The sequence below is a fragment of the Aeromonas sp. s10 genome (assembly GCF_040907975.1).
In the GTDB taxonomy this organism is placed as follows: Bacteria; Pseudomonadota; Gammaproteobacteria; order Enterobacterales; family Aeromonadaceae; genus Aeromonas; species Aeromonas caviae.
On record NZ_JBFOCV010000004.1, the window covers coordinates 1 to 45,044 of the forward strand.

General features: G+C 63.1%; 37 protein-coding genes and 1 tRNA gene. 26 read left to right on the top strand and 12 right to left on the bottom strand.

The genetic code is table 11. The features are described 5' to 3' along the window. The first annotated feature begins 6 nt into the window (after window positions 1-6). Window positions 7-91, top strand: a tRNA-Tyr gene (locus tag AB5Y59_RS00315). Window positions 92-294: 203 nt separating this feature from the next. Here AB5Y59_RS00315 and AB5Y59_RS00320 read toward each other — a convergent pair. After that, window positions 295-4,068 (bottom strand): translocation/assembly module TamB domain-containing protein, encoded by a 3,774-nt coding sequence (locus AB5Y59_RS00320; protein ID WP_368211238.1) that lies wholly within the window; start codon window positions 4,066-4,068, stop codon window positions 295-297. A gap of 76 nt (window positions 4,069-4,144) precedes the next feature. Next, window positions 4,145-5,920 (bottom strand): autotransporter assembly complex family protein, encoded by a 1,776-nt coding sequence (locus tag AB5Y59_RS00325; RefSeq protein ID WP_042017328.1) that lies wholly within the window; start codon window positions 5,918-5,920, stop codon window positions 4,145-4,147. 536 nt (window positions 5,921-6,456) lie between these two features. On the opposite strand from AB5Y59_RS00325, the gene AB5Y59_RS00330 reads away from it, so the two are divergent. From AB5Y59_RS00330 to mltB, 10 genes are all read left to right on the top strand, one after another. Next, window positions 6,457-6,852, top strand: a complete 396-nt coding sequence (locus tag AB5Y59_RS00330; RefSeq protein WP_042878109.1) for a hypothetical protein — start codon at window positions 6,457-6,459, stop codon at window positions 6,850-6,852. Window positions 6,853-6,911: 59 nt separating this feature from the next. Beyond that, the gene (locus AB5Y59_RS00335) at window positions 6,912-7,190 is read left to right on the top strand and encodes a peptidylprolyl isomerase (protein ID WP_010674120.1); all 279 of its coding nucleotides are present in this window, start codon (window positions 6,912-6,914) and stop codon (window positions 7,188-7,190) included. A 127-nt stretch (window positions 7,191-7,317) separates the two neighbouring features. Further along, window positions 7,318-8,028: a DUF1499 domain-containing protein gene (locus tag AB5Y59_RS00340; RefSeq protein ID WP_043154191.1), complete on the top strand. Its 711-nt coding sequence runs from the start codon at window positions 7,318-7,320 to the stop codon at window positions 8,026-8,028. Further along, entirely contained in the window at window positions 8,018-8,593 is a 576-nt protein-coding gene (locus AB5Y59_RS00345; RefSeq protein ID WP_043154188.1) for a carboxymuconolactone decarboxylase family protein, read from the top strand. The genes AB5Y59_RS00340 and AB5Y59_RS00345 overlap by 11 nt, the downstream gene beginning before the upstream one ends. Beyond that, a complete protein-coding gene (locus AB5Y59_RS00350; protein ID WP_368211240.1) occupies window positions 8,590-10,746 on the top strand; it encodes an FAD-dependent oxidoreductase in 2,157 nt (718 codons plus the stop codon). Before AB5Y59_RS00345 ends, AB5Y59_RS00350 begins: the two co-directional genes overlap by 4 nt. Window positions 10,747-10,804: 58 nt before the next feature. After that, entirely contained in the window at window positions 10,805-11,935 is a 1,131-nt protein-coding gene (locus AB5Y59_RS00355) for an ABC transporter substrate-binding protein (RefSeq protein WP_368211251.1), read from the top strand. Window positions 11,936-11,983: 48 nt separating this feature from the next. Further along, window positions 11,984-13,594, top strand: coding sequence for an ABC transporter permease (locus AB5Y59_RS00360; RefSeq protein ID WP_368211241.1), 1,611 nt, complete (start codon window positions 11,984-11,986; stop codon window positions 13,592-13,594). 4 nt (window positions 13,595-13,598) lie between these two features. Further along, the gene (locus AB5Y59_RS00365) at window positions 13,599-14,261 is read left to right on the top strand and encodes an ATP-binding cassette domain-containing protein (RefSeq protein WP_368211242.1); all 663 of its coding nucleotides are present in this window, start codon (window positions 13,599-13,601) and stop codon (window positions 14,259-14,261) included. Beyond that, a complete protein-coding gene (locus AB5Y59_RS00370) occupies window positions 14,254-14,856 on the top strand; it encodes a CDP-alcohol phosphatidyltransferase family protein (RefSeq protein ID WP_368211243.1) in 603 nt (200 codons plus the stop codon). The genes AB5Y59_RS00365 and AB5Y59_RS00370 overlap by 8 nt, the downstream gene beginning before the upstream one ends. Window positions 14,857-14,949: 93 nt before the next feature. Further along, the gene (mltB, locus tag AB5Y59_RS00375; protein WP_368211245.1) at window positions 14,950-16,047 is read left to right on the top strand and encodes a lytic murein transglycosylase B; all 1,098 of its coding nucleotides are present in this window, start codon (window positions 14,950-14,952) and stop codon (window positions 16,045-16,047) included. 45 nt (window positions 16,048-16,092) lie between these two features. Here mltB and AB5Y59_RS00380 read toward each other — a convergent pair whose 3' ends face one another. Further along, window positions 16,093-16,575 (bottom strand): MarR family winged helix-turn-helix transcriptional regulator, encoded by a 483-nt coding sequence (locus AB5Y59_RS00380; RefSeq protein ID WP_368211247.1) that lies wholly within the window; start codon window positions 16,573-16,575, stop codon window positions 16,093-16,095. Window positions 16,576-16,669: 94 nt separating this feature from the next. Between AB5Y59_RS00380 and AB5Y59_RS00385 the strand changes: the two genes are divergently transcribed. After that, complete coding sequence (locus AB5Y59_RS00385) at window positions 16,670-17,551, top strand: DMT family transporter (protein WP_103243436.1); 882 nt, start codon at window positions 16,670-16,672, stop codon at window positions 17,549-17,551. A 73-nt stretch (window positions 17,552-17,624) separates the two neighbouring features. Here the strand turns inward: AB5Y59_RS00385 and pgm are convergent, their stop codons facing one another. Both pgm and seqA read right to left on the bottom strand, forming a co-directional pair. After that, complete coding sequence (gene pgm / locus AB5Y59_RS00390) at window positions 17,625-19,274, bottom strand: phosphoglucomutase (alpha-D-glucose-1,6-bisphosphate-dependent) (protein ID WP_103261100.1); 1,650 nt, start codon at window positions 19,272-19,274, stop codon at window positions 17,625-17,627. Window positions 19,275-19,327: 53 nt separating this feature from the next. Next, entirely contained in the window at window positions 19,328-19,837 is a 510-nt protein-coding gene (gene seqA / locus AB5Y59_RS00395; protein ID WP_010674108.1) for a replication initiation negative regulator SeqA, read from the bottom strand. A 290-nt stretch (window positions 19,838-20,127) separates the two neighbouring features. Between seqA and AB5Y59_RS00400 the strand changes: the two genes are divergently transcribed. Genes AB5Y59_RS00400 through fldA form a run of 4 tightly spaced genes read left to right on the top strand, consistent with a single transcriptional unit; the run spans window position 20,128 to window position 22,051 of the window. Next, the gene (locus tag AB5Y59_RS00400) at window positions 20,128-20,892 is read left to right on the top strand and encodes an alpha/beta fold hydrolase (protein WP_139737014.1); all 765 of its coding nucleotides are present in this window, start codon (window positions 20,128-20,130) and stop codon (window positions 20,890-20,892) included. A gap of 55 nt (window positions 20,893-20,947) precedes the next feature. After that, window positions 20,948-21,169, top strand: coding sequence for a DUF2788 domain-containing protein (locus AB5Y59_RS00405; protein WP_010674106.1), 222 nt, complete (start codon window positions 20,948-20,950; stop codon window positions 21,167-21,169). Between the two features lie 20 nt (window positions 21,170-21,189). After that, window positions 21,190-21,486 carry a LexA regulated protein gene (gene ybfE, locus AB5Y59_RS00410; protein WP_005325670.1) on the top strand — a complete coding sequence of 99 codons (297 nt, stop codon included), beginning with the start codon at window positions 21,190-21,192 and terminating at the stop codon, window positions 21,484-21,486. A gap of 40 nt (window positions 21,487-21,526) precedes the next feature. Continuing rightward, window positions 21,527-22,051, top strand: coding sequence for a flavodoxin FldA (gene fldA / locus AB5Y59_RS00415; RefSeq protein WP_010674104.1), 525 nt, complete (start codon window positions 21,527-21,529; stop codon window positions 22,049-22,051). Window positions 22,052-22,119: 68 nt separating this feature from the next. Here the strand turns inward: fldA and AB5Y59_RS00420 are convergent, their stop codons facing one another. Next, window positions 22,120-22,593, bottom strand: a complete 474-nt coding sequence (locus tag AB5Y59_RS00420; protein ID WP_010674103.1) for a DUF4442 domain-containing protein — start codon at window positions 22,591-22,593, stop codon at window positions 22,120-22,122. A gap of 231 nt (window positions 22,594-22,824) precedes the next feature. Between AB5Y59_RS00420 and fur the strand changes: the two genes are divergently transcribed. Next, window positions 22,825-23,253, top strand: a complete 429-nt coding sequence (fur, locus tag AB5Y59_RS00425) for a ferric iron uptake transcriptional regulator (protein WP_010674102.1) — start codon at window positions 22,825-22,827, stop codon at window positions 23,251-23,253. Between the two features lie 99 nt (window positions 23,254-23,352). Here the strand turns inward: fur and glnS are convergent, their stop codons facing one another. The 3 genes from glnS to nagE all read right to left on the bottom strand — a co-directional run bounded on the left by glnS (window position 23,353) and on the right by nagE (window position 29,593). Then, complete coding sequence (gene glnS, locus AB5Y59_RS00430) at window positions 23,353-25,014, bottom strand: glutamine--tRNA ligase (RefSeq protein ID WP_010674101.1); 1,662 nt, start codon at window positions 25,012-25,014, stop codon at window positions 23,353-23,355. 338 nt (window positions 25,015-25,352) lie between these two features. Continuing rightward, window positions 25,353-28,016, bottom strand: a complete 2,664-nt coding sequence (locus AB5Y59_RS00435) for a beta-N-acetylhexosaminidase (RefSeq protein ID WP_368211248.1) — start codon at window positions 28,014-28,016, stop codon at window positions 25,353-25,355. A 122-nt stretch (window positions 28,017-28,138) separates the two neighbouring features. Beyond that, window positions 28,139-29,593 (bottom strand): N-acetylglucosamine-specific PTS transporter subunit IIBC, encoded by a 1,455-nt coding sequence (gene nagE, locus AB5Y59_RS00440; RefSeq protein WP_039039841.1) that lies wholly within the window; start codon window positions 29,591-29,593, stop codon window positions 28,139-28,141. A 272-nt stretch (window positions 29,594-29,865) separates the two neighbouring features. Here nagE and nagB point away from each other — a divergent pair, with 272 nt between their 5' ends. From nagB to AB5Y59_RS00455, 3 genes are read left to right on the top strand one after another with little or no spacing between them, the layout of a single operon-like run. Continuing rightward, complete coding sequence (gene nagB / locus AB5Y59_RS00445) at window positions 29,866-30,666, top strand: glucosamine-6-phosphate deaminase (protein WP_010674098.1); 801 nt, start codon at window positions 29,866-29,868, stop codon at window positions 30,664-30,666. A 9-nt stretch (window positions 30,667-30,675) separates the two neighbouring features. Continuing rightward, window positions 30,676-31,821, top strand: coding sequence for an N-acetylglucosamine-6-phosphate deacetylase (gene nagA, locus AB5Y59_RS00450; protein WP_039039842.1), 1,146 nt, complete (start codon window positions 30,676-30,678; stop codon window positions 31,819-31,821). A 4-nt stretch (window positions 31,822-31,825) separates the two neighbouring features. Beyond that, window positions 31,826-33,040 carry an ROK family protein gene (locus AB5Y59_RS00455; RefSeq protein ID WP_010674096.1) on the top strand — a complete coding sequence of 405 codons (1,215 nt, stop codon included), beginning with the start codon at window positions 31,826-31,828 and terminating at the stop codon, window positions 33,038-33,040. A gap of 317 nt (window positions 33,041-33,357) precedes the next feature. Here the strand turns inward: AB5Y59_RS00455 and AB5Y59_RS00460 are convergent, their stop codons facing one another. The 3 genes from AB5Y59_RS00460 to aspS form a co-directional block, all read right to left on the bottom strand. Continuing rightward, window positions 33,358-34,983 carry a phosphoethanolamine transferase gene (locus AB5Y59_RS00460; RefSeq protein ID WP_201887767.1) on the bottom strand — a complete coding sequence of 542 codons (1,626 nt, stop codon included), beginning with the start codon at window positions 34,981-34,983 and terminating at the stop codon, window positions 33,358-33,360. Window positions 34,984-35,587: 604 nt separating this feature from the next. After that, window positions 35,588-36,328, bottom strand: a complete 741-nt coding sequence (locus tag AB5Y59_RS00465; protein ID WP_010674094.1) for a YebC/PmpR family DNA-binding transcriptional regulator — start codon at window positions 36,326-36,328, stop codon at window positions 35,588-35,590. 100 nt (window positions 36,329-36,428) lie between these two features. Further along, window positions 36,429-38,195 (bottom strand): aspartate--tRNA ligase, encoded by a 1,767-nt coding sequence (gene aspS / locus AB5Y59_RS00470; protein ID WP_010674093.1) that lies wholly within the window; start codon window positions 38,193-38,195, stop codon window positions 36,429-36,431. 427 nt (window positions 38,196-38,622) lie between these two features. On the opposite strand from aspS, the gene AB5Y59_RS00475 reads away from it, so the two are divergent. From AB5Y59_RS00475 to AB5Y59_RS00500, 6 genes are all read left to right on the top strand, one after another. After that, window positions 38,623-39,471 carry a DUF72 domain-containing protein gene (locus AB5Y59_RS00475; protein ID WP_323908911.1) on the top strand — a complete coding sequence of 283 codons (849 nt, stop codon included), beginning with the start codon at window positions 38,623-38,625 and terminating at the stop codon, window positions 39,469-39,471. A 333-nt stretch (window positions 39,472-39,804) separates the two neighbouring features. Continuing rightward, window positions 39,805-40,542 (top strand): carboxy-S-adenosyl-L-methionine synthase CmoA, encoded by a 738-nt coding sequence (gene cmoA / locus AB5Y59_RS00480; RefSeq protein ID WP_010674091.1) that lies wholly within the window; start codon window positions 39,805-39,807, stop codon window positions 40,540-40,542. A 3-nt stretch (window positions 40,543-40,545) separates the two neighbouring features. Then, window positions 40,546-41,523 (top strand): tRNA 5-methoxyuridine(34)/uridine 5-oxyacetic acid(34) synthase CmoB, encoded by a 978-nt coding sequence (cmoB, locus tag AB5Y59_RS00485; RefSeq protein WP_201924997.1) that lies wholly within the window; start codon window positions 40,546-40,548, stop codon window positions 41,521-41,523. Window positions 41,524-41,605: 82 nt separating this feature from the next. Next, the gene (locus AB5Y59_RS00490) at window positions 41,606-42,364 is read left to right on the top strand and encodes an ATP-dependent zinc protease (protein WP_010674089.1); all 759 of its coding nucleotides are present in this window, start codon (window positions 41,606-41,608) and stop codon (window positions 42,362-42,364) included. Between the two features lie 3 nt (window positions 42,365-42,367). After that, complete coding sequence (locus tag AB5Y59_RS00495) at window positions 42,368-43,906, top strand: inactive transglutaminase family protein (protein WP_041215543.1); 1,539 nt, start codon at window positions 42,368-42,370, stop codon at window positions 43,904-43,906. 3 nt (window positions 43,907-43,909) lie between these two features. After that, the gene (locus tag AB5Y59_RS00500) at window positions 43,910-44,875 is read left to right on the top strand and encodes an alpha-L-glutamate ligase-like protein (protein ID WP_039039849.1); all 966 of its coding nucleotides are present in this window, start codon (window positions 43,910-43,912) and stop codon (window positions 44,873-44,875) included. Window positions 44,876-45,044: the final 169 nt, after the last annotated feature.

Sequence of the window (45,044 nt, forward strand, 5' to 3'; positions counted from 1 at the left end):
CCCCGTGGAGGGGTTCCCGAGCGGCCAAAGGGATCAGACTGTAAATCTGACGGCTCTGCCTTCGAAGGTTCGAATCCTTCTCCCTCCACCATCTTTCAGAGAACCCGGCCTTGTGCCGGGTTTTCGCTTTTCTGCCTTCCACAAATCCCCTTCTTCTACAAAAAAACGGGAGGCCAGGCCTCCCGTCAATATTGCACGCTCTCACCCCGAACCTGCTGGCGACAGCTGTCATCAGCAGGTCGGGCAGAGGGGGATAAACGTCTCCCCAGGCATCTGTCTTGTCATCCGCGCCCCTTACAGGGTGAAGCGATAAAAGATATCCACCGCCTGGGCCACCCCGCTCATGGCCTGCAGATAGAGCCTTGGCATCAGCTCGTAGCGCAGCTTGAATTCGGCGATGGGGCTGAACACCCCGACCCCGTACTGGAACTGCAAGCCGGGCAGCAGGTAGGCCGACAGGGTCACCTGGGTGTCATCGCCACTGCCTGCAGTATCGAGGGCCACGTCGCTCATGCCGAGGGACTCCCCGATGCTGGAGACCACGCCGCTCGCCTGGCTCACGGCCCCCGCCACCAGCAGGCCGTTGAAGCCGCCATCCTCGCCGCTGGTCTGCAATCCCTTGCCCCGCAACAGATAGGAGAGCTGTTCGGACTGCGCCATCTGCGGCTCGGAATAGACGGTGATCTTCGGCTTGGTGGCCGGCCCCGTCACCCGCACCCCGACGGTCACGTTGTCCTCGATGGTGTCCGGATCCCGATAGGTCTCGATGTTGAGATAGGGCTGATCAATGGGGCCGGAGAAGAGGATCCGCCCCTCCTTGATGATGAGGTTCTGGCCATAGGCCTTGAAGCGCCCGTCCCTGAGCTCCAGTTGCCCGTTGCCCGAGAGCGGCTTGGAGGGATCCTGGCGAATGTTGAGGGCCCCTCCCACCTTGGTCTTGAGTCCCATGGCTTCAAGGCGGACGTCGTCCCCGAGCCGGATGGCGAGCCTGATCTCCATGGGCAGCGGTGCCGCCTTGGGGACCGGCGGCAGATCGTCGTAGATGACGGTGACATCATCGGAGACCGCTACCGCGCTGTCTGGCAGGCTCTTGACCAGGATGCGCGACCAGGGGATGTCCACCTGCCCGGTCACCCTGGTCTCCTCCCCGAGAGAGATGGCGATGTCAGGTGTCACCCTGACCCGACCCATGCCCGGGTACTGGGCTTCCAGCTCCTTGCCCTGAATGGTGAGGCTGCCGGTCACCGGCTGCTGGGCCCAGCTCAGCCAGCCCCCCAGCACCAGGGGGCCCTTGCCCACCATCATGGAGCCGTCGAGTTCGGCCCGGTTGCCTTCTATCTTGAGGCGGGTCACCAGCTTGGAGAGGGTCACCATGTCGGAGTGGGTCTGAACCTCCCCCTCCTTCAGGTTCAGCTCGCCATACAGCAGGGGGGCAGCCAGGGTACCGTCGAAGCGGGCATCCGCCGAGATGACCCCTTGCAGGGAGCGCACTTCGGGAATGAGGGGCGCAAAGGTCGCCAGCTTCAGATCGTCAAACCTGAGTTGACCGCCGAGGTTGCCGCGGCCGGCGGGATCCCGGATCAGCAGATCGGTGTCGATGTTGCCGATCTGCTCGGAAGCGAAATCGACCCGGATGGCGGCCTGCTGGCGCTCGAAATCGATCCCGAGCTCGAGGCGCTGGTAGTCGGTCTTGAGTTCGTCGGCGACGAAGGTCCCAGGCGTGGTACGCACGGTGGCGTGCAGGGTCGGCTGGTTGCCGCGCCAGCTGGCGCGCCCGTCGGCCGACAGCACCGCCTGCCAGCGGAAATTGTCCGGCAACCAGGGGCGCAGCCGCTTGAGATCAAATTCGTTCAGGGCAAATTCCAGATTGCCCTGGGACTGGGCTATCCGGCTCCCCTTGACGCAGAGACTGGCCTTCTGGGACGCGAGGCAGAGATCCCCCATGGTCAGCTGCTGTTTCGGCAGATCCAGGTCCAGAGACCAGGGGGCGGTCAGCGCCCAGCGCTTGAGGGGGGTCTTGAGCTTCAGCTCGGCAAGGGCGCCACGCCAGTGGTCACCGCGCAAGCTGCCATTCAGGCTGAGGTCTGCCGCCAGGGGATCCCCCTTCATGGTCAAGGTGAGCCCGTGACGCTCGAGATCGCCGCTCAGGTTCAGGGCGATTTGCGAGAGCTTGGTCTCCCCCTGCGCCAGGCTCGCCACCGTCACCGCCACCTCACCGGCGGGCTTCTCCCCGACCAGGGCGTTGGCCTTGATGACGGTCTCCTTGAGGACGGTGCCCGCGTAGGCGAGTCGGCCCGACACCAGATCGGCATTCACGCGCGGCGCCTGCTGGTTGCCGGTGACACGCACCTGGCCCTTGATGTCCCCTCCCAGACCCGGGTAGATACCCCCAAGCTTGGGCGCATCCAGATCCGCATCCAGCTTCCAGGCCTGGGTCGTGAGCGAGCCTTTGGCCTGCAGCCGGTTGGGGCCGCTTTGCAGCGCCAGGGCCGGGATGGTCCACTCCATCTTGTCGTTGCCGCTGAGCCTGCCCTGCAAGGCCAGGGGATACTGGTTGAGCTTGCCATCCACCTTGAGCTCGGGCAGGGCCAGCTGCCAGTGGCCCGCCTCATCCAGATCGAAGCGGCTGGTGATCTTGCCCGCCAATGCCCCCTTGATCTCGGGCACCAGCTCCGCCGGGTTGATCCCCTTGAATTCGGTCGTCCCCTGCCACTGGACCCCCTTGCTCCAGGCCAGCTTGCCGTCGAGCTTGAGCTCCCCCTTGAGGGCCCCCAGCAGCAGCTCGATACGGCTCAGCTGGTTGAGATCCCCCTTGCCCGAGAGCGCCACCTTGAAGGGGGGCACATCGGTCCCCTTGCCGGCGGTGTTGAGCGCAAACTGGTAACCGGAGAGCTTGCCCTTGGCGCTCAGGGTGCCCTTGTCCAGCCGATAGCTGGGCTCATCCTTGGCGGGCTTGTGCAGGGGCCAGGAGAGGCTCTTCCAGTCCAGCGCCAGATCGAAGGGCAGATCCGGGTCGAGGGCCGCAAGGGATCCTTTGAGATTGGCGCCCACCGGCCCCTTGGCCTTGAGTGCCAGCCCAAGCTTGCCCACAGAACCGTCCAGGACGAGATTGACCTGCTCCCCCTTGAGCTCCCCGTCCAGCAGCCCTTGACGCGCCTTGGCATCCAGAGTCAGGGCGAGGGGGTAATCCTCGTGCAGGCGCACCTGACCACTCAAGGCCAGATCCGCCATGGCATGGCGCAAGGAGAGCTCCCGGATGTCGATGCGCTCCTCCTCGGCGGTGGCCGACAGCAACAGGTTGTCTAGCCCCTCCACCAGCTCACCTTGCTGATAACGGAACGCCGTGGCTTTCAGCCCCTCCAGCTGGATGGGGAAAGGCAGTCGCACCTCCGGCAGCACCATGGGCTCGGGCTTGTTTGCGGCCTGCGTCTTGTCACCGGGGGCAGCCTTGCGCTCGCCGGCCGCCAGGGTGGCGCTTTTCTCATCCGCCGGTTTGGCGCCCTTGTCACTGGCCGCCTCCACCGGGGACGGTGCCAGCACCACGTTCAGGCCATCGAGCACAGGGCCGCGCACGATGAGCCCGGCGCGATCCAGGGCGGCGCCAATGTCCAGATCCTTGAGGGTGATCGTCACGCCGGGCACCGCCACATCGAGATCGGCAACCTTGAGGCTGTCGACCTGGATTTTGAGCGGCAACGGATGCCAGACGAAGGGCTCCGACGGCTCTTCCGGCACCGGCTCGGACTCCGCCACCCGGACCACGGGGCGAGTCACCGCCAGAGTCTTGATCCAGAGCTTGCCCTGCAGGAGCTTGCCCAGATCCCAGTCCAGCACGGCCCGCTCCACGGTGACATCCACCAGCTCGTCCTGCCAGCCAACCCCTTCGAAGGTCCAGCCATAACCGAGTTGCCCCGCCACCAGCTCCCCCTTGAGGGAGGGCAGCGCGGCTCTGGCCTGTTGCCACAACCACTTGTTGCCCTGATGGGTGAAGCCCAGCAGGCTGACGCCGATGAGCAGCAGGAAGAAAAGGCCCATGAGCCACAAGAAAATGCGTTTTACCCAGATCACGATGCAGACCCCTGCAAGGAAAGCAGCCGCAGCGGCCAGAAAAGAGAAAGAAGAGGATATGCGCCTGGTTGCCGGGTCATAGTTCCGGCCCCAGTGCGAAGTGCAGCCGCAGCGGCTTGTCCTCCTCGGAGATGCCCACCGCCAGATCGAGCCTGACCTGACCGATGGGGGTGACCCAGCGCACCCCGACCCCGGTGCCTATCTTCCAGGCCTCGCTGTAGTCGACGGTGGCGGTCCCGGCGTCCACGAACAGGGCACCGAGCCACTTCTCGCTGAAACGGTAGTTGTACTCCAGGCTGCCGACGCTGGCGTAGCGTCCGCCGGTCAGCTTGCCATCGTCCCCCCGTGGCGAAATGGTCTCGTAACCGTAGCCCCGGACCGTCTGATCGCCGCCGGTGAAGAAGCGCAGGGAGGGGGGGACCAGGGAGAAATCATCCCCGACGATGGCCCCCTGTTCGGCCCGCATCAGGAAACGGTGATCTTCGCCCAGGGTGCGCAGCCACTTGCTGCGCCCCCACACCCGCATGAAGCTGATGTCGGACCCCCAGTAGGGGCTCGAGAACTCCATCGTCAGTTGCTGGCGATCCCCCCAATCCGGCACCAGACCGCCGCGCACCCGCAGCCGTGACCAGGAGACGCCGGGGATCAGCAGCAGGCTGTTCCCCTCGTCCTGACCCTGGACGTAGCGCTCGTTCTCCAGGCGCACAAAGACGTCTCTGTCCCAGCTCTCCGGTCGGCGTGTCCAGCGGTGCACCCCGAAGGTGGCCAGATCGGAGCGGGTGTCGTTGTTGTCGGTGTATTGATAGCCCGCCTGCAGGGAGTAGTAATCCCGCAGCGGGTTGCCCACCGGGATCTGGTAGTCGAAGCTGAGCTCCGCTTCCGGCGCCGAGATCTTGGCGGTGCTGGAGAGGCGGTGACCATAGCGGTTCACCCAGGGTTTCTCCCAGGTGGCACTCAGGCGCGGCCCCACGTCCGTGGCATAACCGATACCGGTCTCAATTTCGTGATCGACCCGGTTGGAGAGGGTCACCTGCACCGGCACCCGGTTGCCCTCGGCCTGGCTGATCAGGGGTTTGATGTCCACCTGCTTGAACAGCTTGGTGGAGGAGACATCCTGGGACATCTCCGCCAGACGGATCGCCAGATAGGGGTCGCCGCTCTTGATGTTGATGAGCGGGCGGATCAGGTGCAGTGCCTCCGGCGTCGCGTCATAGCGGATCTCGCCGAAATGGTAACGCGGGCCAGAGCGAAACAGGATGTAGATCTCCGCCTTGCCCTGTTCCGGGAAAACCTTGACCTGGCTCTTGCTGATCTTGGCGTCAAAATAGCCGCGGGCCAGCCCCAGACTGCCGAGATCCGCCTTGATGGATTCATATTTGCCGTGGTTGAGGGGATCTCCCTCCTTCAGGGGCAGCTTGTCCAGCAGCTCGCTGTACACCTCGTCGCTCCCCGCATCCCCTTCCAGCAGGATGTCGAGGCGCGAGATGATCACGGGTTCCCCCCGCTCAATCTCGATCACCACCTTGGCGGGCGTCTTCTTGTCGCGGTTCAGGGTGATCTTGGGCTGGTAGTAGCCATAGACCTGCAGCGCCTTCTGTACGCTCTCGGTGATCTTGGCGCGGGCGGGGCGGTACTGGCGTTCCTGATAGACGGGCAGGGCGTTGAGGTAGGCCTCGACGTTGTCTTTCTGCTCTCCCCTGACCCCCTTGATCTGGTAGGTCAACTTGGCCGCCATGGCGGGCATCGCCATCAGCCAGAGAGCGAGGGCGAGCAGCAAGAGACCGGGCCCGGGGCGACGGGATCGCCCGGATGAAGTGCTCCCGGTGAGAAAAGTAGGATAGCATCCTGTCAAACGTCATTTTCCCCGAATAACATGATTTAAAGATTGTGTTATTTAGTACGATACCGAGACTCATCCCGGGCGAGTGCCGCTCATCCTAGCATAATCGCGACGGCGAAATCCCACGCTCGGGGCCCCTTTGCGTGCCGCTCTGCCGCCCCCGGTGCGGGGATCGCTTCGGCCCAGCAAGGAGCCAGCCGGGTGTGAGGAGCCAAACTGCGCACAATCCGGGCAAGGGGCGAACAAAACGCCACCACCGACCCCGCCACGCCGGATCTCCCCTGGCGGCCTTGGGCTGGCAGCAGGGTCCGGCTCGTCGCGACAACCCTTGTCGGACACCCCGCATCCGGCGGGTTTCGTCAACCCGTCCCCCTCGACTTGCTCCGTGCCCTCTTCCCCACCCTGCCTGCTATTGAACAGGAAAATAAGTTTAAATCAATCACTTGAATAGATGGCACTAAAGCTTCGTTCAATTCAATCGATTTATCCCGCTGCCCCTGCGCTCCTGCCTGTCCCACACTGATCCCAATCATCGCAGGAGAGACCCCATGCACCTACGTAGCGAACAACTGGCTGACTACATCGCCGACCGACTCGAGTTCATCACCTTCCTGGCCTGCTGCAGCGCCCTGCTGGCCCTGCTGACTGGCATGAACGGCCAGCAGGCCCTCGCCTTCACCGCGCTCAATCTGCCCTTTGGCCTGGCCCTGCTGTTGGGCATGGCCCTGCTCGCCCCCCTGTCTGCCCACTGGCGCCTGCCCGGCATAGTTCTGCTGCTGGTGAGCGCAGCCCTGGCCACCCTGCAGATGGGGGGCAACTGGCTCAACCCCCTGGCCATCTGGAGCCTCTATGCCCTGCTGGGGCTGGAGATCCTCTGGCAATCCCGGGCCAGGGTCCCCCTGGCCACCGGCCCCCGAAGCCGGGTCTCGCGCCCGAGGGGCTGACGTGGAGGCGCAATTGCAGTAATCTTGCGCCCCCTTTCCCCTCGCCGAGGAGCATTCCGATGAAAAAAGCCTGTGCCCAGCACATCCTGGTCAAGACCGAGAAACAGTGTCTGGAGATCAAGGAGAAGCTCGCCAAGGGCGCCGATTTCAGCCAGATGGCCAAGCGTTTCTCCACCTGCCCTTCCGGCAAGCGTGGCGGCGATCTGGGAGAGTTCTCCAAGGGGGACATGGTCAAGTCCTTCGACGATGCCGTGTTCAAGGGGGAGTTGCTGACCGTGCTGGGGCCGGTGCGCACCAAGTTCGGCTTCCACCTCATCAAGGTGCTCTATCGCAGCTGATCCAGGGCGACGAGGCCATCGGTTCTCTGAGCCGCACGCCTGGGATTGATGATCATTTACTAACGTTATCAGGCAATTAAGTTTATCCTTCTGGGCATAGTTCCATCCTGACCCGTGGATCCCTCTTATGCACAGCTCTTTGTGGTGGCCGCTGCTGACCTGGCTATTGCCCCTTTGCGGGGCCCTTGGCAGCCGCGCCCATCTCTGGCCCTGGTGGCTCGGCTTCATCCTCTGTCTCGCCAGCGCCCTCCTCAGCCTCGTGCTGCTGCTGCGCCTGCCCTGGCGCTATCGCCGCACCACCAACCTCTGGCCGGATATCTGGGGCATAACTCCCCTGCTGCTGCCCCTGCTGTTTCTCGTCCAGGCGCTGCGCTCCCCCCTCACCAACGACGTCAGCACGGATCCCTACCATCCGCCACGGCTCCAGTGGGCCGAGCAGCTCAGAAGCCCGGAGGATCTCCCGGTCTCCCCCCCGCCCCTGCAACTATTTCCAGGCAACCCCGGTCCTCTCTATACCCGGGCATCCCCGGTCGAAGTGCTCGCGGAAGCCGAGGAACTGATGACGGAGCTGGGCTGGCAGGTTCGCCCGGGCAGCGAGGGTATCGATGCCGTCGTCACCACCGGCTGGTTCGGGTTTCAGGATGACGTGGCCCTGCGGGTCTTTGCCGGGCCCAAAGAGACCCGTATCGACATGCGCTCCGCCTCGCGCCAGGGGCGCAGCGATCTGGGGGTCAACCGGGCACGGATCATCGATTTCCTGAATCGGTTGAACGAGCGTCTGGGCGGGGCCTACAAGCCCAAGATGGAGAAGCTCAAAGAGGAACAAGATGCGCATTGAGGTCAAACCGGACCGGGCCTACGCCTGGTTCATCCGCCCCTTCTTCTGGCTGCAGAAACGCAACTACGGTCAGGTGCTGATCCCGGGCAAGTGCTGGGGGCGCTCCCCCAGGCTGTTCGCCGCGGTCGCCACCCTCTACGGCGTCATCAACCGCAAGCGCTCCCCCATCGACCCCGTGCTGCGCTCCCTGGTGACGGTGCGGGTCTCCCAGCTCAACTGGTGTCGTTTCTGTGTCGACATCAACGCCATGACCCTCGTCAAGCGGGCAGGCTCCAGCGACAAGGTGGAGGCGCTAGCCCGGTGGCGCGACAGCCCCTTGTTCGACGAGCGGGAGCGGGCCGTGCTGGACTATGCCGAGGCCATGACCGGGCTGGATGGCGTGAGCGACGAGCAGGCCGCCCGCCTCAAGCCCTGGTTCGATGACGACGCCCTGGTGGAGCTCACCGGCCTCATCGCCTTCCAGAACATGTCCGCCAAGTTCAATGCCGCTCTCGACATCGCTCCCCAGGGGTTCTGCCAGTTGCCGGTGCAACCCGAGCACCCCCTCGACAAGGGGCAGGGATGAACCAGGCACGCCTGCTGCTGTTGCTGGCGATGGGGGCCCTGGTCGGCACCTTCTTTGCCCTCGACCTTGGCCACTATCTGAGCCTCACCCAGTTGCAGGCCCACCAGGCGCGCTTGGCCCTTTGGGTCGACAGCCATGTTGTCGCGGCCAGCCTGCTGTTTCTGGTGCTCTATGTGCTCACCACCGCCCTCTCCCTGCCGGGGGCTGCCCTGCTCACCCTGGCGGGCAGCGCCGTCTTCGGCATCCTGTGGGGGCTCTTGCTGGTCTCCTTTGCCAGCTCCCTCGGCGCCACCCTGGCCTTTCTCAGCGCCCGCTTCCTGCTGCGGGACTGGGTCGAGACGCGCTTTGGCGACAAGCTGACGAGCGTTCAGGCCGGCATGCAAAAGGAGGGGGCCTTCTATCTGCTGAGCCTGCGCCTCATCCCCCTCTTCCCCTTCTTTCTGGTCAACCTGGTGATGGGGCTCACCCCCATCAGAGTCAGCACCTACTACTGGGTCAGCCAGCTCGGCATGCTGCCGGGCACCCTCGTCTACGTGCTGGCGGGGAGCGAGCTGGCTACCCTCACCAGCACAGGCAACCTCTTCTCCCCCGGCCTGCTGGCCGCCCTGACCCTGCTCGGCCTGATGCCCTGGCTGATGCGTGCCTTGCAGCGCCGTCTCGCCCTCTACCGATTGCACGCCCCCTACCGCAAGCCGGCGCGCTTTGACTACAACCTGCTGGTGATAGGTGCCGGCGCCGGAGGTCTGGTCACCAGCTACATCGCCGCCGCGGTGAAAGCCAGAGTGGCCCTCATCGAGCAGCACAGGATGGGGGGGGATTGCCTCCATACCGGCTGCGTCCCCTCCAAGGCGCTGATCCGAAGCGCCCGCTTCGCCATTGAACAGCGCAAGGCCGGGGAGCTTGGTTTTACCCCGAGCCAGAGCCGCGCCGACTTCGCCGCCGTGATGGCGCGGGTCGCCCGGGTCATCGAGGAGGTCGAACCCCACGACTCGGTGGCGCGCTATGAAGGACTCGGGGTGGAGTGCATCCAGGGGCGGGCGCGGGTCACCTCCCCCTGGGAGGTGGAGGTCAACGGCAGGCGCCTGACCAGCCGCCATATCGTGATCGCCACCGGCGCCCGCCCCCGGGTGCCCGCACTGCCGGGACTGGACGGGGTTCCCTACCTCACCTCCGACACCCTCTGGCAGCGACTGCGTGAGCCCCCCCGCCATCTGCTGGTGCTGGGAGGGGGCCCCATCGGCTGCGAGCTGGCCCAGAGCCTGGCCCTGCTCGGTATCCCCGTCACCCTGGTGGAGCAAGGCCCTCAGCTGCTGCCCCGGGAAGATAGGGACGTCGCCGGGGCCCTGGCCGCGCAGCTGGAGCACGACGGCGTCACCCTGCACCTCGGCTGGCAGGCTACCTCGGCCGAGTATATGGACGGTAAAGGCACCAACCTGCCCATCCGGCTGCACCTGCGCCGGGGGGACGAGACGCTGGTGGTTGAGGGGGACCAGCTGCTGCTGGCCCTTGGCCGGGAGGCCAACGTGAGCGGTTTCGGGCTGGAGGCGCTGGGGGTTGAACTGGCCCCCGGCGGCACCCTGGCCATCGACGGCTTCCTCACCACCAACTACCCCAGCATCCTGGCGGTGGGGGACGTTGCCGGCCCCTACCAGTTCACCCATTTTGCCGCTCATCAGGCCTGGTATGCCGCCATCAACGCCCTCTTTGGCCAGTTCAGGCGCTTTCGGGCAGACTACAGGGTCATGCCGGCGGCCACCTATACCAGTCCGGAGATAGCCCGGGTCGGCCTCAACCAGAAAGAGGCTCGGGCCCGAGGCATCCCCTTCGAGTCGACCCGCTTCGAGATGGCCGAGCTGGACAGAGCCATCGCCGACGGCGAGTCAGGGGGCTTTGTCGAGGTGCTGACGGTGCCGGGCCGTGACAGGATACTCGGGGCCACCATAGTGGGTGCTCACGCCGGCGAGCGGATCGCCGAGTTTGCCCTCGCCATGCGCCACCGCCTGGGACTTGGCAAGATCCTCGCCACCGTTCACCCCTACCCCACCCTGATGGAGGGGAACAAGTACGTGGCTGGCGCCTGGCGCCGTGCCCGCCAGCCCGGGCGCCTGCTGGCGCTGCTGGCCCGTTATCACCGCTGGCGCCGCGGCGCCTGACTCTGACGAGGCAACCATCATGTTCACGACCCGACTTCGCGCCCTGCTCCGTCCCCTGATGGCCGCCGTCCCCCTTCTGCTTGCCTCCCCGCTCCACGCCAATGACGCGTCGTGGCAGCAGACCCTGCTGGCCGCCAGGGGGCAGACCGTCTACTTCAACGCCTGGGGGGGCAGCCCCGAGATCAACGCCTACCTGGTGTGGGCCAGGCAGGAGATCGCTCGCCAGTACCAGGTCGAGCTGGTGCAGGTGAAGGTGGATGACATCGCCCAGAGCGTGAGCCAGTTGCTGGCCGGCAAGCAGGCTGGCAAGACGTCGAACGGCCCCATCGACCTGCTCTGGGTCAACGGCGAGAACTTCAAGGCGCTCAAGGAGCAGGGGCTGCTGGGGGCCCCCTTTACCGACGAGCTGCCCAACATGGCCCTGGTGGACACCGCCCTGCCGGTGAGTGAAGACTTCACCGTGCCGGTCGAGGGGCTCGAGGCCCCCTGGGGCATAGGCCAGCTCAATCTGATGGTGGATGGCGACCAGGTAGACGCACCTCCCACCTCGGCGGCCGCCCTGCTGGCCTGGGTAAAGGCTCACCCCGGCCGCTTCACCTACCCCAAGCCTCCCCAGTTTCACGGCTCTAGCTTTCTCAAGCAGATCCTGCTGGAGCTGACACCGGATCCGGCGCCCCTCTATCGGGAGGCGACCGATGCCGACTTCCTTCGCATCACCGCCCCTCTCTGGGCCTGGCTCGACCAGCTTCACCCCGCGCTCTGGCGAAAGGGCAGGCTCTTCCCCACCGGCGCCGCCGAAACCAGGCAGTTGCTCGATGACGGCGAGCTGGCCATGACCATCAGCTTCAACCCGGGGGAAGCCCAGAGTTCGGTGCAAAACGGCACCCTGCCCCCCACCGTCCAGGCCATCGCCATGGAGAAAGGGGCGCTCACCAACAGCCATTTCCTCGCCATTCCCTTCAATGCCTCCGCCCGGGCCGGGGCCAAGGTGGTGGTCAACTTCCTGCTGAGCCCCGCCGCCCAGGCGCGCAAGAGCGACCCCGCCTTCTGGGGGGATCCCAGCGTGCTGCGCCAGGAGGCGCTGCCAGGCCAGACCCGTCCGGCATTGCGCTTCAAGGGGGTGGCAGAGCCCCACCCCAGCTGGCAGACCCGGCTGGAAGCAGCCTGGGCCGAGCGCTACGGCCACTGATCCATCATGCAGGCGCGCGCCCCTCTTCTCCTCCTGCTGCCCTTTTTGATGCTGGGAGCCTTGCTGCTGGGGATCCCGCTCGCCGGGGGGCTGCTGTGGCTGGTCATCGAGGGGCTCGCCCCCGCCAATCTATCCCTCTTGCTCCCCCAGCCCGGACTCTGGCACTCCGCAGGGTTGAGTCTCTGGGTGGCGGGGGCCTCCACCCTGGGGACCCTCGGCGCCACCGCCCTGCTGCTCGCCCAGGGGGACGGGCGTCCCTGGATGCGCTGGCTGCGCCGCCTGCTCTCCCCCCTGCTGGCGCTTCCCCACGTCGCCTTTGCCATCGGCATCGCCTTTCTGATCGCTCCCTCCGGCTGGCTGCTGCGCCTCGTCGCCCCCCTGCTTGACCTCACCCATCAGCCCCCGGACTGGCAAACCATCAAGGATCCCTGGGGGCTTGGCCTCATCGTGGTGCTCATCCTCAAGGAGACTCCCTTCCTGCTGCTGATGGCGCTGGCGGCACTGGATCCCGCCAAGGTGGCGCGCCAGCAGTGGCTGGGGGCCAGCCTCGGCTTCAGTGCCCCCCGGATCTGGTGGCGCCTGCTGCTGCCCGCCCTCTGGCCCGCCCTGCGACTGCCCCTCTACGCGGTGGCCGCCTATGGTCTGGCGGTGGTGGATCTCGCCCTGCTGCTGGGGCCGGATGCCCCGCCGCCCCTGGCGGTGCGACTCTGGCTCTGGTATCAGGATGCCGACCCCGCCTGGCGCGGCGCCAGTGCCAGCGGCGCCCTCTTGCTGCTCGCCCTCAACCTGCTGCTGCTTGGCGCCCTCAGGCTGCTGGAGCGGACCCACCTCACCCTCGGCAAGGCACGCTGGCTGGATGGGCGACGTGCCCCCGCCTCGCCCTGGCCCGCACTCATTGCCCGCATAGGCGTGTGGGGGCTGCTCCTGACCAATCTGCTGGTGCTCGCCGCCCTGCTGCTCTGGTCCCTGACCCGGCGCTGGTCCTTTCCCGCCCTCTGGCCGAGCGAATGGAGCAGCCACCACTGGCTGGCTCTGCTGCCGAGCCTGGGCCCGCTGCTGTGGCAGAGTCTGTGGCTGGCCCTGCTCTGCGCCGCGCTCTCCCTGCTGCTGGCGGTGCTCTGCCTCGAGGCGTTGCCTGCGCGCCGCGCCACACGCACCCTCTGGCTTGTCTGCCTCCCTCTGCTGCTGCCCCAGGCCAGCCTGCTGTTTGGATTGCGCCTTCAGACCGACGGGCTGGGATTCACTGGCATAGGCCCTGGCTGGGTACTCTGGAGCCAGTTGATCTTCGTCTTTCCATACGTCTATCTCTGCCTGCACGGCCCCTATCGCCAGTTCGACGAGCGCCTCACCCGGGTGGCCCTCACGCTCGGGGCCAGCCCCTGGGGGGCCTGGTGGCGAGTCAAGGGTCCCCTGCTCGCCCGTCCCCTGTTGTTCGCCTTCGGTGTCGGAGCGGCGGTGAGCCTGACCCAATACCTGCCGACCCTGCTGTTCGGGGGCGGGCGGGTCGTCACCATCACCACGGAGGCGGTGGCCATCGGCAGCGGCCTCAACCGGCGGCTGGCGGGGCTCTACGGCCTGCTGCAACTGCTGCTGCCCCTTTTCATCTATGCCCTGGCGCTCTGGCTGCCGCGGCGCATCAACCCCGCCCTGAGGCCCTGACCCGATGCTGCATACCTCCGCACTCACCCTCTTCCTCGACGGCGCCCCCCTGCTGACGCTCCCCCCCCTCAGGGTGGCCCCGGGCGAGGTGCTCACCCTGATGGGACCGAGCGGCTGTGGCAAGAGCTCCCTGCTGGCGGCGCTGGCAGGAGTGCTGCCACCCGGGGGGCCCATCCGGCTGACCGGGGACATCCTGCTCGGCGCACATCGCCTCACCCTGCTCCCCCCCCAGGAGAGGGGCGTCGGCATCCTGTTTCAGGATGACCTGCTGTTTGCCCACCTGACGGTGGCCGAAAATCTGATGTTCGGCATGCCGGCGCATCTCAAGGGGATGGCGGCAAGGCAGACCCGGGCCCGCGAGGCGCTGACCGAGGTCGGGCTGGAGGCTCAGGCGGACAAGCTGCCCGGGGCGCTCTCCGGCGGCCAGAAAGCCCGCGTCAGCCTGCTGCGTGCCCTGCTGGCCGAGCCCAGGGCATTGCTGCTGGACGAGCCCTTCTCCCGCCTCGACAAGCCGCTGCGGGCGGCATTCAGAACCCTGGTGTTCGAGCGCCTGCGCACGCAGGCCATCCCCGCCCTGCTGGTGACCCACGACGAAGAGGATGCGCCGGGCACCATCTTGCAGCTGATCCCCCCAGCCATCCCCGAAGAGGAGCACCACCTTGTTTGATCGCCACCTGATCCCGGTTATCCGCCGCCCCCTCGCCGCGCTCGCCCGCCCCCTGTGCCGGGCCGGGGTGAGCGCCAACCAGGTGAGTCTCGCCGGCTTTCTCATCGGCATGCTGGCGCTGCCGCTGCTGGCCTTTGGCTACTATCAATGGGCGTTGGCGGCGATTCTGCTCAACCGGCTGCTGGACGGGCTGGATGGCGCCGTGGCGCGGGATACGGGCATCACCGACTGCGGCGGGTTTCTCGACATCACGCTGGATTTCATCTTCTACGCCGCCGTGGTGCTGGGCTTTGCCCTCGCCGACCCAGCCAACGCCCTGGCCGCCGCCACCCTGCTGTTCGCCTTCATGGGCACGGGATCGAGCTTTCTGGCCTTTGCCATCATGGCGGGCAAGCGGGGCATCGAGAGCCCCGTCTACCACCACAAATCCCTCTACTATCTGGGCGGGCTCACCGAGGGGAGCGAAACCATCGCCCTCTTCGTGCTCATGGGCCTCTGGCCCGCCGCCTTCGTGCCACTGGCCTACGGTTTCGCCCTGCTCTGTGCCATCACGACACTGACCCGGATCTGGAGCGGCTACCACACCCTGCGCTGACGGGATCCCGGGGGCGCGCCGGCACGGAGCACTTGCGCCTGCACGCCAATGTTTTACCATGACGGCACTCTTTTTCAGGCTCACGAGAACCCTATGCGTCGCCTTGTCTGTGTCCTCTCCCTGTTTCCCCTGATCTACGGCTGCAGCAGCACGCCGGCGCCCAAGCCCGTGGTCAAACCCCAACCCAACAGCGCCTTCATCAACCAGACGCCGCCGAGCAAACCCTTCTACGGACAGGTGAGCCAGCCCGGGGTCAGCAAGGGGGACTTCGCCAATCGTTCCAACGTGGACAACTTCGTGCAGCGGATGGTGCAAAAGCACGGTTTCGACGGCGCCGAGCTGCACCGGGTACTGGCCCAGGCCGAGCGTTATGACTGGATCATCAAGCTGATGGACGCCCAGGCCCCCACCACCAGACCGCCCACCGGCCCGACCGGCGCCTGGAACCGCTACCGCGCCAAGTTCATCACCCCGGACAACGTACAGAACGGCGTCAACTTCTGGCGTGAATACGAGAGTGAACTCAACCGGGCGCAGCAGATCTACGGGGTGCCACCCGAGATCATCGTCGGCATCATCGGGGTGGAGACCCGCTGGGGTCGGGTGATGGGCAAGACCCGCATTCTCGACGCCCTGGCGACCCTGGCATTTGACTACCCGCGCCGCGCCGACTTCTTCACCGGCGAGCTGGAAGCCTTCCTGGTGATGACCCGGGATGAAGGGATGGATCCCACCGAACCCAAGGGCTCCTATGCCGGGGCCATGGGCTACGGCCAGTTCATGCCGTCGAGTTTTCGCAACTACGCGGTGGACTTCAACGGCAACGGCCACACCAACCTGTGGGATCCGGTGGATGCCATCGGCAGCGTGGCCAACTACTTCAAGGCCCACGGCTGGGAGAAAGGGCAGCCGGTGGCAGTACGCGGCCAGGGACAGCTGCCGGGCTATGAGCACGGCTTCCAGACCCGCTACCCGGTCGCCTCCCTGCGCCGCGCCGGGTTGACCCCCACCAGCACCCTCGGCAACCACAGCGAGACGAGCCTGCTGCGTCTGGATGTCGGCACCGGTTACCAGTACTGGTACGGCTTGCCGAACTTCTACGCCATCACCCGCTACAACCACAGCACCCACTACGCCATGGCGGTATGGCAGCTTGGCCTTGCCGTCAGGGATGCCAGAGGCGGCTACTGAGTCAGCCCCAATACCAACGAAAACGGGCCCGCAGGCCCGTTTTTTTTATTCGTTTTCCAGCAGCCAGCGCCTGAGCAGGGCGGCCAGCTGCTCCTGTTCGACCAGGCTCAATGGGGCCAGCAGGCGGCGCTCGTTCGCCACGTGCTGTTCCACCGCATGGTCAACCAGCTCCCGCCCCGGCTCCGTCAGGCAGACCAGCAGGCTGCGCCTGTCATCGGGGGAGGCTTCACGTCTTATCAGGCCACGCTGCTCCAGCTTGTCGAGCCGGGCTGTCATGGCCCCTGAACTCAGCATGGCGGACTGGTAGAGCGCGGTCGGAGTCAGCGGCTCACCGGCCCGACGCAGGGTCGCCAGGATATCGAAGTCAGACCCCAGCAGACCGCACTCCTTGAGGGTCTCGCTCACTTCGCGCCCGGCGATCGCCGCCATGCGCGCCACCCGCCCCAGCACCCCCATGGGGGAGCAGTCGAGGTCCGGGCGCTGCCGGGCCCACTGGGCCAGCAGCTGATCTACATGATCACTCTCCATTCGGGCTCCATTATCTTTACATGAAGATACTTGATAATAAACCAACTCGCGGCTAATGTATCTTTACTTAAAGATACTTTATTACGAGATAACCATGCCGCTGCTGATCGCCCTGCTCGCCCCCCTGCTCTGGGGCAGCACCTATGCCGTCGTCAGTCTCTACCTGACCGACTACTCCCCCTACTGGGTGGCCGTGTGGCGCGCCCTCCCCGCCGGGGTGCTGCTGCTGTTGCTCCATCCCCGCAGACCGCCTCTCGTCTGGAGCAGGCAGTTCCTGCTGGCGTTTTGCAACATCACCGCCTTCTTCGCCCTGCTGTTCGTGGCGGCGTTTCGCCTGCCCGGCGCCGTGGCGGGTACGTTGGGAGCGACGCTGCCCCTCATCCTGATGGGGCTGGCCTGGCTGCAAGACGGTGTCAGACCGACGCTCAAGTGGCTGTTGCTGGGGGTGATGGGGCTCGTCGGGGTGCTCTTGTTGCTCAATCCCTCTGCCAATCTGGATCCCGTCGGCGTGGCATGCGCCCTGCTCGCCACCCTGCTCATCGGCCAGTCGAGCCGCTGGATGCAACGCTGGCCGGTGGACGATCTGCTGGCTCTGACCGCCTGGCAGCTGCTGCTGGGCGGCCTGATGCTGATCCCGCTGGCCTGGTGGCTGGCCGGCCCCATGCCCCTGCCCAAGGCTGACGCCACTCCCGGGCTTATCTGGCTGGTGATCCTCAACACGGCCCTGGCCTACTGGGCCTGGCTCTGGGGACTCAAACGCCATGGCCCGGAGGTGATGGGGATGCTGGCCCTCACCAATCCCATGGTGGCGGTCTCCTGCGGTGTGCTGATGGTGGGAGAAACCCTGGATGGCCGTCAGTGGCTCGGCATCGGCATCATCCTGCTCTCTCTCTTCCTGATGAAGCTGCCGGCCCGCTCCTTCCTCAAGCGCTGGCAGAACCGCAAGGCCGCCACCGGCAGCGTCGACAACGGCTGATCCGCAGTCAACCCGACACAAAAAAAGAGGAGCCACCAGGGCTCCTCTTTCACATGGGTTGTTGCCGTAAGGGTCAAACGCCTGCCTTGGCCAGGGCGGCGGAGACGATCTGCTGGGCTTCCTGCTGGATGAGGTCCAGGTGCGCCTCCCCCTTGAAGCTCTCCATGTAGATCTTGTAGATGGACTCGGTGCCGGAGGGGCGCGCCGCGAACCAGCCGTTCTCGGTCACCACTTTCAGGCCGCCGATGGCGGCATCGTTGCCAGGCGCCTTGGTCAGCTTGGCGAGGATGGGCTCACCGGCCAGGGTGGAGGCTTCCACCAGGGCCGGATCCAGCTTGGAGAGCACCGCCTTCTGGGCGCTGTTGGCCGGAGCATCGATGCGGCGGTAGCTGGAGCGGCCGAATCTGGCTTCGAGCGCATCGTAGTGGGCCTGGGGATCCTTGCCGGTCACCGCCAGGATCTCGGCCGCCAGCAGCGCCAGGATGAAGCCATCCTTGTCGGTGGTCCAGACGGTACCGTCCTTGCGCAGGAAGGAGGCACCCGCGCTCTCCTCGCCGCCAAAGCCGAACTCGCCGCTGTAGAGACCGTCCACGAACCACTTGAAGCCGACCGGCACCTCTTTGAGGGTGCGACCAATCTCGCCGGCCACCCGGTCGATCATGGAAGAGGAGACCAGCGTCTTGCCGACGGCCGCCCCCTTGGGCCAGCCGGTTCTGTGGGTGAACAGATACTGGATGGCCACCGCCAGATAGTGGTTCGGATTCATCAGGCCCGCCTTGGTGACGATGCCGTGACGGTCGTAGTCAGGGTCATTGCCAAGGGCGATGTCGAACTTGTCTTTCAGAGCAATCAGGCTCGCCATGGCGAACGGGCTGGAACAGTCCATCCGGATCTTGCCGTCTTTGTCTAGGGTCATGAAGGAGAAGGTCGGGTCGACCTTGTAGTTCACCACCTCGATGTCCAGACCGTAGCGCCTGGCGATGACGTCCCAGTAGGCGACGCCGGAGCCACCCAGCGGATCCACGCCGATCTTGATGCCAGCCTGCTTGATGGCGGCCAGATCCAGCACGTTTTCGAGATCATCCACATAAGGGGTGACATAGTCGTGTTCCACCACGAACGGGCTCTTGAGGGCCTCGGCAAACGGCATCCGCTTCACGCCGGCCAGGCCCGCTTCCAGGATCGCGTTGGCGCGGTCTTCCACCCACTTGGTGATCTCGCCTTCGGCAGGACCGCCGTGGGGCGGGTTGTATTTGAAGCCACCATCTTCCGGCGGGTTGTGGGACGGGGTGATCACCACGCCGTCCGCCTGCGCCACGGGTTTGCCTGCGTTGTGGCGCAGGATGGCATGGGAGATGACCGGGGTCGGCGTGAAGCCGAGGCCGGCCTGAATGCGGGTCTCGACACCGTTGGCCGCCAGCACTTCCACCGCGCTGGCAAAGGCGGATTCAGACAGGGCATGGGTATCCATGCCGACGAACAGCGGCCCCGTGATACCGGCCTGCTGGCGGTACTCCACCAGCGCCTGGGTCACCGCCAGAATGTGGGATTCGGTAAAGGCGCCGTGCAGGGCGCTGCCGCGGTGACCGGAGGTGCCGAAGGCGACCCGCTGCTCAGGGCGGCTCATGTCCGGCTTGTTGAGGTAGTAGGCGCTGACCAGACGGGGAATGTTGGTCAGATCGCAAAGACGAGCCGGCTGACCGGCGTGGGAATGCTGTGCCATGGCGTTTTCCTTGAGCTGAGCCTTGCCCGGCAAGGCCTGAAGTCATTGATGGGTTAAACGGCGCCGCACACCCGAGCCGTCAGATCCTCGTCATAACCCATGCTGTTCATGAGCTGGGCAACCATGTTCTGCTTGCGGCTGGTATTGGTATTGGTGATCACCCAGAACGGGGTCTCCGGTACCGGCTTGGGCTTGGTGGTGCTGCCACTGGCACGCAGCGCTTCCGGGTCACGGGAGAAATAGACGCGCTTGCGCCCTTTTATCTCGGTCGCCTGGGTGAAGCCTTCCGGGTTGTCCCGATAGAGGGTGCTCAATACCAGCATGAAGCGGTTGATGGACTTCTCTTCTTTCTGCAGCTCGCCGGAATCCAGCAACGCCTCCAGCCCCATGGCATCAGCCACGGGTTGCGGTTGCATCGCAGGCGCGGCCGCCACGGTTGCCGTGCCGGCCTGGGCGGGTTGCTCCAGCAGGCGACGCAGAATATCGGACGCACTCTCGCCGATGTGCCGGGTCTGGCTCGCGATAAAGAAGTAGAGATCGTCATCAAGCTCGATGGTTTTCATAGGGATGCGCTGGACTCGTCGAAATTCGGATGCGGCGATTATACATAGGCAGACCCGGCAGCCCAAGCAAGGGGCGGACAGATGTGCATGAATCTCCTTGAGAATACGGCATAATGACGGGCCAAGTGTGTGATCCCCCGCACTGATAGCCGATCCCGGGGAGATATTTTTGAAAAAAAACCACAAAAAAATCCCCCACCAGGAATGAAATCCTTTTCTTTCAGTGTGTTAAAAATTATGGCGATAGAGCCCACGACCGATAAGGTGTCATTTTGCAACAATACCCACGATTGAACTTCAAGGAACAGGGCGAAGGCCCGACTGTCGTGCTGATCCATGGCCTCTTTGGCAGCCTGGACAACCTCGGCCTGCTGGCGCGCCCCCTCAGCGAACAATACCGGGTCATCAGCGTCGATCTGCGCAATCACGGCGCCTCCTTTCACTCGGACGAGATGAGCTACCCGGCCCAGGCGGCGGACATCCTGGCCCTGCTGGACCATCTTGGACTTGAGCAGGTGGCCCTGGTGGGCCACTCCATGGGGGGCAAGGTCGCCATGCAGGTCGCCAAGCAGGCCCCTCACAGGGTCAGCAAGCTGGTAGTGGCGGACATCGCCCCGGTGGCCTATCCCCACGCCCGCCACAAGAACGTGTTTGCCGGGCTCAATGCCACGCTGGCCACGCCCCCCCAGAGCCGCAGCGAGGCGGAAGCCATGCTGGCCGAGCACATCGAGATCGCCGGGGTGCGCCAGTTCCTGCTCAAATCCTTCGCCAAAGGGGAGTCTAGATGGGGGTGGCGTTTCAACGTGCCGGCCCTTGAGCGCAACTACGCCAACATCATGGGCTGGCCTGACGATGAACGCCGCTTCGAAGGCGCGACACTCTTCATCAAGGGGGGCGACTCCGACTATATGTTGCCCGAATACACCGGGGCCGCGATGGCCCAGTTCCCGGCCGCCAAGGCCCGCGTCATCCCCGGCACGGGTCACTGGCTGCACGCGGAAAAGCCGGTTTTGTTCAACAAACTGGTTGTGGATTTCCTGTCGACAGGCGGTTAACAGTTTCAAATCCTTTGTGATATAGTGCGCCCGTCTTAAGGAGTGCGCGCAATCCATGCTGAGTGAACACATCGATCTCATCGAGAGTCTGGGCCTGAAACTGTTCTTCGTGGCCATCTTCCTGCTGATTGGTCTGGCCATTCAGGACGTGCTCAAACGGGGCAATGTGCCCCGCTTCGGCCGCTTCATCGTCTGGCTGGTGCTGTTTCTGGGTTGCGCGGGTTTTGTCGCCAAGGGGCTGATCGAAATGGGCTGGGAAGGCTCAGGGATCGGCTAACTACTTTTCATCTGTGATGTATGGCCAAACAGCAAACTGATCGAACAACACTGGATCTGTTCGCAACTGAGAAGCGCCCCGGCAGGCCAAAGACCAATCCACTCCCCCGCGAGACCCAGCTCAAGATCAACAAGCGCAACCAGCTCAAGCGCGATCGTGAGAACGGGCTGAAACGGGTCGAGTTAAAGGTGGAAGCCGAGTTGCTGGAGCGCCTGAACCAACTTGCGCTGCAACAGAACGTCAGCCGAGCCGAGCTGATCCAATCTATCCTGAAGCAACAGATCGAGTCTGCTCATGCAGCAGGCATCGCAATCTGAACCGTCAAGCATCAACACCAGATACGGGTAACGAAACACTATGGCTAGTGTAGGTCTGTTTTTCGGCAGCGATACCGGTAATACCGAAGCTGTCGCCAAGATGATCCAGAAAGAACTGGGCAAACAACTGATTGAAGTCCGTGACATTGCCAAGAGCAGCAAGGCCGACATCGACAGCTTCGATCTGCTGATGTTCGGCATCCCGACTTGGTACTACGGCGAAGCCCAGGCCGATTGGGACGACTTCTTCCCCGAACTCGAAGAGATCGACTTCAACAACAAGCTGGTGGCCATCTTCGGATGCGGCGATCAGGAAGACTATGCCGAGTACTTCCTCGACGCCATGGGCACCCTGCGTGACATCGTCGAAGCCAAGGGCGCCATCATCATCGGCCACTGGCCGACCGCGAGCTACGAGTTCGAAGCCTCCAAGGCGCTCGTGGATGACAAGCACTTCGTGGGCCTGGGCATCGACGAAGATCGCCAACCCGAGCTGACAGCCGAGCGCGTCAAGGGCTGGTGCAAACAGCTGCACGAAGAGATGTGCCTGGGCGAGCTGGAGTGATCTGATCTCCCTCCCTCTTCATGCAACAAGGGCCCCGACGGGGCCCTTGTTGCATCTGCAGCAGGCATTCAGCCACCCCTGTGCTGGGGCTTGGATCTGACATAGAGGGTGCGCTTCACCTGGGCCACCAGCTCGCCCTGGCCATCCTGCACCTGCACCTCGAACTCGGGAAAGTGCTTCTCCCCCCCCTCGGTCGCCGCCACGATCGATGCCAGCTTGGCGTCGCTCAGGGTGAACTCCGCCACCAGTTTGCCCTTGCCCGGCTTGATGAAATTGATGCTGCCCGCCTTGTCCCACACGTAGTAGCGGTTCTTGAAATAGCCCATCAGCATCAACGGGTAGATGGGATCCGTCATGGCGAACATGCTGCCGCCGAACTGGGTCCGGTTGGCATTCTTGTTCCACCAGCGGGACTTGAGAGTGACCCGGCAGAAGCGGAAATCGGGGCTCAGGGTTTCTATCTTGATGCCTGCGCCCCAGAAGGGGGGCCAGGCGTTGAGGGCGCAGCGCACCCAGGCGGCATTGCCGAAAAGCCAATCCATGGATCTCATCCGACCAGACTATAAAGAAGTCACATAGTATCAACATTCTCTGGTCGAGCAAGCGGGCCTGAATATTCCCATGACGGGCTTGATGAGCTAAAGCCCTTGAATTGCTGGGTTTATTTTTAACTTGGCTACGACCTATAATGACAGGCCAAGCGAGTTCGTGGTTGCCATTACAGCGGCAGTCAATCAGAATAACCACACCTTCGAGAATGCGAATAAATAGAAATGGCAGACAACAACCAAGCGTTAAAAAAGGCCGGGCTCAAGATCACCTTGCCCCGTGTCAAGATCCTGGAAATCCTGCAACAGCCGGACTGCCAGCACACCAGTGCGGAAGATCTGTACAAACGGCTGATCGATCAGGGCGAGGAGATTGGTCTCGCTACCGTTTATCGCGTTCTCAACCAGTTTGATGATGCCGGTATCGTCACCCGTCACCATTTCGAAGGGGGCAAGTCGGTGTTCGAGCTGGCCACCCAGGAGCACCACGACCACCTGGTCTGCCTCGACTGCGGCAAGGTGATCGAGTTCTCCGACGAGGTGATCGAACAGCGCCAGCGCGACATCGCCAAGGCGCACAACATCCGTCTGACCAACCACAGCCTCTACCTGTATGGCCACTGCGCCAACGGTGACTGCAAGCACGACGATTGATTCGGCCGGGTCGGCGCAATACAAAAGCCAGCATGATGCTGGCTTTTTTGTGTCCGCAATCCGGATCAGAAGCGGCAGGGTCTCCCCTGCCCTCTTCTATCAGGCCTCGGCCTTGCCCCAGACGTCACGCAGGGCCACGGTGCGGTTGAACACCAGGCGCTCGGCGCTGGAGAGCTTGTTGTCGGCGCAGAAGTAGCCTTCACGCTCGAACTGGTAGGCAAACTCCGGCTTGGCATCCTTCAGGGAAGCTTCCACCCGGGCTCCTTCGATGATCACCAGGGATTCCGGATTCAGAGCCGCTTCGAAGTCATCCTCGGCGCCCGGGTTCGGCACCTTGAACAGACGGTCGTAGAGACGCACTTCGGCCGGCAGGGAGTGAGTGGCGCTGACCCAGTGGATCACCCCTTTTACCTTGCGGCCGTCCGCCGGATCCTTGCCCAGGGTCTCGGGGTCGTAAGAGCAGTAGATGCAGGTGACCTTGCCGTCCGCATCCTTCTCGACCCGTTCGGCCTTGATGACGTAGGCGTTGCGCAGGCGCACTTCCTTGCCCAGCACCAGTCGCTTGAACTGCTTGTTGGCTTCCTCTTTGAAGTCCGCTTCGTCGATGAAGATTTCGCGGGAGAAATGCAGCTCACGGGTCCCCATCTCCGGCTTGTTCGGGTGCGCAGGCGCCGTCAGCACCTCGTCGGCCGCCAGGTTCTCGATCACCACCTTCACCGGGTGCAGCACGGCCATGGCGCGCGGGGCGTTCTCGTTGAGATCGTCGCGGATGCAGGCTTCCAGCATGCTCATCTCGACGATGTTGTCCTGCTTGGTCACACCGATGCGCTTGCAGAACTCGCGGATGGAGGCCGGGGTGTAACCACGGCGGCGCAGACCGGAGACGGTCAGCATGCGCGGATCATCCCAGCCGTTCACGTGCCCCTCGGTCACCAGCAGGTTCAGCTTGCGCTTGGACATGACGGTGTATTCGAGGTTCAGACGGGAAAACTCGTACTGACGGGGGTGACAGTCGATGCTGATGTTGTCCAGCACCCAGTCATACAGGCGACGGTTGTCCTGGAACTCCAGGGTACACAGGGAGTGGGTGATCCCCTCCAGGGCGTCCGAGATGCAATGGGTGAAGTCATACATCGGGTAGATGCACCACTCGTCACCGGTCTGGTGGTGGTGGGCAAACTTGATGCGATAGATGACGGGATCGCGCATCACCATGAAGGGGGATGCCATGTCGATCTTGGCGCGCAGGCAGGCGCTCCCTTCGGCCATCTCACCGTTCTTCATCTTGGCGAACAGGGCCAGGTTTTCTTCCACGCTGCGATCGCGGAACGGGCTGTTCTTGCCAGGGGCAGTCAGGGTGCCGCGGTATTCGCGCATCTGCTCCGGGGAGAGCTCGTCCACATAGGCCAGTCCCTTCTCGATGAGCTCGATGGCGTAGCCGTGCAGCTTGTGGAAATAGTCGGAGGAGTAGCAGATCTCGCCGCTCCACTGGAAGCCCAGCCACTGGACGTCCTGCTTGATGGACTCCACGAACTCGATGTCTTCCTTCGCCGGGTTGGTGTCATCGAAACGCAGGTTGCACTGACCCTGATAGTCGCGGGCGATGCCGAAGTTCAGGCAGATGGATTTGGCGTGGCCGATATGGAGATAACCGTTCGGCTCCGGCGGGAAACGGGTATGCACGCTGCTGTGCTTACCGCTGGCCAGATCTTCATCAATGATCTGACGAATAAAGTTAGTTGGGCTGTTCGCCTGACTCATGGCTCACCTCAAAAATGCGTCACTGGCGGACGTTGTGCCGGCTGGCACCCTCATACCCCCGCCGTCAAGCCGGGTATGATCCCTCATTACGCGCCCTGCCTCAACCTGAATTTGGCCAATTCGGGTCATTGGCGCACCAAAAACGGCGAAACGGGAGAAATTGCAGAGATCCTGGTCAAAAAAAGCCCCGCACGGGGCGGGGTCTCAAGTGATGAAAAACAGACAAAACACACACAACAAAGGTTCACACGCAGAGTCAACCTTTCCCAAACCCGATGGTCATCGACCTTGGGAAAGGCGGGTCTTGCGACCCACCTTGCGTTATGGATTGAGAGCTATCAGTTCAGCTCGGTGACGCGGCTAGTGCGCTTGCCATCGAAGCTGGTGGTACGCAGCCAGACCTTGCCATCCACGGTCGGCTTGGCGGCAGCGTCGTAGGCGCTCCAGCTCTTGCCGTCCAGGCTGTACTGGATGGGCAGGCCCGGCAGATCCACGTTCGCTTCCAGCACGCCGTTCACCACCTTGGCACCCGGTACGGAGAGGCGATATTCCACCCCGGCCTGGTCCAGTTTCGGCAGCACGCGCTGACCCAGCACGTTGGCAAACTGGTTCCACTCCTTGTTCAGGGTGGCCTTGTTGACATGCTTGGTGGTGCCGGAGAACTCGCGACCCTTCACGTAATCGAGCTCGAAGCCGCCCTTGTGCCAGGCGCGCTCGGCCACGGAGAAGATGCGCGGATAGACCATGTATTCGTACTGGGCATCGGTGCGCACGGTTTCACTCCACTGCTGACCGGAGATCCCCTTGAACTTGACCGGATCCTGGTCACCCTTGGCCACGAAGGCGTTGCCGTCGCGGTCAACCGAGGTCTCGGCGTTCTGCGGCAGGTTTTCCGGGGCGAAGGCGAACACCTTGCGGGTGTCGTTGAAGCGGGTTGCCCAGTAGTAGCCGCGCTCGGCCGGGTGTACCTCGTTCGGGAAGTCGAAGTAGAGGTAATCCGGGTTGGAGAGCACCACGTCATAGCCCTTGTGCGCCCATTTCATCGCCTCGTTGAAACCACCCCAGTAGAGGGTTTCCCAGAAGTTGACACGGGTGTTGTCGGTGGCGAAGTCCTTGGCGCTGTTGGCGTATTTCAGACCGTCTTCCCACGCCTGCAGGGTGGAGAAGCCGTGGCCCTTGACCATCTCGCTCACTTCCTTGGCAAAGTAGACCGGCAGCTCGGCCACGTCCTTGATCTTGCCATCGTCGATCATCTTCTGGCACATGGGGGACTTGCCGAACGGCTTGTCCTGCTTGCTGGAGTCGACGTTGCCCTTCCAGGCCACCAGATCTTCTTTCTTGGTGACGGCCGGATCCTGGTAACCACCGCCCTGCATGATGTTCTTCGCCTCGTCACCACCGTAGTGCCAGGCGGTCAGCGGCTGGCCGGCGGCCTGGTGCATCTGGGCCACTTCATCCATCACCTTGGCCACGAAGGTGGCGGCACCCGGCTGGCAGGGGTTGATGAAGGACATCTTGTCGTAGAACTGTACCGAGGTGACGTTGGAGGTATCGGCCGGGTCAGTCAGACGGAACTGGTTGGCCTCGGCTTCTTTGCCCTCGCTCATCAGACGCTTGTAGCGTGCCTCCATGGAGACCACGGCGGCACGGGCGTGGGCCGGCATGTTGATCTCGGGGATCACTGTCACACCGCGGGCCTTGGCATAGCGTACCAGGTCGATGTAGTCCGCCTTGCTGTAGAAACCGGAGCCCTGGTTGTCGCTGGTGGGGCCGGAGCCAAGCTGCGGCATCAGGCACTTGGTTTCGGACTCGTCGTGGCAACGCTGGCTGCCGACGTCGGTCAGCTCCGGCAGGCCCGGGATCTCCAGACGCCAGCCTTCATCGTTGGTCAGCCCCAGGTGCAGCACGTTGAGCTTCATGGCGGACATCTGATCCACCAGCTTCTTCATGGTCTCGGGGCTTCTGAAGTGACGGGCCACGTCGGTCTGCATGCCGCGGTATTCAAAGCGCGGCGCATCCTCGACGCTCATCTGGCTCACCAGCTTGTCGTCAACCCCCAGCAGGGAGATCAGGGACTGGGCGCCCCAGAAGGCGCCGTCAACGTCGTGCCCCTGAATGACGGTGCCCTTCTTGCCGATGGTCATGTCGTAGCCTTCGGCCTGCTTGAGCTTGCTGCCGAGCTTGATGGTGACCGGGTAGCCGGTGTCGGAGAGGGTAACACCCAGCTTGGTCAGTTGCGCCTTCAGGGCCTCGGCGCGATCGCTCGGCAGGTCAAGGGCATTGAGCTTGATGGTGGAGAAGTCGATTTGCGGGCCGGCCTTGACCACCTGCTTCATCGGGCTCGGCAGGATGCGGTCGTCAATCTTGCCGGCAGGCAGCAGGGTGCTGGTCTGGTTCGCGGCGAAACGGGTCTCGCTGTTCATCAGGATGTTGTTGTCATCCTTGGTGCGCTTCCAGCCATCGGCAGGCATCGGCTTCTCGTAGGTGCTGGCATCGTCGATGTTGCTCATGCTGGCCAGCACTTTCGGCTCGGCCCCTTCACTGGCGACATACCAGTTCGGCATGATGTCAGATTCGAACAATACCCAGTATTCCACCACCAGGGGCACCTCGACCGTGGCGTCCTTGGCAAAGCCCTGGAACTTCTCGGTCGGCGTCAAACGATAGAGGTCGCCGGTCAGGTGGGTGATGGTGAACTGGTCGTTGTCCACCCGCTGGATGCGGCGGATGGAGGAGACATAGATGCTCCAGTCCTTGGAGGTGACGTCGGCACCGGTATTGGTCAGGTGCAGCTTGGCAACGCCGCAGCTCGCCCACTCGGAGCCCAGCGCCTGGCAGTCAAGACCGGCGCCGGCACCGTCATTGGTGACGACTTCGTACTTGACGACGAGGTTGCTGGCGAGGGCGTCGACCACCGCTTGCCTGGCAGCATCGGCTGCAAGTGCGGGACCGGCGAAAACGGTAGACATGGCAATGGCTAACAGAGAATGTTTCAAGTTCATAACTGCTGCTCTCATTTGAAGTAAAGGTTGGATTTTCTTGGCTTTTTTTATATGGGGCCCCGAGGCGGGGCCCTTAGTTATGTCAACAATGGACTTAGACTTGAGGTGAGCGAGTCGCTCGATTAACGCAGGGCTTTCATCTCACCGGCGATGATCTCGGCCAATGGGCCCAGAATCACCTGCAGGTTCTGCTCACCGAGCTTGACCACACCGGCCGCGCCCAGGGCTTTGAGCTTGCGCTCGTCAACGATGCTGCGGTCTTTCAGGGTCAGACGCAGACGGGTGATGCAGGCATCGATGGTCACCAGGTTCTCCTGACCACCCAGCACTTCCAGATACTGCTTGGCCAGCTCGGTGCGGTCGGTGGTTTGAGCCTGTACCGGCACGGCTTCGTCATCTTCACGACCCGGGGTTTTCAGGTTGAACTTGGCGATCACGGCGCGGAAGACCACGTAGTAGAGGCCGAAGAAGACCAGACCCTGTACCAGCAGCATGTACCACTGGGTCGCCAGCGGGTTGCGGCTGGAGAGCACCATATCCACCAGACCGGCGCTGAAGCCGAAACCGGCGATCCAGTGCATGGAGGCTGCGATGAACACGGAGATACCGGTCAGCAGGGCGTGGATGACGTACAGTACCGGCGCCACGAACATGAAGGAGAACTCGAGCGGCTCGGTCACCCCGGTGAAGAAGGCGGCAAAGGCGGCAGCGATCATGATGGACGCAACCTTCTCTTTGTTCTCTTTCTTCGCGCTGTGGTAGATGGCCAGTGCGGCACCCGGCAGACCGAACATCATGATGGGGAAGAAGCCGGCCTGGTACATGCCGGTCACGCCCACGACAGCCTTGCCGGCGTCGATGGAGGATTGGCCACCCAGGAAGTTCGGGATGTCGTTGATGCCGGCCACGTCGAACCAGAACACGGAGTTCAGGGCGTGGTGCAGACCGACCGGGATCAGCAGACGGTTGAAGAAGGCATAGATGCCGGCACCGGTGGAGCCCATGCTGACGATGGATTCACCGAAGCTCACCAGGCCACCGTAGATGACCGGCCAGACGGCCATCAGGATGAAGGAGACGACGATCATCACCACGGAGGTCACGATCGGCACCAGACGACGACCGGAGAAGAAGGCCAGCGCCTTGTGCAGCTCCACGCTGCTGAAGCGGTTGTAGAGCTCGGCGGCGATGACACCACACAGGATGCCGACGAACTGGTTGCTGATCTTGGCAAAGGCTGCCGGCACCTGGTCGGCCGGGATACCCTTGATCTGGGCCACGGCGCCCGGGCTCAGCAGAGTGGTGACCACCAGGAAGCCGACCAGACCGGCCAGCGCGGCGGAACCGTCTTTATCCTTGGACATGCCGTAAGCGACGCCGACGGCGAACAGAATGGGCATACTGTCGATGATGGCGGCGCCCGCCTTGATCAGAAACGCAGCCAGAGGGCTTCCGCCACCCCAACCGTTCGGGTCAATCCAGTAGCCAATCCCCATCAGGATCGCGGCGGCAGGCAATACCGCTACCGGCACCATCAGGGCACGGCCGATCTTTTGCAAATAACCGAGAATGTTCACGGTTCCTCTCCTTAGTTGGTGTTTTTCTAGAAATTAAGTGCTTATCACGTTCGACGCATAAGCCATCAAGGCTTGATTGGCAGTCTATGTGTTTTATTTCGCTGCGCAAATTAATAAACCAGCTTTCGTGATCATTATCACTCAACAGAGATAAAGGTAGCCGATAGATGTGGCTTAGTTCGCAATCTTTATTTACGCTATAAAACAACTTGAATCCGTGTCTGGTCCCTTGCCGTCACTCCCTGTGCGGCAACCGTACTGAGGTATATAGAATGCGCCTGATCCCGTTGAAGTCTGCCAGCCAGGTGGGTCTCTGGTCTGCCCGTTACATCGTTGACCGCATCAATGCGTTCAAACCCACTGCCGAGCGCCCCTTCGTGCTGGGTCTGCCCACTGGCGGCACCCCGCTCAACACCTACAAGCGCCTGATTGAGCTGCATAAAGCCGGCGAGGTGAGCTTCCAGAACGTGGTCACCTTCAACATGGACGAGTACGTGGGGCTGCCCAAGGAACACCCGGAGAGCTACCACAGCTTCATGCACAACAACTTCTTCAATCACGTGGACATTCGCCCGGAAAACATCAACATCCTCAATGGCAACGCCGAGGATCTGGTGGCCGAGTGCCAGCGCTACGAAGACAAGATCAAGTCCTACGGCAAGATCCACCTGTTCATGGGCGGCGTCGGCAATGACGGCCACATCGCCTTCAACGAACCGGCCTCTTCCCTGGCTTCCCGTACCCGGGTCAAGACCCTGACCGAAGACACCCGCATCGCCAACTCCCGCTTCTTTGGCGGCGACATGGAGCAGGTGCCCAAGCTGGCTCTGACCGTGGGTGTCGGCACCCTGATGGACGCCGAAGAGATCCTGATCCTGGTGGTCGGTCACGCCAAGGCCCAGGCCCTGCAGGCCACCGTGGAGGGCAGCGTCAACCACATGTGGACCATCTCCACCCTGCAACTGCATCCGAAAGGGATTGTGGTGTGCGACGAACCTTCCACCATGGAGTTGAAGGTCAAGACGGTGCGCTACTTCCAGCAACTGGAAGCCGACAATATCAAGCACCTCTGAGGAGCTCCCATGTACGCTCTGACTAATTGCACTCTCTACACCGGCAGCTGCGTGCTGACCGGTTATGGCGTGGTCATCGATGGCGACAAGATTGTCGCCATCTCCCGCCAGGCAGAACTGCCCGCCGGCATCGAGCAGATTGACCTCCAGGGCGCCAACCTCAGCGCCGGCTTCATCGACGTCCAGCTCAACGGCTGCGGTGGCGTCATGTTCAACGGTCACATCACCACGGACACCCTGGCCACCATGCAGGCGGCCAACCTGAAATCCGGGACCACCAGCTTCCTGCCGACCCTGATCACCAGCCCGGATGCGGACATGAAGCAGGCCGTCGCCGTCACCCGCGACTACATGGCCGCCCACCCCAACGAGGTGCTTGGCGTCCATCTGGAAGGGCCCTACACCAACCTCAAGCGCAAGGGGATCCACCCGGCCGAACAGATCCGCCAGCCCGCCGACGAGATGATCGACTTCTTCTGCGACAACGCGGACGCCATCGCCAAGATCACCCTGGCGCCGGAGCGCAACAAGCCCGAGCACATCCGCCGTCTGGTGGAGGCCGGCATCCTGGTCTCCGCCGGCCACACCGCCGCCAACTACGACCAGGCCATGGCGGGCTTTGACAACGGCATGCGCTTTGCCACCCACCTCTACAACGCCATGACTCCGACCCTGAATGGTCGCGAGCCCGGCGTGGTCGGTGCCATCTACGATCGCAAGGATGTCTATGCGGGCATCATCGTCGACGGCCACCACGTACACTGGGCCAACGTGCGCCTGGCGCACAGGATGCTGGGGGAGCGGCTGGTGCTGGTCACCGATGCCACCGCGGCGGCAGGTGCACCGGAAGGCTTTGAGAAATTTGATTTTTGCGGCGCAACCGTCTATTTCCGCGATGGTCAGTGCGTCGATGAGAATGGTACACTCGGCGGCTCCGCCCTCACCATGATCGAAGGGGTGGAAAATCTGGTCAAACAGGTCGGATTGCCGCTCGACGAAGCACTGAGAATGGCCACCCTTTACCCCGCTCGCGCCATTGGATGGGACTCGCGTCTCGGTAGTATCCAGGTAGGAAAAATTGCCAACCTCACCGTCTTTGATCAGGCCTTCGCGGTCTGCGGGACCGTGGTTAACGGACACTACACAACACAGTGACACTATGACTGGCGGACAAATAGCAAACGTAGATCTTATCAAGCAGGTAAACAGTGCGGTCGTCTATCGCCTCATTGACCTGCAGGGGCCCATCTCGCGGGTCAAAATTGCCGAGTTGAGTCAGCTGGCCCCGGCCAGCGTGACCAAGATAACCCGGCAACTGATCGAGCACGGCCTCATCAGGGAAACCTCGCCGCAAGCCTCCACTGGCGGGCGCCGCGCCATCTCCCTGACCACCATCAAGCATCGCTTCCAGTTTGTGTCCGCCAAGCTGGGTCGCGGCTACCTGCAGCTCTCCCTGTATGACCTCGACGGCAAGGAGCTCGATCAGCACATCACCCAGGTGACCGAGATCGAGCAGCAACCCGTGGTGGACATGCTGCTGCGGGAGATTGGCGCCTTCATCGACGCCAATCAGGATCGCAGCCGCAACCTCATCAGCATCGCGCTGACCATGCCGGGTCTGGTCAACCCCGAATCCGGCATGGTCATCTACACCCCCACCTACCAGATCCGCAACCTGGGGCTCGCCAAGCTCCTGGAGCACCACTTCAACCTCCCCTGCTACGTGGGCAACGACACCCGTTCGCTGGCGCTGGCCGAACACTTCTTCGGCGAGTCCCGCGACTGCATGGACTCCATCCTGGTGAGTGTCCACCAGGGGACGGGCTCGGGCATCATCACCAAGGGCAAGGTGTTTCTCGGCCAGAACCGCAACGTCGGTGAAATAGGCCACATCCAGGTCGAACCCCTTGGCAAGCGCTGCCACTGCGGCAACTTCGGCTGCCTCGAGACCATCGCCTCCAACGAGGCCATCGTCGACAAGGTGAAGGAGCTCATCAGCCGCGGTCACCTGAGTTCGCTGCAGGAGAAGCACATCACCATCCAGGAGGTGTGCAAGGCGGCGGTGGCCGGTGACGAGCTGGCCCGCAGCGTGATCGAGAACGTGGGGGAGCACCTGGGGCGCGCCATCGCCATCACGGTCAACCTGTTCAACCCCCAGAAGGTGCTCATCGCCGGTGAAATCACCGCCGCCGAAGAGATCCTGATCCCGGCCATCCGCCGCTGCGTCGAGCACCAGTCTCTGCCAAGTTTCCATCGCGGCCTGCCCATCGTGAAGGCGCGCTTCCAGAACCAGCCCACCATCGGCGGCTTCGCCCTGGTCAAGCGCTCCCTGCTGGAAGGGGATCTGCTGCAGATCATCATGGAGCAGAAGTAAGGCCTACCCCTTCGGATACGAAAACGGCAGCCAGTGGCTGCCGTTTTTTTATGGTCTGTTTTCGCCGGTTCACCCCGCCCGGCACGGTTTGAACAGATCCAGCTTGCCGTCATAGACCTGGGTCTGCACGTCCATGATACCGAGCATGGTGCGGGGCAACAGGTCGTCGTGCCGCTCAACCGCTCGGGCCCATTTACCCCGCCCGGCAGGGCTTGAACAGATCCAGCTTGCCGTCATAGACCTGGGTCTGCACATCCATGATGCCAAGCATGGTGCGGGGCAACAGGTTGTCGTGCCGCTCAACCGCTCGGGCCCATTCACCCCGCCCGGCACGGCTTGAACAGATCCAGCTTGCCGTCATAGACCTGGGTCTGCACGTCCATGATGCCAAGCATGGAGTGGAACAGGTTGTCGTGGGAGAAGCGCTTGCTGGCTGCCTCCTGTTGCAGGCAATCCAGATTGAGCTGACGGTCTGCCTGCAACTGGGGAGAGAACCAGGTCAGGAGCGGCACCCGGGTCTGATCGTCCGGTGCGAACTTGTAGGGGGTGCCGTGCAGATAGAGCCCCATGGCACCGAGGGATTCGCCGTGATCCGACAGATAGACCAGCCCCACGTTGTACTGGCTCTCCAGGCTCTTGAGCTTGTCGATGAGCTGGGCCAGCACCTTGTCGGTGTAGCGGATGGTGTTGTCATAGGTGTTCACCAGCTCTTCGTTGCTGCAGTTCTCGATGTCGCTGCGCGGGCAGTCCGGCAGGAAGACGCGATCGGCGGCCGGGTAGCGGCGATAGTAGGTCGGACCGTGGCTGCCCATCAGGTGGAAGGCCACCAGCTTGCTGCCCTGCTTGCCCTGCATGTCGGCGATCTGCTGATCCAGCCCCTGCAACAGCACCTCGTCATGACAGGCATTGCCGGAGCAATATGCGGGGAATGCCTTGGGCTCAATCTCGATGGTGGGGACGTTTTTGCACACCCCCTTGCAGCCGCCGTCGTTCTCCTTCCAAAGCACCGAGATCCCGGCATGTTGCAGCACGTCCAGCAAGCCATCCTGGGACTGGGCCCTGGCCTCGTCATAGCCGCGCCGGGTCATGTTCGAGAACATGCAGGGCACGGAGAGCGCCGTGGCGGTGCCGCAGGAGCGCACGTTCCTGAACGAGACGACATTGGCCTCCTTCTCGGTGAAGCCGTTGGTCTCCTTCTTGTAGCCGTTGAGGGAGTAGTTCTGGCTGCGGGCCGTCTCCCCCACCACCAGGAACATCAGGGTCGGCTTCTGATGCTGGCCGATCACCCTGGCATCGGTGCCGATCTGCTGGTAGGGAATGGGAGTGGCGAAGACCACATCCCGGGCGTACTTGTAGAGCCCGTGCACATAGTTGGCGGGCACTATCTCCTTGCCGAGGGACTTGTTGTTGCGCCCGACCGAGGCGTAATCCTGGTAATAGAGGGCGGCAGCCCCCATCAGAAACAGCAAGGAGAGGGCGATGGAACCGAGGCGTAGACCCAGCCCCTTGTACCAGGGACGGGGATACTCAATCTTCACCCACAACAGAACCAGCACCGGCAGCAGGCCGGTCAGCAGGAACCAGAGCACCACGGAGCCGTTGAGGTAGGAGCCCGCCTCCCCGCTGTTGGTCTCGATGATGTTCTGCATCATGCCCATGTCGAAGATCACCCCGTACTTGAGCATGGCGTAGCTGACCAGGGAGCCGGTCAGGATGAGCAAGGCGAAAAAGGGCTTGAGCAGATAACGGAAGGTAAAGGGCAGGAACACCGCGTTGAGGGCCGCCACCAGTACCAGGGGAATGGAGAGGACAAACCCCGCCTTGACGTGTTCAAGGGCGCTGAGAATGCGATAAAAGTGCAGGAAAATGGGCCAGTTGAAGACCAGTGCAAACAGCAGCACCAGCAACAGATTGACCTTCATCACTCCCAGAGTGAGACGCATAGAGAGACTCCGACAAACCAGTGGAACTAACAACCTGCCAGCAGGCTTCGTGGTGACCATCCCGACACTCGGCCCTGAAAAACAGGACAAGAGCCAGGGAGGTCCAGATACGGGGTCATCCTAGGACGGCAAACTTAAGCGAACATTAAGAGAGGAAATCGAACCACAAGGGGAGGTGCTCGGTCTGGCACATAAAAAAACGGCAGCCCGGGCTGCCGTTTTTGCGAAGGTGAACAAGGTGTCGCACCTGTGTGTTCGCGAACCTGAACAGGGTCACGAGAGACAATTACAGGGTCGCGGCGATCTCGTCGGAGCCGGGGAAGAGGACCGTTGTGGTCACCCTCCCCTTGCCCTGGGTCTCACAGCGTTCCCGAGAGGCAATCACAGGGTCGCGGCAATCTCGTCGGAGCCGGGGAAGAGGACCGTTGTGGTCGCCATCCCCTTGCCCTGGGGGATCACAGAGTCGCGGCAATCTCATCGGAGCCAGGGAAGAGGACCGTTGTGGTCGCCCTCCCCTTTGCCCTGAGGGATCACAGGGTCGCGGCAATCTCGTCGGAGCCGGGGAAGAGGACCGTTGTGGTCGCCCTCCCCTTGCCCTGGGGGATCACAGGGTCGCGGCGATCTCGTCGGAGATGGAGCCGTTGTGGTACACCTCCTGCACGTCGTCCAGATCTTCCAGCATGTCGATGAGGCGCATCAGCTTGGGCGCGGTCTCGGCATCCAGTTCCGCCTCGGTGGAGGGGATCATGGTCACTTCGGCGCTCTCGGGCTTGAAGCCGGCGGCTTCCAGACCGTCCAGCACGGTGCCGAAGTCGTTCGGGGTGGTGTAGACCTCGATGGTGCCATCTTCTTCGGTCACTACGTCGTCGGCACCGGCTTCCAGCGCGGCGTCCATCAGGGCGTCTTCATCGGCGCCCACGAAGGTCAGCACCCCCTTCTTGGTGAACAGATAGGCCACGGAGCCGTCGGTCCCCAGGTTGCCGCCGCACTTGCTGAAGGCGTGGCGCACTTCGGCCACGGTACGGTTGCGGTTGTCGGTCAGGCACTCCACCATGACGGCGGAACCGGCCGGGCCGTACCCTTCGTACACGATGGTCTCGAGCTGCTCGCCGTCACCGCCGCCGGCCCCACGGGCGATGGCGCGGTTGATGGTGTCGCGGGTCATGTTGCTGGTCAGGGCTGCCGCCACCGCCGCACGCAGGCGGGGGTTGTTGGCAGGATCGGCATCACCCAGACGCGCGGAGGTGGTGATTTCGCGGATCAGCTTGGTGAAGATCTTGCCGCGCTTGGCGTCTTGCGCCGCCTTGCGGTGTTTGATGTTGGCCCATTTACTGTGACCTGCCATAGGGACTCTCCGTTATAGTTGGAAATTTCAGTAACACTGGTATCGACCAGGGGGAAACGGGAAAGGCCGCATCGCTGCGGCCTTTGTTGCCGATAACGGCTTATTCGTCACCCTTGACGGTGGTCGCAATCGCCAGCTCGCCCAGTTGGGCCGGGTTGGCAAAGCTCGGGGCGTCTGTCATCAGACAGGCGGCCGCCGTGGTTTTCGGGAAGGCGATGACATCCCGGATGTTGTCGGTGCCGGTCAGCAGCATGCTGAGGCGGTCCAGACCGAAGGCCAGGCCGGCGTGGGGCGGGGTGCCGTATTTCAGGGCATCCAGCAGGAAGCCGAACTTCAGGCGCTGCTCGTCCGGGGTGATCCCCAGGATGTCGAACACGGTGGACTGCATCTCGCTGTTGTGGATACGCACAGAGCCGCCACCCACTTCGTAACCGTTGATCACCATGTCGTAGGCGTTGGCGTAAGCACCCACCGGGTTCGCTTTCAGCTCGGCCGGGCCCAGGTTGCTCGGGGCGGTGAAGGGGTGGTGCATGGCCGCCAGGCCGCCTTCGCCATCTTCCTCGAACATGGGGAAGTCGATGACCCACAGCGGCTTCCAGACGTTCTCCACCAGGCCCAGATCGCGGCCCACCTTCAGGCGCAGGGCGCCCATGGCATCGCACACCACTTTCTTGGAGTCGGCGCCGAAGAAGATGATGTCGCCATCCATCGCGCCGGTGCGGGCCAGGATCTCGCGCACGATGGCGTCAGAGAGGAACTTGGCCACCGGGGACTGCACCCCTTCGAGGCCGCTCCCGGCGTCGTTGACCTTCATCCAGGCCAGGCCCTTGGCACCGTAGATGCCGACGAACTTGGTGTACTCGTCGATCTGCTTGCGAGAGAGCTCCGCGCCGCCCGGTACCTTCAGGGCCGCCACACGGCCTTTCGGATCCTTGGCAGGACCGGCGAACACGGCGAACTCCACCTCGGTCAAGAGATCTGCCACGTCCACCAGCTCCATCGGCAGGCGCAGGTCCGGCTTGTCGGAGCCGAAGCGGCGCATGGCCTCGTCGAAGGTCATGATGGGGAAGTCGCCCAGGTCCACGTTCAGGATGTGCAGCCAGAGCTTGCGGATCATCTCTTCCATGATTTCACGCACCTGGGGTGCGGTCATGAAGGAGGTCTCCACGTCGATCTGGGTGAATTCCGGCTGGCGGTCGGCACGCAGGTCTTCGTCGCGGAAGCACTTGACGATCTGGTAGTAGCGGTCGAAGCCGGACATCATCAGCAACTGCTTGAACAGCTGGGGGGACTGCGGCAGGGCGTAGAACTTGCCCTTGTGCACGCGGCTCGGCACCAGGTAGTCACGGGCCCCTTCCGGGGTCGCCTTGGTCAGCATCGGGGTCTCGATGTCGAGGAAGCCGTGCTCGTCCATGAAGCGGCGCACGAAGGCACTGGCCTTGGCACGGGTCTTCAGGTACTTGGCCATCTCGGGACGACGCAGGTCCAGGTAGCGGTACTTGAGGCTCACCTCTTCGCTGTTGACCTGGTTGAAGTCAAGGGGCAGCGGCTCGGCACGGTTGATGATGGTGAGCTCGTGGGCAAACACCTCGATGGCACCGGTGGCCATGTCGCTGTTGCGCTGGGAGTCGGGGCGGGTACGCACCACACCGGTCACCTGGATGCAGAACTCGCCGCGCAGCTCGGAGGCCAGGGCAAAGGCGTCCGGCTTGTCCGGATCGAAGAACACCTGCACGATGCCCTCGCGGTCGCGCATGTCGATAAAGATGAGGCCGCCGAGATCACGACGACGATGGACCCAACCGCACAATGTAATGGTCTGCCCGGCATGGGCCTCATTGACCTGTCCGCAATAGATAGAGCGCATGGACTTCTTCCTTCGAAATGGTAGAGAGACGGTTCATCCTGGGTCGCCGGGCACGACTGGCAAGCACCGTCTGTCTCACAGCTGGCCAGATCCTGCTTCTTGCCCGGTTTGAAATCTGTCTCGGGTCATCCGGCTCCCCGAGCCGGATTCTTGCCGCCGCCCCAGGCAGGCCCCCGCTCCCGACCGGGATGACGAGTGGGCGCCGGGGTATCGGCGGCGTCGTTGTCTGGCCACTGCCGGGCCGCGATCATCGTCACCCGGGGGCTCGGTCGCGCGCATTACGACAATGTGGCAAACAAAAGGGTTGGCATTATAGAGGAAAACCTCCATTTGGGTAAAATGGCCCGCAGCCCCCTTTACCCTGTTTTTTGTTGTTCTGGCGCAAAAAGGAGGGCAAAAGTCCGCCAACCTGCCGACAGGAACCATCATGAGCCTCTATTTGGGCCTGCCCCAGTGGTCACACCCGGCCTGGCCCGGCCAGTTGCTGGGGATGAATGCCAGGCCCGCCGAGCACCTCGCCGACTATGCCCGGGTGTTCAACTCCGTGGAGGGCAACACCACCTTCTACGCCTCGCCGACCACGGAGACGGTGCAGCGCTGGGCCGATGCGGTCCCCGACCACTTTCGCTTCAGCTTCAAGTTTCCCAAGGAGATCAGCCACCAGAGCGATCTGGTGAGCGCGGACAAACAGGTGACGGCCTTCATCCGCCTGCTGGCCCCCCTGCATGACAAGCTGGGGCTGCTCAAGCTGCAACTGCCCGCCCGCTTCGGGCCAGAGGGGCTGGCCCGTCTGGATGCCTTCTTCGCGCGGCTGCCCCAGGATTTCACCTATGCCCTCGAGGTGCGCCACCCCGATTTCTTCGCCAAGGGGGAGGCGGAACGGGCCCTCAACCGGATGCTGATGGCGCGGGGCATCAATCGCATCATGCTCGACAGCCGTCCGCTCTTCTCGGTGCCCGCCACCACGGCCGCCATGATCGATGCCCAGGGCAAGAAACCCAGGTTGCCGGTCCATCTGCTGGCCACGGGGGGTGCCCCGGTGGTGCGCCTGATTGGTTTGCCTCAAATCGAGGACAATCACCCATTTTTGCCACCATGGTTGCCACATTGGAAACAATGGCTTCAGGAGGGCAAGGATCTCTACCTCTTTGTTCACACCGCCGACAATGCCCGGGCCCCCGAACTCGCACGGCAGATCAGCCGCCTGCTCGGCCAGGAGATGGCCCCCTGGCCGGGAGAAAACGATCGCGCCCGCCAGGGAGTGCTGCCCTTTTGAGCGACCCCCTCCCCGCCCCTTCTCCGTCCCCAAAAAAAGCCGCTTTTTTTGTGGTCCCACCGGGGTTGGCGTCAAGACAAACGCCCGCCTTTCCTCTACACTAGCGCCCCAAGTAAGGTCCCGGGCCTGGGTGCATGGCAATGCGTTGCCCACCCCAGCCCGGCACCCTGAGGGCCCGGACCATGGCCCGTTGCGAACAGGGGCAGCCCGAAGGATCCCGGAGCAAGCCACCCCGTTCGTCAACCGGTGACGACGCCATTTCGATGCCCGTCCACCCAAGATTCAATTGAATAAAACAGCCGCCCACCACACCGGCTGTCAGGTTGCGTCAGCATGCACGATCAGATTTTTGCCGCCCCCATTGCCCGTCTGGGAGACTTCTGCTTTGACGAGCAGGTCGTCGACGTCTTCCCCGACATGATCCAGCGCTCGGTGCCCGGTTACAGCAACATCATCTCCGCCATCGGCATGATGGCCGCCCGCTACGCCCAGCCCCAGAGCCGCCTCTACGATCTCGGCTGCTCCCTCGGCGCCGCGACCCAGGCCATGCGCCGCCACGTCACCCAGCCCGGCTGCCAGATCACGGCGGTGGATCTCTCCCACCCCATGATCGAGCGGGCCCGCGCTCACCTCTCGGGCTTCAAGTCCGAGGTGCCGGTGGAGCTGGTGGAGGCGGACATCTGCGACATCCCCATCGAGAACGCCTCCGTGGTGGTGCTCAACTTCACCCTGCAGTTCGTCGCCCCCGAGAAGCGGGCCGCCCTCATCGCGCGCATCTTTGACGGCCTGCGCCCCGGCGGCATCCTCATCCTGAGCGAGAAGTTCCGCTTCGATGACGAGCAGGTCAACGAGCTGCTCATCGACTTGCACCTCGACTTCAAGCGGGCCAACGGCTACAGCGAGCTGGAAATCAGCCAGAAGCGCACCGCCCTTGAGAACGTGATGCGCACCGACACCCTGGCGGTCCATCAGGCGCGCCTGCGGGACGCCGGCTTCACCCACCTGGACCTCTGGTTCCAGTGCTTCAACTTCGGCTCCATGATTGCCATCAAAGCCAGCGACACCAACTAAGCCATGATCGATTTCGCCCATTTTTATCAACTGATCGCCAAGAACCGGTTGAGCCACTGGCTGCACACCCTGCCCGCCCAGCTGCACGCCTGGCAGCACGACAACCTGCACGGGGATCTGCCGCGCTGGAACCGCGCCCTCGCCAAGCTGCCCGTCGTGGCCCCCGGCCGGATCGAGCTCAAAGAGCGGGTTGCCATCGGCGGCCCCGATAGCCTGGGAGAGGGTGAGCGCAAGAAGACCGAGAGCCTGCTGCGCCAGCTCATGCCCTGGCGCAAGGGCCCCTTCCATGTGCACGGCATCCACATCGACACCGAGTGGCGCTCCGACTGGAAGTGGGATCGGGTGCTGCCCCACATCAGCCCGCTCCAGGGCCGCTACGTGCTGGACGTGGGCTGCGGCAGCGGCTACCACCTCTGGCGCATGGTGGGGGAAGGGGCGAAACTGGCGGTCGGCATCGACCCGAGCCCGCTGTTCCTCTGCCAGTTCGAAGCCATTCGCCACTTCGCAGGCAACGACCAGCGCGCCCACCTGCTGCCGCTCGGTATCCAGGAGCTGCCGGAGCTGCGGGCCTTTGACACCGTCTTCTCCATGGGGGTGCTCTATCATCGCAAGTCCCCCATCGAGCACATCGAGCAATTGCGCAACCAGCTCAAAGACGATGGGGAGCTGGTGCTCGAGACCCTGGTGGTGGACGGCGACGAAAACCAGGTGCTGATGCCCTCCGATCGCTACGGCAAGATGCGCAACGTCTGGTTCCTCCCCTCGAGCGCGGCCCTCACACGCTGGGTCGAGCGCTGCGGGTTCACCGATGTGCGCATCGTCGACGAGAATATGACCAGCACCGACGAACAGCGTCGTACCGACTGGATGATTAACGAGTCCCTGAGTGACTATCTGGATCCACACAATCCTGCACTCACGGTCGAAGGATACCCGGCACCCAAACGTGCCGTACTGATCGCCAGAAAGGCCAAAGACTAGCCGATGGCGGCTGTGGAAGTTACACTGACCCAATTCCAGGAAGCACAGTTAAATGAATGACATGAAAAGCAAATTAAAAGGAATGACCCTGCTCTCCCTGCTCAGTCTCGGCGGGTGTGTCAGTATGGAAAAAGCCCCCCCGGCCCCGACCCTGACGCTGGCCGAGCTGCGCAACGAGATCTCGTTGAGCGAGCAACGTCTGCAAACATCCATGGAACAGCAACAGAAGCAGTATGTGCAGCAACAGCACCTGCTGGTTCAGCTCAACACCGATGTCACCAACATGAAAGAGTCCGTGAAGAAAGTCGACAGCAAGCTGGCTACCCTGCCTCCCGAGCCGCCCAAGGCCATGCCCATTCCCACCGAGAAATGCCCGGCGCCGAGCCAGGGCCACACCGTCGATGGCAAGCTGCTGGTGGGTGAAGCGGAGTGGATCTGGGTTGACGCCGCCAACGACGCCTTCCAGGCCCGGGTCGACACCGGCGCCACCACCTCCTCCATCAGCGCCCAGGAGATCACCATCTTCGAGCGCAACGGCAAGAACTGGGTGCGCTTCTTCCTGAGCCACCAGGAGATGGACGACAAGATCCAGATTGAAGCGCCCCTGGTGCGTCACGTGCGGGTCCGTCAGGCTTCCGCCGACGATCTCGACCGTCGCCCCGTGGTCCGCCTCGCCGTGCGCATCGGCGACATGACCGAGAAGGCCGAATTTACCCTGAAGGACCGCAGCGACATGACCTTCCCCGTGCTGCTGGGCCGTGAATTCCTCAAAGACATCGCCGTGGTCGACGTGGCCCGCGAATATATCCAACCCAAACCCAAGCTCAAGGATGTGAAATAATCCATGGTTTCCCGTAAGCCGTTCTATCTGCTGGTCGCCCTGCTCTACATCGTCGGCCTGGGGATGACCTTCTATCATCACATCGCGCTGGACGTCCCGCTCACGCCGGGTGAAAAGCGCCAGATCTGGTCCATCGAAGCCAAGCTCGAATTCGAGGCCACCGGCGAGCCGGTGATCGCCTCCCTGGCCATTCCGGGCACCCAGCCCGGCTTCACCCTGATGAACGAAAACGCCGCGAGCCCGGGCTATGGCCTGTCGTTCGTGGAAAAAGACGGGGATGCCCGCGCCGAGTGGTCCATCCGCGCCGCCTCCGGCCGTCAGGAGCTCTACTACCGGGTCGACATGATGGCCGATGCCCATGCCAAGCCCGCCGCCAACCCGCAGCCGCCCGCCATCGAGAAGCAGATCGAGAGCGAGCCCTACGCCACGGCCATGAAGCAGATCCTGGAGCGCGCCCAGGAGCGCTCCGCCGACGGCTACACCCTGACCCGCGAGATCATCAAGGAGATCGAGAAGCAGGAACAGAACGCCGAGCTGCTCAAGTCCCACAAGAGCCGCGCCAATCTGATTGCCGAGCTGCTCAACAACGCGGACGTCCCGGCCCGGGTGGTTCACGCCCTCAGCCTGGAAGATGGCCGCCGCCGTCAGGAGCTGGTGGATTACCTGCAGGTCTTCAACAGCCCGACCGACTACAAGCTGTTCAACCCGCAAAGCGGTGAACAGGGTCAACCGGCCAACCTGCTGCTGTGGGAGTACAACTCCGGCGCCCTCCTGGACGTCACCGGCGGTCACAACTCCCGCGTCACCTTCTCGATGATCGAGCAGGAGCAACCGGTCAACGTGGCCCTGGCCCAGAAGTTCGAAAAATCCGAGATGATGAACTTCTCCATCCACAGCCTTCCCCTGGAAGAGCAAGCCCTGTTCAAGGGTCTGCTGCTCATCCCCATCGGCGTGCTGATGGTGGTGTTCCTGCGGGTCATCGTGGGGATCAAGACCTCCGGCACCTTCATGCCGGTGCTGATCGCGGTCGCCTTCATCCAGACCTCGCTGGTCACCGGCCTCATCGGCTTCCTGCTGATCGTCGGCACCGGCCTGGTGATCCGTTCCTACCTCTCGAGGCTGAACCTGCTGCTGGTCGCCCGAATATCGGCGATCATCATCATGGTGATCTCGATGATCGGCATCTTCTCGGCGTTCGCCTTCAAGCTGGGGCTGACCGACGGCATGAAGATCACCTTCTTCCCGATGATCATCCTCTCCTGGACCATCGAGCGCATGTCCATCCTGTGGGAAGAAGAGGGTCCCAAAGAGGTGTTCCGCCAGGGCGGCGGCTCCCTGCTGGTGGCGGTCATCGCCTACCTGGCCATGGACAACGAGCTCATTCGTCACCTCACCTTCAACTTCCTCGGCCTGCAGCTGGTGCTGATGGCGACCGTGCTGTTGATGGGTAACTACACCGGCTACAAGTTGAGCGAGCTCAAGCGCTTCAAGCCGCTGGTGGACGAGATGAAGTCTGGTGCCACCCCGGGTAAGGACAAGTAACAGATGTGGTTCTGGCAGAAATACACCAGTCCGTGGAGCCTGTCCCAGGCAGGCATCCTCGGCATGAACAAGCGCAACCACTCCTACATCAGCCGCTACAACCCGCGCCGCCTCTATCCGCTGGTGGATGACAAGCTCAAGACCAAGCGCATCGCGCTGGATGCGGGGGTGACGGTGCCTGAACTTATCGGCACCATCCGCGAGCAGCACGACGTGACTCGCATCACCGAGCTGGTGAAAGACTGGCCGGGCTTCTGCATCAAGCCGGCCCGCGGCTCCGGCGGCAAGGGGATCCTGGTGATCCTGCGCCAGGAGGACGGCCTCTTCTACAAGCCCAACGGCAGCGCCGCCAACGGCCAGGATCTGGAGCGCCATGTCTCCAACATCCTGGCGGGACTCTATTCCCTCGGCGGCAAGCCCGACGTGGCGCTGGTGGAAGGGCTCATCAACTTCGACGACGTGTTCGACGGCTACTCCTTCGAAGGGGTCCCCGATGCCCGGGTGATCATCTTCAAGGGGTTCCCGGTGATGGCCATGATGCGCCTCTCCACCTCGGCTTCCGATGGCAAGGCGAACCTGCACCAGGGCGCCGTGGGGGTGGGCCTGTGCCTGCGCACCGGCCGCGCCCTGCGGGCGGTGCAGTTTGGCAACCCGCTGCGCCACCACCCGGACACCGGCCTGGATCTCTATGATCTGAAGGTGCCCCACTGGGACACCCTGCTCAACCTGGCGGCCTCCTGCTACGAGATGTCCGGTCTTGGCTACATCGGGACCGACATGGTGCTGGACAAGTTCCGCGGCCCCATGCTGCTGGAGCTCAACGCCCGTCCGGGCCTTGCCATCCAGATCGCCAACGGTCGCGGCCTGGTGCCCAACCTCAAGACCATCGAGAAGCTGGGTCAGGTCAAGATGAACGTGGAGCAGCGGGTCAACTTCGCCAAGGATCACTTCGGTATCTTCGACGAATAGTCCGCCCCCCTTCTGCAAAAACGCGCCCACCGGCGCGTTTTTTTATGTCCGCTCCTGCGCGCAGGGCGCCCCGCCCGAAGGCCGATCCCCGTCACATCCCATGGCGGCCCCCCTTCAATGGCGCGGCACAAGGGGATAAGCTCCTGACCAATGAGGGGTGGCCTGCCCA

What these genes read in the sequence shown, in the direction of transcription:
- seqA (WP_010674108.1), bottom strand. Translation starts at nt 19,837, where the DNA reads ATGAAAACCATCGAGCTTGATGACGATCTCTACTTCTTTATCGCGAGC.
- AB5Y59_RS00405 (WP_010674106.1), top strand. Translation starts at nt 20,948, where the DNA reads ATGCTGAGTGAACACATCGATCTCATCGAGAGTCTGGGCCTGAAACTG.
- AB5Y59_RS00355 (WP_368211251.1), top strand. Translation starts at nt 10,805, where the DNA reads ATGGCCGCCGTCCCCCTTCTGCTTGCCTCCCCGCTCCACGCCAATGAC.
- cmoB (WP_201924997.1), top strand. Translation starts at nt 40,546, where the DNA reads ATGATCGATTTCGCCCATTTTTATCAACTGATCGCCAAGAACCGGTTG.
- nagA (WP_039039842.1), top strand. Translation starts at nt 30,676, where the DNA reads ATGTACGCTCTGACTAATTGCACTCTCTACACCGGCAGCTGCGTGCTG.
- AB5Y59_RS00460 (WP_201887767.1), bottom strand. Translation starts at nt 34,983, where the DNA reads ATGCGTCTCACTCTGGGAGTGATGAAGGTCAATCTGTTGCTGGTGCTG.
- AB5Y59_RS00495 (WP_041215543.1), top strand. Translation starts at nt 42,368, where the DNA reads ATGGTTTCCCGTAAGCCGTTCTATCTGCTGGTCGCCCTGCTCTACATC.
- AB5Y59_RS00420 (WP_010674103.1), bottom strand. Translation starts at nt 22,593, where the DNA reads ATGGATTGGCTTTTCGGCAATGCCGCCTGGGTGCGCTGCGCCCTCAAC.
- nagB (WP_010674098.1), top strand. Translation starts at nt 29,866, where the DNA reads ATGCGCCTGATCCCGTTGAAGTCTGCCAGCCAGGTGGGTCTCTGGTCT.
- ybfE (WP_005325670.1), top strand. Translation starts at nt 21,190, where the DNA reads ATGGCCAAACAGCAAACTGATCGAACAACACTGGATCTGTTCGCAACT.
- aspS (WP_010674093.1), bottom strand. Translation starts at nt 38,195, where the DNA reads ATGCGCTCTATCTATTGCGGACAGGTCAATGAGGCCCATGCCGGGCAG.
- AB5Y59_RS00360 (WP_368211241.1), top strand. Translation starts at nt 11,984, where the DNA reads ATGCTGGGAGCCTTGCTGCTGGGGATCCCGCTCGCCGGGGGGCTGCTG.
- AB5Y59_RS00345 (WP_043154188.1), top strand. Translation starts at nt 8,018, where the DNA reads ATGCGCATTGAGGTCAAACCGGACCGGGCCTACGCCTGGTTCATCCGC.
- AB5Y59_RS00385 (WP_103243436.1), top strand. Translation starts at nt 16,670, where the DNA reads ATGCCGCTGCTGATCGCCCTGCTCGCCCCCCTGCTCTGGGGCAGCACC.
- fur (WP_010674102.1), top strand. Translation starts at nt 22,825, where the DNA reads ATGGCAGACAACAACCAAGCGTTAAAAAAGGCCGGGCTCAAGATCACC.
- AB5Y59_RS00350 (WP_368211240.1), top strand. Translation starts at nt 8,590, where the DNA reads ATGAACCAGGCACGCCTGCTGCTGTTGCTGGCGATGGGGGCCCTGGTC.
- AB5Y59_RS00500 (WP_039039849.1), top strand. Translation starts at nt 43,910, where the DNA reads ATGTGGTTCTGGCAGAAATACACCAGTCCGTGGAGCCTGTCCCAGGCA.
- pgm (WP_103261100.1), bottom strand. Translation starts at nt 19,274, where the DNA reads ATGGCACAGCATTCCCACGCCGGTCAGCCGGCTCGTCTTTGCGATCTG.
- AB5Y59_RS00475 (WP_323908911.1), top strand. Translation starts at nt 38,623, where the DNA reads ATGAGCCTCTATTTGGGCCTGCCCCAGTGGTCACACCCGGCCTGGCCC.
- AB5Y59_RS00340 (WP_043154191.1), top strand. Translation starts at nt 7,318, where the DNA reads ATGCACAGCTCTTTGTGGTGGCCGCTGCTGACCTGGCTATTGCCCCTT.
- AB5Y59_RS00435 (WP_368211248.1), bottom strand. Translation starts at nt 28,016, where the DNA reads ATGAACTTGAAACATTCTCTGTTAGCCATTGCCATGTCTACCGTTTTC.
- AB5Y59_RS00335 (WP_010674120.1), top strand. Translation starts at nt 6,912, where the DNA reads ATGAAAAAAGCCTGTGCCCAGCACATCCTGGTCAAGACCGAGAAACAG.
- fldA (WP_010674104.1), top strand. Translation starts at nt 21,527, where the DNA reads ATGGCTAGTGTAGGTCTGTTTTTCGGCAGCGATACCGGTAATACCGAA.
- AB5Y59_RS00365 (WP_368211242.1), top strand. Translation starts at nt 13,599, where the DNA reads ATGCTGCATACCTCCGCACTCACCCTCTTCCTCGACGGCGCCCCCCTG.
- glnS (WP_010674101.1), bottom strand. Translation starts at nt 25,014, where the DNA reads ATGAGTCAGGCGAACAGCCCAACTAACTTTATTCGTCAGATCATTGAT.
- AB5Y59_RS00330 (WP_042878109.1), top strand. Translation starts at nt 6,457, where the DNA reads ATGCACCTACGTAGCGAACAACTGGCTGACTACATCGCCGACCGACTC.
- cmoA (WP_010674091.1), top strand. Translation starts at nt 39,805, where the DNA reads ATGCACGATCAGATTTTTGCCGCCCCCATTGCCCGTCTGGGAGACTTC.
- AB5Y59_RS00380 (WP_368211247.1), bottom strand. Translation starts at nt 16,575, where the DNA reads ATGGAGAGTGATCATGTAGATCAGCTGCTGGCCCAGTGGGCCCGGCAG.
- mltB (WP_368211245.1), top strand. Translation starts at nt 14,950, where the DNA reads ATGCGTCGCCTTGTCTGTGTCCTCTCCCTGTTTCCCCTGATCTACGGC.
- AB5Y59_RS00465 (WP_010674094.1), bottom strand. Translation starts at nt 36,328, where the DNA reads ATGGCAGGTCACAGTAAATGGGCCAACATCAAACACCGCAAGGCGGCG.
- AB5Y59_RS00490 (WP_010674089.1), top strand. Translation starts at nt 41,606, where the DNA reads ATGACCCTGCTCTCCCTGCTCAGTCTCGGCGGGTGTGTCAGTATGGAA.
- AB5Y59_RS00455 (WP_010674096.1), top strand. Translation starts at nt 31,826, where the DNA reads ATGACTGGCGGACAAATAGCAAACGTAGATCTTATCAAGCAGGTAAAC.